Origin of the sequence: Variovorax sp. WS11, from assembly GCF_010499245.1 — a bacterium.
GTDB lineage: Bacteria > Pseudomonadota > Gammaproteobacteria > Burkholderiales > Burkholderiaceae_C > Variovorax.
The window spans coordinates 453,049-509,194 of sequence record NZ_JAAGOW010000004.1 but is presented as its reverse complement, the minus strand read 5'-3'; the positions used below and the strand labels follow the sequence as shown (position 1 = coordinate 509,194).

Below are 56,146 nucleotides of genomic sequence, written 5' to 3'. Positions count from 1 at the left end.
GCGCTTCGGTGTCGACTTCGTGCTGCTCGAACGCAGCGCGACGACCACGGACCATCCCAAGGCCCGAGGCACCTACACGCGCACGATGGAGATCTTCCGCCAGTGGGGCATCGACGGACAGATGAAGCGCCACGCGCTGCCGGACGGATCCGACTTCTTCGCCTTCTGCGAATCCATGACCGGCCACGAGTGGGGCCGCACCAACCCCGAGCCGAATGTGGGCCACTCGCCGTGCTGGAAGATTATCCAGTCGCAGGACACGGTGGAGTTGGAACTGCTGAACCACGCCCGCAAGAGCGAGGTGGGCCGCTTCCTCTTCGGCCACGAATTCCTGCACTACGACGAGGGCGCCGGCGGCATCGCGGTGACCGGCTGCAAGGTGGATACCGGCGAGACCGTCACCTGGCACGCCCAGTACCTGATCGCCGCGGACGGCGCCGCCAGTTCGGTGCGCCGGCAGGCCGACATCGAGATGCGCGGGCCGGCCGCGCTGGCCGTGATGGCCAACGAGTTCTGGCAGGCCGACCTCTCGCAGGTGCGCGACGCCGCCCTCTGCGCCGGCTGGCGCGTGTATGCGAAGAATTCGCCCTACCCCATCACGACCGTGCTCAACACCAACGGCAAGGACCGGTGGCTGAGCCTGCTACCGGTGGGACGCGAGGTGGACGAACGCATCGGCGAGCGTACCGACGACGAAGTGGTGCGGCTCGCCCGCACCGTCGCCGGCGTCCCCAATCTGGACGTGAAGGTGATCAACCGCTCGGTGTGGCGCATGAGCCGCCAGGTGGCGGCGAGCTTCCGCAAGGGGCGCGTGCTCCTGGTGGGCGACTCGGCGCACCGCTTCCCGCCGAACGGCGGCTACGGCATGAACTCCGGCATCCAGGATGCGCACAACCTCGCGTGGAAGCTGGCTTTCGTGCTCACGGGGCGCGCCAGCGCACGCCTGCTGGACAGCTACGAGCGCGAACGCCGGCCGGTCGCGGAATCGAACGCCGACTTCAGCCTGCACAACGCGGCGCGCTTTACCCAGTGCGACGAGGCGCTGCGTTCCGGCAACCCGGAGCGCATCGGCTTCTGGATCCGCGACAGCGACAACCACATCCACAGCATCGGCCAATCGCTGGGCTTTTGCTACGAGGACGGCGCGGTGATCCCCGACGGCACCAGCAGGCACCTGATGCGGCCGCGCTGGTACGAACCCACCGACCGCCCGGGCGCGCGCTTCCCTCACCTGTGGCTGGACCTGGCGCGGCGGCACACCACGCTGGACTGGTTCGACCAGGCGTTCGTGCTGGTCGCGGGCCCGAAGGCGGATGAGTGGATGGAGGCGGCGCGTGCCGTTTCCGGCAGGAACGGGCGCGTGGTGCAGGCGCACCAGTTGGATGACTCGCACGAGAAGGACGGCCTGCTGCTCGGCCTGCGCGGCGCGGTGCTCGTGCGGCCGGACGGGCATGTGGCCTTCCGCATGCCGTGGACGCCGCCGGACCCCGCCGCCGAGCTGTCTGCCGTTCTCGCCAAGCTGATGGACTGATGCCATGCCCGTCACTGCACTGCACCACTACACGATCCGCTGCACGCCGCAGGAGCTGCCGCAGTTGCTCGACTTCTATACGCGCGTGCTGCGCCTGCAGGCCGGGGCGCGACCGGAGATTCCGGCGCCCGGGGCCTGGCTCTACGCGGAGGGCCAGCCGATCGTGCACCTGTATGCGCATTTGTCGACGCCGGACGCGGCGGTGCAGCCGGTCACCGGCCACGTCGACCACATCTCGTTTCGCTCGCACGGTTTGAAGGAGATGCGCGAACACCTCGATGCCCTGGGCGTGCCCTTCACCGAGGCCCCGATCCCCGGCTGGAAGATCCACCAGCTGTTCCTGCATGATCCGCGCGGCCTGAAGATCGAGATGACCTTCTGGATCGACCAGGAAGAGGGAGGCGCGGCATGACCGACTTCGTGCAGGCCGGCGAGGTGCGCGTCGCCTTCGAACGCGCAGGCCAGGGGCCGGCCCTGGTGCTGATGCATGGCGCGGAAGCCTCGCGGCAGATGTTCGCCGCGCTGGTGCCGCACCTCGCGAAGCACTTCAGCGTGATCTCCTACGACCAGCGCGATTGCGGCGACACCGAGGGGCCGGAGCGCGCCGCGACGCTGGCCGACCTGGCCAACGACGCACACCAGTTGATCAGGGCGCTCGGATTCAAGCGCGCGCACGTGTTCGGCTCGTCCTTCGGCGGGAGGGTGGCGCAAGCCCTGGCACTGCTGCATCCGCGCTCGATCGATCGCCTGGTGCTCGCCAGCACTTGGCCGCTGCCGCGGCCGTACGAGGAGCTCTGCCCCGACGCACGCCGCCTGGCCGAGCTGCGGCAGGGCCTGCCGGGAACGGCGGAGGAACTGGCCACGTGGTTCTTTCCTGAGGACTTCCTGCGCCAGCGCCCCGAGCTGCGGCGCGTGTTCGCGAACGCCCGGCCGGCGTCGGCCCGTTCCGCTCGGCGGGCGGTCACTGTGACGACGACGCTGGACAACGGGGTCGCGGACATCGTGGCGCCGACGCTGGTGCTGGCCGGCGAGCTGGACCGCGTGGTGCCGCCGACGGTGACGTTGTCGATGGCGGGGCGCATCCGCGGTGCGGATGCCGTTCTGCTGCCGGCCATCGGGCATGTGACGGCGATGCAGGCGCCGGAAGTGCTCGCCCACCACATCGTTCGCTTCCTGAATCCCGCTGGAGTCAAGCCATGAACACGACGCTGCAGACTGAACCCGCAAGATCCGACTACATCCGCATCGATGGTCTGTCCAAGCGCTTCGGCGGCGGCCATGATGGCGTGCTCGCGCTCGATCAGATCGACTGCAGTATTCAGCAGGGGAGCTTCGTCACCATCGTCGGCCCGAGCGGCTGCGGCAAGAGCACACTGCTGCGCATCCTGGCCGGGCTGCTCGGTTACGAGGTCGGCAGCGTTCTGCTCGACGGCCAGCCGATCCATGGCACGCGGCGAGACGTGGGGGTCGTGTTCCAGAGCTCCATCCTGCTGCCCTGGCGCACCATCCTCGAGAACGTCATGCTGCCGGCCGAGGTGATCGGCCTGGACATGAAGCAGGCGCGCGAACGCGCCATGCAGTTGCTGCACATGGTCCGCCTCGATGGTTTCGAGCACAAGCTGCCGCGCCAGCTGAGCGGCGGCATGCAGCAGCGAGCCTCGATCGCGCGGGCGCTGCTGCACGACCCCAAGATCCTGCTGATGGACGAGCCCTTCGGTGCGCTGGACGCGATGACGCGGGAACGCATGAACCTCGAGCTGCAGCGCATCTGGATGGAAAGCGGCAAGACCGTGGTGCTGATCACGCACTCCATCCCCGAGGCCGTGTTCCTGGGCGACAAGGTGTTCGTGATGTCGCCTCGCCCGGGCACGCTGGAGCGCGTGCTGTCCATCGACCTGGCGCGGCCGCGGACGATGGACGTGATGTCGGACCCGGCGTTCGCGTCCGCCGCCGCCTCGATCCGCGAGCGCTTCTCGCATGCCGCTTCGTTCGACTGAAAAGGGTGCCGCCATGACCACTGCCATGTTCACCACCGATGCCGCGCAGCACGACGACTCCACCGCCGAGCCAGTGAAGGCCCCGCGAGTCCGCCGCGCCAACCCGCTGGCATCCACCCGCGTGCAATCCATCCTGCTGCTGATCACGCTGCTCGGCTCATGGGAAGCAGCCGTGCGGCTGTTCAAGGTGCCCAAGCACCTGGTCCCGCCGGTCAGCGACATCGGGGTCGCGCTCTGGCGCGGCCTGGCCACCGGGCCGTTGGCGAAGGACGGCTTCTGGTACCACGGCGGCATCACCCTCGCCGAGATCCTGCTGGGCTTCCTCATCGGCGGCGGCATCGGCCTGGCGATCGGCATCGTGGTCTCGCAGATGCCGAAGCTGGAGGCGCTGCTGGAACCCTACGTGGCCGCGCTGCAGAGCGTGCCGAAGGTGGCGGTGGCCCCGATCATCGTGGTCTGGCTCGGCTTCGGGATCAGCTCCAAGGTGATGATCATCTGCCTGCTCACCTTCTTCCCGGTGCTGGTGACCAGTATCGCGGGCTTCAAGGCGGTGGACCCGGATCGCATCGACCTGCTGCGCTCCCTGTCTGCCACGCCCTGGCAGGTCTTCCGCAAGGCCAAGTTCCCGAGCGCCCTGCCCTACATCTTCGCGGGCTTGAACATGGCCGCGGCCTTCAGCGTGGTGGGCGCGGTGGTGGGGGAATTCGTCGGCGCCCAGGCCGGCCTGGGCGTGCTGATCCTGCAGATGGAGGCGCAAGCAGACACCGGCGGCAGCTTCGCGGTGTGCGTCGTGCTCTCGGTGATCGGCATCGCGCTGACCGCGCTGCTGCGCCGCGTGCAGCGGCGGGTGCTGCACTGGATGCCGGCCGACACCTCGCAGCGCACCGTGAACGTCTAGATCTGCACGAGCTGTTTTCTTTTCAACGCGGCCGGCGCGTGCCGGCAAGGAGTGGACCATGTTGACACGACGTGATTTCGGCCTGGGCCTGGGTGCCCTCGGACTCGCCGGCGGGCTGCCGGCCCTGGCGCAGAAGCTGCGCGTGATGAAGGTGGCGAACACCGCGGCGGTCAACGACCCGCAGCAGTGCTTCGTGACCTCGGGCCAGCATCCCAAGCTGAACTTCTACAAGTCCGGCGGCGTGGACCTGGAATACGTCAACATGTCGAGCATGACGCAGGCGCTGCAAAGCCTGCGCGCCGGCCACGTGGACTTCGGGCCCGCCGTGCCCGGTATCCTGCTGCTGGCGATGGCCAAGGACCCGACGCTGGAGCTGGTGAGCGTGTACAAATGGCTGCCGCGCAACGCCAACGTGATCGTGGTGAAGCCGGGCAGCCCGATCAAGTCGGCGGCGGACCTGGCGGGCAAGCGCATTGGCGTGCGCAGCCAGGGCGACAGCGGGATCGTGATCACCAAGACCATGCTCGCCGAACTAGGGCTGAAAGACGATAAGTGCGAGTACATCGCCATCGGCGACGGCGCACCAGCCGGTGCGGCGATCGACAACGACCGCGTCGACGCGATGGTGAGCTTCGACACCGCGGCGGCCCGCATCGAGCTGGTGGGCACCCCCCTGCGCTATGTGCCGCTCACGCCGAAGTTCGCGCAGCTCGGATCGGGCTGGATCTGCGTGCCGCGCAAGCTGCTGAAGGAGGAGCGCAAGAACCTGGTGGCGCTGTTCCGCGGCATCGCCAAGTCAACGATCTTCGCGAACGCCAACCTCGACGCCGGCATCGACCTGCATTGGGCCGTGTACCCCGAGAGCCGGCCCAAGGGCCGCAGCGAGGCAGAGGCGCGCAAGGAGTTGGCCTTCATCCTGAAGGATCGCAAGAATAGCTGGCTGCGGCGGCCGGACGATCCGGACCAGCGCATGGGCGCCTCGTCGCTGGCCGAGTGGAAGGCCAACATCGAAATGGCTGCCGAGAGCAGCAAGAACCCCAAGCTGGCCGAGGAGCTGGGCGATCCGAACCGCCTGTTCAGCAACGAGCTGATCGACGAGATCAATGCGTTCGACAAGCAGGCGGTGGTGGAGATAGCGCGGTCGTTCAAGTTGTAAGCCCGATGCATTTCGACTTCCACAATCCCTACGCCAGCACTCGCCTTCCGATCTTCGCGCGCAACCTTGTCTCGACCTCGCACCCGCTCGCCGCGCAGGCGGGCCTGCGGATGCTGTGGAAAGGCGGCAACGCGATCGACGCGGCGGTGGCCGCGGCGGCTGCCATGACGATCTGCGAGCCGGTGAGCAACGGGCTGGGCAGCGACGCGTTCGCCATCGTGTGGGATGGCAAGGAACTGCACGGCCTCAATGCCTCCGGCCCGGCGCCCTCCTCCTGGACGCTGGACTACTTCCGGCGCAAGTACGGCGAGAGCAACGCCGCAATGCCCCGGCGCGGCGTCGATTCCATCACCGTTCCCGGTGCGGTGGCGGCGTGGACGGCCCTGTCGGAACGCTTCGGCAAGCTGCCCTTCGCCGACCTGCTGGAACCGGCGCTCGAGATCGCCGAGCGCGGCTACCTGCTGCCGGTCGTGGTGCAGCAGAAGTGGGCGGCAGCGATGCCCGAGCTGGGCGGCCAGCCCGGCTTCGCGCAGTCGTTCCTGCCCTGGGGTCGGGCGCCGCGCGTCGGCGAGTTGTTCCGGTTTCCGGCAGCGGCGAAAGCCTTGCGGTGCATTGCGGAGACGCGCGGCAGCGCCTTCTATGACGGGGAGATCGCGCACGCCGTGGAACGCTTCGTGAAGGAAAACGGCGGCGCACTCTCGGCCAGGGACTTCGCCGCCTACCGGCCGCAGTGGGTCACGCCGGTGCGGAAGAACTACCGCGGCTACACGCTGCATGAGATCCCACCCAACGGCCAGGGCATCGCCGCGCTCATCGCGCTGGGCATTCTCGAAAAGTTCGACCTGGCCAGCCTGCCGGTGGATGGCGCCGACTCGCAGCACCTGCAGATCGAAGCGATGAAGCTCGCCTTTGCCGACGTGCATCGCCATGTCGCCGAGCTGTCGAGCATGGAAGTAACGACTGAACAGATGCTGGACGACGCCTACCTCGAAAGCCGGGCTAAGCTTATCGACATGAAGCGCGCCCAGCATATCCAGGCTGGTAACCCGGTGAAGGGCGGCACCATCTACCTCACGGCCGCCGATGAGAACGGAATGATGGTGAGCTTCATCCAGAGCAACTACATGGGATTCGGCTCGGGCTGCGTCGAACCGGGCTTCGGCGTGAGTTTGCAGAACCGCGGCCATGGCTTCTCGCTCGCGCCCGGGCCCAACCAGGTCGCACCCGGAAAGCGCCCGTACCACACCATCATTCCCGCCTTTCTCACGAAGGACGGCCAGCCAGTGATGTCCTACGGCGTGATGGGCGGCAACATGCAACCGCAGGGTCACATGCAGACGCTCGTGCGCATGCTCGACTACCGGCAGAGCCCGCAGGCGGCGTGCGATGCGCCGCGCTGGCGCTTCAACCAGGGCCTGGAGATCAACATCGAACAGCAGATGAACAAGGCGGCGGTGCAGGCTCTGCTGGACCGCGGCCACAGGGTCGAGGTGATCCGCGACAGCTACCAGGACTTCGGTGCCGGCCAGTTCATCTGGCGCGCGGGCGATCCGAAAGTGGAAGGCTATGGTGCCGCTTCCGATTTCAGAAGGGATGGGCTGGCGGCGGGGTTCTGAGAGAACGAAGCCCGCTGCAGCGCGGCCTGCCCAGCGGCCTGAACCATCGGGCGGTCGAGCCCATAGGATCTTGATCGGCGATCTGAACCTGCGGCGCCTCGAGGGATTTACCTATGAATACCCTAAAAACGTCAGCGTGGCCGTCTTGCCTTCCACTGGCGGCTTGTAGGTGCACGAGAAGGGAGGTCGTGCTCATGGCCTCAGGTGGACTCAGCCCTTCTTGCATTCTGTCGCAGTTACTTTTGTTGGTACCCGCTGGCCGCTCGCAAGAAGCTCGTCGAACTGCAGATAGCAACGGTCATTGCTGAAAATGTACTCGCGACGTACCTCGAGTTCGGGCTTGGAGTAAACGCATAGGTCAGCCAGCACACGTGCTGCATCGCGCCGCCGATGCGTGCTGTTCTGGCTGCCGCCCACGTCGGCGGTGACCCGATTGCCATCGACCACGGCGCCCCGCAGCGTCAGGTCGCCGCCGCTCAAGATGTTGACGGCCTGGCCTCCGCTCACCTGCGTGGCGTTGTAGCGGGTGACGTCCCGGCTGGCCGACCCCGATAAGGACGCCGTTGGGGTTGCTTACATAGACGCCGGCGACACGGTCGATGCGGGTGGCCCCGTTTAGGCCATCTCCCGTCAACTGCGTGGTGCTCTCGACATTGATGTCGCGGCCGGCGGTGAGGACGGCCGCATTGTCGGCAATGATGCTGGCGCCGATGTTGTTGATGGCGGCGGGTATTGACGGTCATCGCCGCGCCGGACTGGATCAGGCCGGCGTTGTTGTTCGGCGCGCCGGAGCCGACAGCGCCATGTCCGTGATACGAACAACGTCATGCACTTTGAGGCTGACTACCTCGCCTCGGGCTGGCATAGAGTCGAAGTCCAGGCCGCCAACATGTTCATCCCGTTCGCCCCGCCGGGTCAGATTGTGCTCGACGGCACCGAGGCGCGGGCGACCGGGACGTACGCCTATACTCGCCCGCCTATTCACCTGAATCATTCCCGTGCATACGATCCGTTCTCAGGGGGCTTCCTGTCCCCGGATCCGCAAGATGTGGTCGCCATCGGAAGGCAGCTGTGAACTTCCGCCCGATACGGCTTGGGCACAACAAAGACTTCCGGAATCGTGGTTTTCGACTGCCTCTATGAGCGATACGGCTTATCTGGGACGGTAGTTCTGAATGACCAGTGGCGCCTTGGCACAACGGCGCAAGGCTGAGGTTGAGGCCGTTTCAGTGCAAGCCAGGTCGATCAAGATCTAGTCAAGCTCCCTCAAGAAGCCGCCGCCGAACGTAGGCAGTTCCATCCATCAACCGACGGGCCGTGCGCGTGAAGTGCACTTCGCGTACGGTCCACCCGTCGTTGGCCGAATGCTCGACGTGGGCATAGATACTGAGCGCACCACTCGGATGACCGATGCGTATGCGCGCGGGGCCCAGATGGCTTGCTCGCGCTTCAGCCGGGATTGTTCCCGCGATCTGCGCCGCCACGGACAGACAGACCGAGCCTCCTACCGGAAATGCCTTGTGCATGACCCCATCCTTGAGCACCATGCGGGCGACAAGATCGAGCTCCGATGCGTGCACGACCCGATCACCGGCGACAGTCCTGTAGCCTTGAGGCGGACCGATAAGAACCTGATACGGCGTAATGGTCGTCACCAGACCACACCGTTGGGCGGCCGAGAGCCGCACTTGCTCGGCCGCCTCGTAGATCTCAGGGCTCAGTTGACCGGGTAGTTCCGTTGCGGTGACGCCCAGATCCGCCGCACGCATGAACACACAAACCGTGCCGACATCAACGATGGAAACGGGAATCTCTCGGTCAAGCTGCGGCACGTAGACTTGGTCAATTGGCCTCCCGGTGGGCAACAGTCTGCCAGTTGCACCCCCACTCGTGTCCGAATAGTCCAGTGCAACCTCCGCGCCACTTCCGGGTACCCCGTCTATCTCGCAGTCGCCTTCCACCCGCGGCTCGCCGTCCGCGCAATTGACAGTCATGCGCAGGATCTTTCCGGTGTTGGTGTTGTGCACGCGCACCGTGGTGATCGGCTCCTGCACCGGAATCAGGGATTCCTGCAAGGCGTAGACACCGGTGGCTGACGAGATGTTGCCGCAGATTATCTCGAAGTTCACGGTGGGCTGGTCGATACCGATCTGGGCGAAGGTGTAGTCGATGTCTGCATCCGGTCGCGACGGCGGTCCGATGATGGCGCACTTGCTGGTCAGGATGTCGGCCCCGCCGAGCCCGTCGATCTGGCGCACGTCGGGACTGCCGAAAAGTGCTAGCAGGAATCGCTGGCGCATCTCTGGGTCCTCTGGCACGTCTCGCTGTGCGAGGAAGACAGCTTTGCTCGTGCCCCCCCGCATGAGGGTGATGGGTACGCGAATCTGTTCGTTCATATATCTCAGAGTATGAGCGTGGTCGCCACAGCCGTCCATTCAGTTCGGCTGCTCTTGCTTTAGCAGGACTACAAGCTCAACGAGGGAGCGCCCGCGGATAGAGCAGCATCCGGCCAAGCGGACTTCCGGAAGCACGGCTTCAGCGAGCCGAGCTACTACGCGTGGAAGGCCAGGGCCGGCAACGTTCGGCCAGGGAATACTCACGACTGTGTTTCGAGCCACTTCCTGAACAGTGAAATTGGAGCACGATCAATCTCGCGCTCATCACAGACCAGGTAGTAGGCTAGACCCGTGTGTGCGACATGCTCGAATGGCCGAACGAGGCGGCCCAAAGACAGGTCGTCCTGAACATAGGCCAGTTGCGCGATCGCGGCTCCCAGTCCATCGATCGCAGCCTGATAGCAAAGCGCCGCGTTTCCCAAGGTCAACCCGGGGTGAGCGGGCGCTCCGCTGATGCCCGCCGACTCAAACCATGCCTCCCATGCGGAAGGGATCATCATGGAGTGCAGCAATTGCACCTGAAGCAGGTCTTCCGGTTGCTGCAGCCCTTGAGCGACATGGGGAGCGCAAACCGGGACATAGGCGTCCTCAAAGAGGCGATGAGACGCGACACCGTCCCAAGTGCTCTTTCCATGGCGAAGCACGAAGTCCATGCTGCCAAGTTCCGTATCGACGTTGGCAGAAGCGCCGGTCGTGATCTCGAGGTCGATGCTCGGGTTCATTGCATAGAGGCCAGCCAATCGAGGGATGAGCCACCTGATTGCGAACGTCGGCATGACCTTGAGTCTCAACTTCTGCGTGCCTTTGCCGCGAGCGACCGCATCTTGGACCGCCTGCTCGATCCAATCGAACGAATCGCCGGCACGCTGCGCGAGGACCTGTCCGACGTCGGAGAGACGGACGCTGCGTCCTTCCTTCCTGGAAATCTCTATTCCAAGCAGAGTCTCGAGTTGCTTGAGCTGCTGGCTGACCGCTCCCACGGTCAAGTGAAGATGCTCTGCCGCATGCGAAACACCCCCGAACCGATGAACGGCGTCGAGCACCCTTAGCGGCCCCAACAGGGCCCGGAGATTCGTCGTCATCTGGCTCCTCATCCAGGCCACGTACTATCGCGGATTCTCGACGTCGGGATTATGAGGCAGCGAGGCTCTCGAGGAGGACTTCCTTCAACAGGTTGGCGTGGGGCGTCAGCGCACCATCACTGTTGGCGTTGTAGTTGCGAATGGCAAACCCGACCAGCTCGTCAACTCCGGCCGCCATGACTGATCTCGCGGGCAGTTTCACAGGCCAGCCAAGCCTGACAAAGGCATCGTCGATCGCCGAGGCGACCAGGTCCAGATATTCATTGTCATGCTGGACCGATGCGACTCCGAGGTGTGTGCCAATCTCGGACATCGCGGCATTGCACAGCCGCCCCAGCTTACGGACAGAAGCGCCTGAGAAGGCGGCATAGCCATGTGATTGGGTCAATCCTTCGCAGCGATTGAAGAGCGCAACCGAAAGTGCGTAGGCCGCGCGCGCGGCCAAGTGAGTCTTCAGAGGCTGGCCGCCGTCGTCCTCGTCCCGATTCTGAAGGTACGCAGCTGCGCACAGATCGAGTCGGGAATTCAGGTCGTCGAGTTGCATCATGGCTGTGCTGGCGAGATTCCATGCCTGCACACGTGAGGGAGCCACGAGCACATTGCTTTGGGGTGCGGATCCGAGCCCCATCAGTGCAAAGAAGAACACCTCGAGGCCGGCCGACGATATGAGTGACGCCGGCGCCGTAGCAAGCGCAACGGGATCCCAGAAGATCGCCTTCGGCCTGGTTTTTGGATCAAAGAACTCGAGCTGGTGAAGGCTGCCGGACATACGCAGGGCAGACCCCCCGCGGTTCTGGGCGGTGGTCGGAGCCGTCAGGACATTGAAGATCGGAACCTTCGGCTGAAGCAGGCGGGTCGAAGCGGGTTTTCCGTCAGGCCCATAGCGGGTCGCCATTTCCGGCAAAGGCCGGCCTTCCCCCATCAGCATGGCAACCACGCGTGTGCCCTTGAGCACGCTGCCTGCTCCTACGGCAATGAGAGCATCGCACGCCAGTTCCCGAGCGAATGCCGCGGCGCGTTCGATGCACTCGGATGGAGCTCCTTCCGCGAGTTCTGCGAAAACGCCTGCGAAACGAGCGCCCAGCATCTGCTCCATGTGTCGAATGAGACCGGTCTTGGAGTGTACGGAGCGGCCACAGATGATGACGGCCCGATGCGCGCCGAACCGGGACAGTTCACTGGGGAGGCGGGATAGCGCGCCATCGCCAGAGTACAGATGGACAGGTAGCGCGCGAGCAGTGAATTGCCGCTTGTCCTGCGCGTTCGTGTTCGGATTCATGCGAAAGGTACTCTTTAAGCAGATCAACGTCCGTTGAAATTCGGCTTTTCCTTGGCGGCGAACGCGCGCCGACCTTCGACGCGATCAGCGGTGTCCCGAAGCAGGCCGAACACTTGCTGCTCCATGTCGAGCCCTACTGCCAAGGGAAGTTCACCGCCAACGTCGGCCAGTTGCTTGACGGCGACCACGGACAGTGGTGCGTTCTCCGAAATTCTTCTCGCAATGTCCATGGCACACTGCATCAACTCCTGCGGCTCGACCACCTTGCTCACCAGGCCGATGCGAAGAGCTTCCGAGGCGTCGATGCGGTCTCCGGTCAGCAGCAATAGCATGGCATTCGAACGCGACACGGCACGAATCAGTCGTTGCGTTCCACCAGCCCCCGGAATGCTGCCAATGCGAACTTCGGGCAAGCCAAAAATCGCTGTCGATGAAGCAACGCGGATGTCGCACTGGAGCGCGATTTCGAGACCACCGCCCAGCGCGTAGCCGTTGATGGCCGCGATGACCGGCTTGCGGCACTTGAGCGCACCGATGCCGGGCGAGGGCTCGCGCCCGAAGCGAAGCGTGGCAAAACTGTCCGAAGGCGGTGGGGTCTTCTTCAGATCTGACCCGGTGCAAAACGCCTTCCCGCCCGCTCCGGTAAGCACGGCGGCTCTGATCTCATCATTGAACGAGATGGTTTGCCACGCGCGAATCAGTGCCAGTGTCGTCTCCGGGTCAATCGAGTTCATCGCGTCAGTTCGGTCGATCGTAACGATCGCGACGCCCTGTTCAACTTCCAGCTTGATACTCATGGTCTAGTGTTTCTGATGGTTGAGGCTCCGTGCGCTCGAATCGCGCGAGGAGCTCGGAAATTACTGCGTCGGTATGCTCGCCCAGGCGCGGTGCAGCGCGACGCGTCGGTGTCGGTCGACTCCCGCTGCCGAGATTGAATCTGGCAACGGCCACAGGCCCGGACGCCGGGTGGTCGACAAGCTCTTTGAGGCCCAGCGCTTCAAACTGAGGACTTGACGCTACCTGGGCGTAGTCCAGGATCTGCCCGCAGATCAAGTCGGCCTCTCGAAAGATGACCTCCCATTCGGCAGCGGGCTTGGATTGCATCAGGGACTCGAGACGCTCGACCAGCTCAAGCCGATTGGTCAATCGGGCATCCAGGGTCGAGAACTGGGGCAGATCGGCCATCTCCGGCGCACCGAGGACACGGCATAGGGTCCTCCATCGCTCGGGTTGGTAAGCCGCGAGCATGATCCACCCGTCGGCACACCGGAGCGCCTCATTCGGTGCGGAGTACGGTGCCGCGCTTCCCAGGGAAGAGGGCACCTCCTGCGTGGCAAAGTAGCTAGCGAATGCGGATTGCTGCAGTGCGACGGCGCTCGAAAACATGTCGACATCAAGCCTTTGACCCACTTCCGTGCAGGCTCGTTGATTCAATGCCGCCAGCACGGCAATAGTGGCCATATGTCCCGTCACGATGTCGACGAGGGGCACCGGCAGTTTGGTCGGCGCCCCCTGCGGAGCGCTCCCTATGCTCATGAGGCCGGTGAGCGCCTGCAACACGCCGTCCACACCCGGGAGGTCCCGCCAGGGGCCACTCTGCCCGAAGCCGGAAATTGAGCAGTAGACGATGCGCGGATTGAGTGCACTGACGGCCTCGTGGCCGAGGCCGAGCCGCGCCATGACGCCGGGTCTGAAGCTCTCCAGCAGGACATCGGAATCGGAGGCCAGTTTCCGCGCCAGTTCGGCGTGCGCTTGTTGCTTCAGATCCAGAACCACGCTTCGCTTGCCCGAGTTCAGTGCCAGGAAGAAGGAACTCTCCTTGCCGACGTATGGAGGAAACGCCCGGCATGGATCGCCGCTCTCGGATTCGATCTTGATGACGTCTGCACCCATGTCCGCGAGCATCTGGGAGCACGTGGGCCCCGCGGCAATTTGAGTGAAGTCGAGCACCTTGATGCCCTTCAGGGCTGAAGAGATCGTCACTTCGAGCCTTGAAGCTTGATGTTGTTGTCGCGAATGATCTGCGTCAACTTGCGATCTTCCTGGCGAAGGAGTTCGAGATAGTCTTTGCGCGGCATGAGCATCTCCTCGTAGCCGGCGTCGTGCAGCGTCTTCTGCGTGCTGGCACGCTTCAGGACGGCCTCGGTGGCGTCGTAAAGCTTCTGCAGGACTGCGGGCGGCGTTCCCTTCGGGGCGATGATGTCCCACCAATAGTTGCTCTCATACCCTTGCAAACCACCCTCCGCCAAAGTCGGAACGTCGGGCGCGAGGACCGATCGCTTCGAGGTGGCCACGCCCAGCAGCTTGATCCGATTGCCGCTCGCGTACTGAAGCGCCAAGGGCAGCCCGACGAAGGCCAGGGGAATGTGGTCTCCGAGCACGTCGGTCATCGCGTTCGATGTGCCGCGATAGGGAACATGCCTGAGCTCGAGCCCGGCGGTGCGCGCAAACAGCGCTCCGGCGAGATGCTGCGGTGTCCCGACGCCCGGGGTGCCGTACGCCAGTGGACCGGTCTTGCGGCCGTAAGCGCGAAGATCGGCCAAGTTGTTGATCGGCAGCGCCGCACTTGCGACAAGGACGTTCGGCACGGTCGCCAAGGGCGCGACGAACTCGAAAGCCGTCTTCGGGTCGAAGGGCAACGAGTCATACATCTCGCCGAGCGGCGGGAGCGTGCTCGCGCCCAGGCCAATGGTGTACCCGTCAGCGGGTGCACGCGCCACCTCCGCCCAGCCGATCGCACCGCCGGCTCCGGGCTTGTTGTCGATCACGATCGGCCGCCCCAGGTTCTCGGACAATTCCTTGAAGACCATTCGCGCCAAGGTGTCGGTGCCTCCGCCGGGAGAGAACGGGACGATCGCCCTGATCGGCTTGCTGGGATAGGCACCCTGAGCCATGAGTGCGGTCGGGATGGATGCGAGGAAGCCCGCCGCTGCGAATGCGCAAAGCAATGCTCTCTTGTTCTTCATGGATGTCTCCTTGAACAATCTTTCAAACCGATGCGCTGCTGAGGCTGCGCCCTCCGCAGACATACAGGAGCTGGCCCGTTATATAGGAAGCCGCGGGGTCCGCGAGCATTCGGACGGCATGGGCGATGTCGGCCGGACTTCCGATCCGCTCCATGGGCACGGTTCGAGCCAGGTCAGTTTGAACATTCGGGGCAAGCGCCCTGAACAATGGGGTGTCGATGAGGCCCGGCGCAATGGCATTCACGGTAATGCCGTATCGCGCGAACTCGAGGGCCAGCGTTCGCGTCAGGCTGACGACGCCGCCCTTCGAAGCCGAGTAGCTGGCTTGCCCCCGGTTTCCCAGCCAGGCGCGCGAGGAGAGGTTGACGATTCGCCCGAACTTCTCTCGCATCATCGAAGTTGCGACTGATTTGGCGCAGATGAACTGAGAGGTGAGATTCACATGAATCACACGCTCCCAAAATTCGAGATCCATCTTGGTCACGAGTTTGTCGCCGCCAATGCCGGCGTTGTTGACCAGGATGTCCACCTTGCCGTGGGTCTCGATGCAGGCTGCCGTGGCGGCATCTACCGATTCGACCGATGTCACGTCCACCTTCGCGGCCGCAAGCTCGAGGCCTTTTGCTGCGAGCGAAGAAACGGCGGCCCTCAGCGCTTCCTCGTCCGTATCCCAGACGGTCACGGCGCTCCCGGCCGATGCCAAGCCTTCTGCAATGCCAAGGCCGATGCCCTTGGCGCCGCCGGTGACAATGGCCGCACGGCCAGCAAGACTTTTCATTTCCACTTGTATGCCTTCGTTAAAACGATCAACGACTGAGAATGTGGATCGAGCACGCGGCGTGATCGACGCCCCAGATGCCCCCACCTGTGACTTGCGTCAGCCCGATGCGCGCGTAGGGCACCTGCCGCTTGCCGGCACGCCCTTGCAACTGCTCGCAGATCTCGACGATCTGCGCCACGCCGGTCGCCCCGGGCGGATGCCCCTTGGCAAGAAGTCCGCCGCTTGGATTCACCGGCGTGCGGCCGCCCAAGGCGGTAGCGCCGCTGGCCAGCAGATCGGCGGCCTCGCCGCGATGGCAGAGGCCGAGGGCTTCGTAGTAGAGCAATTCAGAGATCGTGAAGGCATCGTGCACCTCCATGACATCGAGATCCTTGGGACCGATGGCTGCCTGCTCATAGGCGATCCGGGCCGTTCTTGCCGTGATCTCGGCATCGGTCATGTCGACCGATCCCGTCTCGAAGATGCCGGACTGGACGACAGAAGCACGCACCCGGATCGATGACGCTCGTCCTCTGCTGCTTCGCGTGCTGAGTACCACGGCGGCGGCACCGTCCACGACCGCCGGGCAGCACTGCAAGAGGGTCAACGGTTCCGCGACCATCCGGGACGCCAGGACCTCTTCGCGCGTCGCGGGCTTGCAGAACTTTGCAATCGGATTGAGGAGGCCATGCCTGCGATTCTTCACGGAGACGTCGGCAAGGGCGTCCATGCTCAGATCGTTGTCGTGGAGATATCGCCGCGCCCGCATCGCGTAGAGCGCCGGCATGATCATTCCTCGACGGTTGTTCCAGTCGTCATTGCTCAGGGCGAGTGGGCCTCCGCCGCGAGCGCTCAGGTGATCCATGCCGAACACGATCACGGTCTCGTACTGACCTGAACGCAGCGCCTGCAGAGCCAGGTTGAACGCAGTGGCGCCGCTCGAGCAGGCGTTGTTGACGTTGTAGACGGCACCACCGCGCGCGCCGAGAGCTCGCAATGCCCGTTGCCCGGGAAGCATCTGGCCAAACACGTTCCCGCAATAGAAGGCTTGAACGTCCGCCATCTCGATGCCCGCATCGGTCAGGGCCTCGAGAATGGCGCTTTGCGCCAGTGCTTCTTCGTTGAGTTCGGGAAACCGGCCAAAATCGGTGATGCCGACGCCTTGAATCGTGGGCTCGGTCATTCAGTGGCTCTCCTCGACGGCAAACGCGTAGTCGTCCTCGCCGGTGGCGAGGGGGAACGGAACCACGGTGACCTGGGCGCCGACGCGCACGCGCGAGGAGTCGCCGACGACGCGACCGAAGACGCGCACATTCCGTGGAAAGTCGACCATTGCCAGTGCGTAGCTTTGTGTATTGGACCCATGCACGAGCGTGTACGTGTAGATTTCGCCGACCGGGCCGATGAGAGCCTCGTCAGGCGTTGAACCGAAGTAGAAATCGGCAGGCGGGAAGGTCGGCCCATTGGGACCGGAATCGCCCACAAGGACACTGCCGGAAGCGAGTCGGCGAATGTGGTGTCGATCGCGTTTCACGATGATCATGTTTGCTCCTGTTTCGACAAAGTATGCGCAAGCAGTGACCGGAAGTCATTCGACGATGTTTGATGAAAACTTCAAGCAAACTGAAGTCTCGCGATAGCGCGGAATGCCCGACGTTCGCGCACTCGTTCTAGAGTTCAAAGAGCGCCGCAGCTCCCATGCCTCCGCCCGTGCACAGGGTCACCACGACGCGCCTGGCACCTCTGCGCCGGCCCTCGAGCAACGCGTGCCCCACCATGCGGGCGCCGCTCATGCCATAGGGGTGGCCGATGGCGATGGCTCCCCCATTGACGTTGTACTTGGCAGGGTCGATGCCCAAGCGATCGCGGCAGTAGAGGGCCTGGCAGGCGAACGCTTCGTTCAGCTCCCAGAGATCGATGTCCTCGATGCGCAGCCCGTGCCGTGCAAGCAGCCGAGGAACGGCGTGAACGGGCCCGATGCCCATCTCCTCCGGTTGGCAACCAGAGACGGCCATGCCCCGGTAGACGCCCAACGGGGTGAGGCCGCGACGCTCGGCAAGCCGGGCCTCCATCAGCACGCAGGCCGATGCACCGTCGGACAGTTGGCTCGCATTTCCGGCGGTGACGGTGCCGCCCTCGATGACCGGGCCAAGGGCGGCGAGTCCCGCACCGGTGGTGTCGGGCCGATTGCCTTCGTCCCTGTCGAGCACGACCTCGCGGCGCGTGAGGTCGCCGGTGACCTTGTCTGTGATGGTCATCGAGGTGGTGAACGGAACGATCTCGTCGTTGAAGCGGCCGCTCGCCTGAGCCGCTGCCGTGCGGCATTGCGATTCGAGGGCGAAGGCATCCTGCGATTCGCGAGAGATGCCGTACCGGCGTGCGACGAACTCGGCGGTCTGCACCATGGGCATGTAGGCATGCGCCGCATGAGTGATCACCCGCGGATCGCGCGTGCGCGACACCGACTCGAAGTAGGCTGCCTGCTCGGCCGTGATGTTTTCCTGTCCTCCGCCCAGGACGACATCCATCCCGTCGACCATGATCTGCTTGGCGGCCGTCGCGATCGCCATCAAGCCGGAGCCGCACTGTCGGTCAAGTGTCTGGGCTGCGACCGTCACGGGCAGCCCCGCCGCCAGGACGGCATTGCGCGCGACATTCATGCCCGCGGTGCCGCTCGCCAGCACCGTGCCGATGACGGCATCCTCGATCTCGGCGGGATCGACCGCGGCTCGCTGCACCGCGTGAGCAATGACGTGGCCGAGCATGGAAGGCGAGCGGGTGTCGTTGAGCGAGCCCTTGTAGGCCCGTCCGATGCCCGTGCGGGCGGTAGAGATGACGACGGCTTCCCTCATCGGGGCCTCTCACAACTGGAAATCCGACGGCCTTCGACCGACAGCTTGTCGAGCAGCGGAGAAGTCGTCCAGTAGCCATGAGGGTTGCCGCGCGCCTTCGCATAGTGCTGGAGGCGCTGCGCTACTTCATGCAGTCCGATGCTGTCGGCCATGAACAGAGGGCCGCCGCGTTGCGCGGGGAATCCATACCCTGCCGTCCATACCACGTCGATGTCGCTGCCCCGGCAGGCGATGCCCTCCTCGAGGATCTTCGCCCCCTCGTTGATCATGGGGTAGAGCAGGCGCTCGACGATTTCGCGCTCATCGATCGCCGGCCGCCGCGCGATGCCGTGCCGGGCGGCCAACTCGATCGAGATGCGTTCGGTCTCGGGATCCGGCAGCGCGGTGCGACCTTCGTAGCGGTAGTAGCCGGCGCCCGTCTTCTGTCCGTGCCGGCCGCTCTCGTAGAGGGCGCGCACGAGGGCGCGATAACTGGCGTCCGGTGGCAAGCCCCCCGACTTGGCGTATTCGATGACCGTGCGAGCCCCCACATCCACGCCCGCCAGGTCGAGCATGCGGCACGGCCCCATCGCCATGCCGAGCGCCTCGACCGCAGCGTCCACCTGGGCGGGTGATGCGCCCTCCATCAGCAGGAACTCCGCCTCGCGCATGTAGACCTCGGCCATCCGGTTGCCGATGAAGCCGTAACACACCCCCGAGACAACGGCCGTCTTGCCGATTCGCCGAGCAAGCGCCATCACGGTGGCGAGAACGTCATGCGCCGTCTCGCGCCCGCGCACCACTTCCAGCAGCTTCATGACATGGGCCGGACTGAAGAAGTGCATGCCGACGACGTCTCGCGGCCGCCCCGTCGCCGCCGCCAGGCGGTCGACGTCCAGCGTCGAGGTGTTCGTGGCGATGATCGCGTCAGGCCTGCACAGCGCGCCAAGGCGTTCGCAGACCCTTTGCTTGAGGGCGAAGTCCTCGTAGACGGCCTCGACGACGAGATCGCAGTCGGCGAGCGCTGCATCGCCGAGGTCGGTGTGCAGCAGCGCCATGCGGGCTGCGACCTCGGTGCCACTGATCCTTCCCTTGGCTGCGCTCGCCTCGTAGAGCGAGCGGATGATCGAGACGGCGGTGTCGAGCGCCGCCTGGCTGGCGTCGACGAGACGCGTGGGCAGCCCGGCGTTGAGAAAGTTCATCGCGATGCCGCGCCCCATGGTCCCGGCCCCCAGCACGCCGATGGAGTGGAGCTCGCGGTGCCGGATGTCGCGCGACAGGCCGGGGATCTTCCAGGTGCTGCGGCGCGCGAAGAAGAGATGCCGCAGGGACTGCGACTGCGGCGATGTCCGCAACGCCTCGAAGAGGCTCGCCTCGATGGCCTCGCCCTCGGCGAAAGGCAGCAACGATGCTTGCACGGCCCGCACGATGGCCACGGCTGCCGGGTTCGACGGCTGGCGATCGCAGGCTTCCGCAGCGGCCGCCTCCAGCCGTCGGGACAGCTTTTCGTCGGGCGCGATGCGCACCACGCTCAGGCGGCGAAGCGAACAGTGCGTTCGTACCCATTCCTCGCCGAGCGCGATCGCGCCTGCCAGCGCATCCGGGACCACGCGATCGACGATGCCGGCCGCCAGCGCTGCTGCACTGCCCAGCGTGCGACCGCTCGATATCAGGTCCAGGGCCAGCTCGGGCCCGACGAGCCGAGGCAGGCGTTGCGTACCGAGTGAGCCGGGAAGAAGGCCCAGCTGGACCTCCGGGAAACCGAACCGGGTGCCGTCCGCCGCGACGCGTCCATGGCAGGCCAAGGCGAGCTCGAATCCGCCGCCGAGCACCGAGCCATGCAAGGCGGCGACGACGGGACGGGCCTGCGCCTCGATGCGCGCGAGGATGCCGTTGAACGGCGCGGGAGAGAAGTCCGGGCGATCGAAGCCGGCGATGTCGCCGCCGGCCGCGAAGGTGCGCCCGTCGCAGGCGATGACGAGTGCCGCCAGCTCGGTCCGGGCCTCCCAGGCGTCCAGGGCCTGGCCCAGCTGCGCGACGACGTCCGCCGAGATCGCGTTGACCGGTGGGTGGTCGATCACGATGACACCGAGGCCGCTTCTGGCCTCCAGTCGAACCTTCATGCCACCCCCTCTGTTTCGAGCGCTCCGCGGGCCCCGCTGGCCGTTGCGTGAAATGCCTGCAGCAGCGTGCTCCTCTTGGCGGCGACGGTCGCCATGGTCGCTGCCTTCACATGACCGAAACCGCGGATCCCGTCCGGCAGGCTGGCCAGCGCGACCGCTGCGGCCAGGTTGTCCTTGCGCAAGTGCACCAGCATCTCGCGAACGGTGGCCTCGTACTGGTCGATGAGTGCGCGCTCGGCGCGCCGCTCTTCGGTGCGGCCGAACGGGTCGAAGCGGGTGCCGCGAAGGCCCTTCAGCCGCGCGAGCACGCGCATCGCATGAAGCACCCAGGGCCCCCATTCCGCCTTCCGGGGCTGTCCGGTGACGGGGTCGCGGCGTGCGAAGAGCGGGGGCGCCAGATGAATGCCGAGCCGGCTCTGGCCGTCGAACTGCGCGCGCAGCTTCTCCATGAAGTCCGGCCGGGTATAGAGCCTCGCGACCTCGTACTCGTCCTTGTAGGCCATGAGCTTCGCGAAGTTGTGGGCGACCGCCCGCGACAGCGCGTGATCGCTCGCGCCAATGGCCAGTTCTGCCGAGAGCGATGCGTTCAACAGGGTGCGCCACCGGCTTGCGTACCCCGCATCCTGATAGTCAGTCAGCAGGCGGGTCCGATGGGCGATGAGCTCGTCCATCGACAGCTCGTCCGGGGAACGCTGCGCCGGCAGGCGCGGCAGGGCCGCCTGCTCGACCCGCTGCGGATGGGCGACCCAGAGCCGCCCGGCCTCGAACGCGCGCCGATTCATCTCGACCTGCACGCCGTTGAGGGCCATGGCCTGTTCGATGGCCTCGAGTCCCACCGGCAGCCATCCGCGCTGTGCGGCCACGCCCAGGAGGAACATGTTGGCGGCGATGGTGTCGCCGAAGAGCGCGAGCGCCAGGCCTGTCGCGTCCACGAAGCTCGTGCGAGGCCTTGCAAGCCGCTGAAGCACCTTGCGTTGCAGAAGATCCCGGTCCACGCGGGCCTCGCGGTCCGTCACGAACGCGGCTGTTTCCTGGATGCGGCGGTTGCCGACAAAGCGCGTCGTGTCGCCGAACGTACGGAACGACTCGTCGCTCAACGCCGCGACCATGTCGAAACCCAGGACCAGGTTGGCGTCGCCTTGCCCGAGCCGTTGACTGTGGATGTCTTCCGGTCTCTCGGCGATCCGCAGGTGACTGAAGACCGCGCCGTTCTTCTGCGACAGGCCGGTCATGTCGTAGGAGGAAGGCGCCTTGTGCTCGAGGTAGGCCGCCATCCCCAGGATGGCACTCACGGTGACGACGCCCGTGCCGCCGATGCCCGCCATCATGACGGACCAGGTGCCTCCGAGGATGGGCGCCACCTCCGGCCGGGGGAGGGAGCGCAGGAGATCCGTGGGAAGCTCGACTTTTCCGGCGTCCGCAAGCCGGGCCCCATGCACCGTGACGAACGACGGGCAAAAGCCCTGGACGCAGCTGAAGTCCTTGTTGCAGGCCGACTGGTTGATCGTGCGCTTGCGCCCCAGCTCGGTCTCCAGCGGCTCCACGCTCACGCAACCGGATTGCACGGAGCAGTCTCCGCAACCTTCGCAAACGTCCGGATTGATGTACACGCGCCGATCGGGGTCTGGATACTCGCCCTTCTTGCGCCGGCGACGCTTCTCAGCGGCACAGGTCTGGTCGTAGATCAGAGCGGTGCAGCCAGGCTGGTCGCGCAGCTCCTTCTGCACGCGCTGCAATTCACGCCGATCGAGCAAGTCGACCGATCCCGGCAGTGCGTGTCTGCCCGCATAGCGGCCCACATCTTCCGTCAAGACCACCACGCGCTTGACCCCTTCGGCCAGGATCTCCTGCGCAAGATGAGCGACGTCGAGCTGGCCGTCCACCGGCTGGCCGCCGGTCATCGCCACCGCGTCGTTGAAGAGGATCTTGTAGGTGATGTTGACGCCACTCGCGACAGCGGCGCGGATCGCGAGGATGCCGGAATGGAAGTAGGTGCCGTCACCGAGGTTCTGGAACACATGCCGCGTCTTCGAGAATGGCGCCAGGCCGACCCAGTTGAGACCTTCGCCGCCCATCTGCGTGCTCAGGTGCGTGCGTGGCTTGGCCCACATGGCCATGCCATGGCAACCGATGCCCGCGATGGCCTCGCTCCCCTCCGGCAGCGCGGTCGAGGCATTGTGCGGACAGCCTGAGCAGAAATAGGGCAGCCGCCTTTCCGCGGCCGGCGTGATCTCGATGATGGCGCGGCGGTAGGATCTCAGCCCCGCCACCCGGGCTGCCAGCGCTTCGTCCGCCATCCCGAGTGCCTCGAGGCGCGTCGCGATGGCAAGCGCCACCTCGGCGGGCTCCAATGACCTCTCCGAGGGCAAGAGGACATGGCCCGCGAGATCGTGCTTGCCGGTGATGGCCGGGCGGGCCGGCGCGTTGTACAGCAGCGCCGCCGCCTGCAGTTCCATGAAGGCCGCCTTCTCCTCGACGAAGAAGAGCTCTTCGCGACCGGCGGCAAATTCGCGCAAGCCGAGCGGTTCGAGCGGCCAGATCATCCCCGCCTTGTAGACGGCGACACCGAGCGTCCGGGCCCGTTCGGCGTCGATGCCCAGGATGCGAAGCGCCTGGCGGACATCCTGATGCGCCTTGCCGGCCGTGACGATGCCCAGCCGGCCCGCGCCACCGAGCGTGACGGTATCGAGCCGGTTGGCGCGCGCGAAGCGGTACACCAGCGGCAGCCGGTGTCGGTTCACGATCTCCTCGTCACGCAGGGGCGCATAGCTGCCGCGGTAGTGCACGCCTTCGGGCGGCGTCAGGTCGTCCGCGGACGGCAGGGCGACACGCAACGCATCCAGGTCCAACCGTGCGATCGCCGTCTGCTCGGCCGTCTCGTTGACCATCTTGATGCCGACCCAGGATCCGCTGTAGCGCGACATCGCGTAGCCGAGCAGTCCGAACTGCAGCGTGTCCTCGACGTTGGCCGGATAGAGCACAGGAATCGACAGGCTGGCCATCGCCTGCTCGCTGTGATTGACGATGCTGGAGGACTTGCCGGGATGGTCATCGCCGAACACCGCGAGCGCGCCGCCGTGGCGGTGAACGCCCGCATAGCTGGCATGCTTGAGCGCGTCGACGGCGCGATCGACACCCGGCCCTTTGCCGTACCACAGGGAAAAGACTCCGTCCACGCGCGCCGGTCCATAGGCCTCGAGCTGCTGCGAGCCGCTGACGGCGGTGGCCGCGAGCTCCTCGTTCACGCCGGGCTGGAAGACGATGTCGGCGGCGCGCAAGGCCTTCTGCGCCTTCCACAGCGCCAGATCGAATCCACCCAAGGGCGATCCCCGGTATCCCGAGACATAGCCGGCGGTCTTCAATCCGGCGCGCCGGTCGATCTCGCGCTGCGCGAGAAGTACTCGTAGAAGCGCCTGCGAGCCACTGACGAGGACTTCCTTTTCACCCATGTCTTGCCGCGCGTCCAGCCCCTGCCGGCGCAGGTCCCGCGCATGCGCTGCGTCCGGCCGTTCTTCAGTCAATCTTTGCTCCTGATGTCTTCACGACCTTGCTCCACATGGCGAGGTCCCGCACGATGAGTTCCTTGAATTGCTGGGGCGTGCTGCCCATGGGTTCGACGCCCTGGTTGGCCAGTGCGTCGGAGAATTCCTTGCTCGCGAGGACCTTGCCGGTGGCGCTCTGCAGCTTGTCGAGCACAGGGCGGGGGGTCCCCGCGGGGGCCATCAGGCCATACCAGGCAGTCGTCTCGCAGCCGGGCACGGTCTCGGTGATGGCGGGCAATTCGGGGGCAAGCTTGCTGCGCTGGGGCGTCGCCACCGCGATGGCGCGCAGTTGCCCGCTGCGCGCCAAGGGCAGCACGCCCGGAAGGCTTCCGAAGAGCACCTGCACCTGGCCGCTCACCGTGTCGGCCGCGGCAGAGGCCACCGCCTTGTAGGGCACGTGGGTCATCTCGATGCCCGCCGAGCTCTTGAGCATCTCGGCCAGCAGGTGGTTGAGGCTGCCATTGCCCGCCGAACCGTAGTAGAGCGGCTGCTTCTTCGCGAGCGCGACCAGTTCGCCCACGGTGCTGACGGGCAGCTTCGGATTCACGACCAGCGCGTAGGGCGCCGTGGCGATCAGGCCGATGGGCTCGAAGTCCTTGATGGGATCGAAGGGGACCCTGCTGTAGAGAACAGGATTGATGGTCTGTGCGCTGCTGGCGGCCATGAGCAGCGTGTATCCGTCGCGGGGTGCCTTGGCGACGACCTCCGTGCCGATGTTGCCGCCGGCACCCGCCCGGTTCTCGATCACGACCGGCTGGCCGATCTGTTGACCGAGGTATTGGGCGAAGACCCGGGCAACGCTGTCGACGGCTCCGGCTGCGCCGCCCGGCACGACGATCGTGACGGGGCGGCTCGGATAGGTCTCTGCATGGGCCGTCACGGCCCCCAGTGCCGTGCACAGGGCGAGCAGGGCGGCAAGCGAGCGAACGAACATATCCTGTCTCCTTTCGTTTTGTCGAGGGGTCCCGGCCCCTGGTCTCAAGCCGGCTGCGACAGCGGCAGCCGGTCCGCGATCGCGCGGGCCATCTCCCGCGTGCCCGTGCTGCCGTCGCCGCCGAGGTCGCGGGTGCGTATGCCGGCGTCGAGCACGCCGTCGATCGCGGCGTTCAGGCGGGATGCAAGCTCGGGCGCATGCAGCGAGTGCTCGAGTGCAAGTGCGAGGCTGCTGACGGTGCCGATGGGATTGGCAAGATTCTTCCCCGCGATGTCCGGCGCGGACCCGTGGATCGGCTCGTACAGACCGCGCCGCCTGCCGGATGCGTCCGGCGCCGAGAGCGATGCCGACGGCAGCATGCCGAGCGAGCCCGAGATCATGGCGGCGCAATCCGAGAGGATGTCGCCGAAGGTGTTCTCCGTCACGATGACATCGAACTGCGTGGGCCGGCGCACGAGCTGCATGGCGCAGTTGTCCACGTACATGTGGCTGAGCTCGACATCCGGATACTCGGCGCGCCCCATCGCCGCCACCACGTCGCGCCACAGCGCGCCGCTGGCCAGTACGTTGCCCTTGTCGACGGAGCAGAGCTTCGAGCGCCGCGTGCGCGCGAGCTCGAAGGCCGCACGGGCGACGCGTTCGATCTCGTCGGAGAAATAGACGAGGCTGTCGACGCCGCGGCGGCGTCCGTCGGCCAGCGTCTCCACGCCGCGCGGGGTTCCGAAATAGAGACCGCCGAGCAGTTCGCGGACGATGACCAGGTCCGCGCCCTCGACGACCTCGGGCTTGAGCGGTGAATTGTCCACGAGGCTGCGCGCGACGCGAATCGGACGCAGGTTCGCGAAGACGCCCATCGTCTGCCGCAGCTCGAGCAATGCCGATGCGGGCCGCTCGGAAGGAGGCAGGGAGGAGAAGGCTTCGTTGTCCTCGGAACCGAAGAGAACGGCGTCGGACGCCATGGCCTCGGCCAGTACCCGGCGCGGAAGCGTCTCCTTCTGCGCAAGCCAGGCGCCGTAGCCGCACTGCGCCCGGCTCACCTCCAGATCCATCGAGGACTGGACCCATGCGATGACGGGTTCGAGGGCCGCGAAGATCTCGGGCCCCACGCCGTCGCCGGGCAGAAGAAGCAATCGTTGGGTTGGCAAGTATTTCTCCTCGGAAGAATGGATTGGAAAATCTCAGGGCCGCGTCGCGCGCCACAGCCATGGCGCCTCGCGACGCTGGCGCACTTCGAACGCATCGATGTCTGGCTGGTGCCGCAGCGTGAGCGCAATTTCGTCGAGGCCGAGGAGCAGGCGCTCCTTGCGCGTGGAGTCGATCTCGAAAGCCACGCTCTCGCCTCGCGGCGGCAGGATGGCCTGCGCGGACAGGTCGATCGTCCAGTTCGCGCCCGGCTCGCTCAGGGCGTCGCCGACAAGGCTGTTCACCTTCTCCTTCGGCAGACGGATCGCCAGCAGGCCGCTGTTGATACTGTTCTGGAGGAAGATGTCGCCGAAGCTGGGAGCGATGACACAGCGGATGCCCCATTGCACGAGCGCCCAGACCGCGTGCTCGCGGCTCGAACCGCAACCGAAGTTGTCGCCCGCGATCAGGATCGAGCCGTGGCGCCATGGCGGACGATTGAGGATGAAGTCCGGCCGCTCGACGCCGTTCGCATCGAAGCGCTTGTCCGAAAAGAGCGCGCGATCGAAACCCGTCTTCTCCAGGCGCAGAAGGTGCTGCTTCGGACACAGCTGGTCCGTATCGATGTTGTCTTCGGCCATGGGAATGGCTCTGCCCGCAAGAACGGTGAATGGCTTCATCGCGCGCCCTCCTGGTCCGCGATCGGGTACGCAAGCCGCCCGGTCAACGCCGCGGCGGCCGCGGTGGCCGGACTCACCAGATGGGTGCGGGCATCGCGACCCTGCCGCCCTTCGAAGTTCCGGTTTGACGTCGAGGCGCAGCGCTCCCCGGGTTGAAGGACATCGCCGTTCATGGCCAGGCACAGGGAGCAGCCCGGGGCCCGCCATTCGAAGCCGGCCGTGCGAAATATGTCGGCCAGCCCCTCGGCTTCCGCATGCGCCTTCACCAGGCCCGACCCCGGCACGACGATCGCCGTCACGCCATCGGCCACGTGCCTTCCTTCCACGAGCGACGCGGCCACGCGCAGATCCTCCAACCGCCCGTTGGTGCAGGAGCCGATGAAGACGTGATCGACGCGGATGTCCGCGACGGCCATGCCCGCCTCGAGGCCCATGTATTCGAGGGCGCGCTGCATGGCGAACCGGCGCGCCGGATCCGGCTGCTGGGCCGGGTCGGGCACTACGCCATCGACTGCAACGCTGTCCTGCGGTGTCGTGCCCCAGGTGACCATGGGTCGCAGAGTGTTCGCCTCGATCTCCACGACCCGCTCATAGGTCGCGCCTTCATCGCTGGGCAAGCCCTGCCAGTGCGCCAGCGCCAGGTCCCAATCCGATCCCTCCGGCGCCAACGGTCGGCCGCGGAGATACTCGAAAGTGACGTCGTCGGGGGCGATGAGGCCTGCGCGGGCACCGGCCTCGATGGCCATGTTGCAAAGGGTCATGCGACCTTCCATCGAGAGCGCCCGGATGGTCGAGCCTGCGAACTCGATCACATGACCCGTCCCTCCCGCGACGCCGACCCGCCCGATCACGGACAGCGCCAAGTCCTTTGCGCCGACGCCATGGGGCAGGCAGCCTTCCACTCGCACAAGCATGTTGGCGGGCTTGCGCCGCCACAGCGTTCGGGTGGCGAATACGTGCTCGACCTCGGAGGTCCCGATGCCGAACGCAAAAGCACCAAACGCACCGTTGGTCGAGGTGTGGCTGTCGCCGCAGACGATGACCGAGCCCGGCATGCTGTAGCCCTGTTCGGGACCGACGACGTGGACGATGCCCTGGCGCGGATCGGTTTCGTCAAAGATCGTGATGCCGTATTCCGAGGTGTCCCGATGGAACGCGTCCATCATGGCCTTCGCTTGAGGCTCCGGTGGCACGAGACCTCGGTCGCGCGTCGCGATCGTGTGGTCGATCACCCCCATCATCGTTTCGGGATGCCGCACGCGGCGATCCGAAAAGCGCAGCGCCGAGAATGCCAAGGGCGTGGCGCCCTCATGGAGGATGTGCTTGTCCACGTGGAGAAGACAATCGTCGCCGCTACGTGTGACTACATGCGCATCCCAGATCTTGTCGAACAGCGTCCGTAGGCGTTTGGAAGAGGTGGCTGGCATGGCGCCACTGTAGAGAAGGCGCCTCGAATTGAACACGACAGAAAGTTGAGGCTGGACCCACCAAATGCTGGGCAGACCCGCGCATTCCTGGCCGTGCGCCGGATCTCGACGTAGGATCGAAGCCGCAATTCTGGAAATTCATGTCCGCCCGCCGCAAGCTCCCGCCGCTCAATGCGCTCAAGGCCTTCGAAGCCGCCGCCCGCCTGGGTGGCTTCACCGCTGCCGCTGAGGAGATGTTCGTCAGCCCCGGCGCCATCAGCCGCCACGTCACCAATCTCGAGGAATTTCTGGGGGTCACTCTCTTTCAGAGAGGCCACAACGACGTTCGACTGACCGCGGATGGGGCCGACTATCTTGCGCAGATTGCCGCGGCACTGTCGGCCATCGAAAAGGCATCCAGAGGAGTGGCCACGCCGGCCCGTGACCGCAATCTCCACATCCACGCGCTGCCGACATTTGCCGAGTACTGGCTGATGCCGCGTCTTGGGAGATTTCGCGATGCGCATCCGGACGCCAGCATCCAGCTCACGAGTTCCCTGGAGGAGACCGATTGGGACACGGACAGTGCCGACGTCTCGATATACGCCAGCATCGGCGGCTGGAATGAGCGTGGCACGCATCTCTTCGACAGCGAGATCAGCCCCGTGTGTGCACCGTCGCTCGTGCAAGGCGTCACACCGATCCCGGCGGATCTCATGGGCTGGCCCTTGCTCAGTTCGATCAACAAGAGCAACGACTGGCTGCGCTGGTTCCACGCCGCGGGCTTGCAGCCGGATGCAGCGCAACCCCGCTACCTGTTCGGTTCCTCCGCAATGGCATACAAGGCCGCCATGCACGGCTTTGGCGCCGTGTGCGCTGAACTGGTCTTCGTGGAGCCGCTCCTTGTTGCGCGCAGTCTCGTGCGGCTGAGCGACTTGACGACCGTCGGATCCGGCTACTTCTTCGAGGTGCGGCCCGGCAAGAAGGAGTCATCGCTTGCCCGAGCTTTCAGGGAATGGATCGTGGCCGAGGCCGGCGAATAGTCTCCTCAGGCGAACGCGCAGGCCTGGTCGGATCCGCCTTCCGCGTCCGGGCTGTCACTGGATCGCGGCACCAGCCTGCTGCGTCAGCTCCTTTTGCCGCTTGCCGTCCGCCTCGGCCCATCGGGCAAACTCGCTCGCGTTGGCGCTCGGCGCCGGCTCGTTGCCGCCGGCGGCCAATTTCGCCCTGAGCTCCGGATCGGACAGGATCTTGAGCGTCGCCGCCGCGATGCGGTCGACGATGGCCCGGGGAAGGTTGGCCGGTCCATACAGACCGAGTCCGTAGGTGTAGTCATAGTCGGGCACACCGGCTTCGGCGACAGCCGGAAGATCGGGGAACAACGGCGACCGCTCCCTGGAGGTGACGGCGATCATCCTCACCTTGCCCGTCTTGGCCAGGGGGAGGACAGAAGGCGGCGTCGCGAAGGTGACCTGAGCATCGCCGGCAGCGACGGCCTGCACCGCCAAGGCCCCACCCTTGTACGGCACGTGCGTCATCCTGACCCCGCTGGCATTGACCAGCAGCAGCCCTGCCAGGTGCGTGGGCACGCCGGCGCCGGACGATGCATAGAAGATCTGCCTGGGGTCGGCGCGAGCGCGAGCCAGCAGCTCTTCAGTGGATTCGATGCCGCTGGCGGTGTTGACAGCGACGATCAGCGGAGAACGAACCAGCCCCGCGATCGGCGTGAAGCTGGCACCGCTGTAAGTGACTCCCTTGTAGAGCACCTTGTCCGCCCCGTAGTGGCCGCCGGTGCTCAAGTACAGCGTGTAACCGTCAGGCGCCGCACGCGCTGCGAACGCCGCTGCGATCGAGGTACCTGCGCCCGGCTTGTAGTCATGGATGACAGGCTGCTGGAGTTCGCGTCCGAGTGCCTCCGAAATGAGGCGTGCGACGCCTTCGGCACCACCGCCAGGCGGGAAGCCGACGACCAGCGATATCGGCCTGTCCGGATACGTTTGCGCGACCGAGAGCCCTTGCAGCCCGGCAAGCACCAACGCGATCCAGATTCGAAGCAGTCCCATGTCAGTTCCATCTACAGAAATCGGCACGCCTCTTCGAATGCAAGCCGCGGGCTGCGCGGGAAGAGCTTCTCCGGATCCCCGGCGCCCAGCGTGCACAGGAAGTTGGTCCTCACCGGGGTGCCCGCCCACATCGCTTCGTCGACCTTGGCCACGTCGAAGCCGCTCATGGGTCCGCAATCGAGCCCCAACGCGCGCGCGGCCAGGATGAAATAGCCGCCTTGCAGGCTGCTGTTGCGAAACGCGGTCTCCGCCACCTTGCTTGGATTGTTCGCGAACCACTGACGCGCATCGGTGTGCGGAAACAGCCTCGGCAAATGATCGTAGAACGTCATGTCCATGCCGATGATCGCCGTCACCGGCGCCTGCCGCACCTTCTCGGCATTGCCTGGGCTCACGCAGGCGATCAGCCGCTGCCGGGCTTCGGGCGTGCGCACGAACAAGAAGCGCGCTGGCGAGCAGTTGGCCGATGTCGGCCCCCATTTGACGATGTCGTACAGCTGGCGCAGCGTGTCGTCTGCAATCGGTACGTCCCGGTAGCCGTTCTGCGTACGGGCTTCGGTGAAGAGTTGTTCGATGGTGAGGTTCATCGTGTGCCCTGTTCGTGTGAGGCGGAAGCGGCGGCCCGGCCCGCCGCCTCGAGCGTCGGCTTGACGCTCTCCAGCGCGCCGCCGCCGTCGCATGGGATGACCGCGCCCGAGATGTAGCCGGCATGCGGCGAGCCGAGGAAGAGCGCGAGGTTCGCGATGTCGTCGAGCGTGCCCAGTCGCTTCAAGGGCACCGCGTCGACTGCGGCACGCCTCGCCTCGGCGCTGGGGGCCATCAGCCGCCGCACCCCCTCGGTGCCGTCGATGGGGCCGGGCGATATGGCGTTGATGCGCAGGCCCTCGGAACCCCACTCGAGAGCGAGGATGCGAGTGAGCTGATCGACGCCGGCCTTGGCTGCACCGCAGTGCGCCTGGTAGCGCATCGGGATGCTCGCCTGCGGTGCCGTGATGTTGATCACCGAACCGCCCGGGCGCCGCAGGTGCCGGTGGGCCTGGCGCAACACGTGAAAGGTGCCGACGAGGTCGATGTCCACCACGGTCCTGAAGCCATTGGAGGACATGCTGCTGGCCTCGCACAGGAAGTTGCCCGCCGCACCAGACACCAGCACGTCAACGGGACCGAAGCGTGCGACGGCGTGCTCGAAGGCCTGGCCAACGGCGTCGAAGTTTCGTACGTCCGCACACACGCCGAGCACCTGTGCGCTCTGCTCTTCGAGGAGGGTCACTGCGGCATTCACGTTGTCCTCGCTGCGGCTGGCAACGGTGGCCGCCGCGCCCTGGCGCGCGAAGGCCTGTGCCACACCGAAGTTGATGCCCGTGGTTCCGCCGAACACGAAGACGTGACGGCCGCTGTAGTCGAGGTTGATCTTCATTTCAAGGCTTCAGCAGGATCTTGCCGATGGATTCACGAGACTCCATCATCTGGTGCGCGCGCGGCGCCTCCGTCAGCGGCAGTCGGGTGGTGATGGCCGGCGCGATCCTGCCATCGGCGAGCAACGCGATCACCGCCTTGCATGCGTTGTCGCGGACCTGCGGCATCTTGTCGAACACGTGCGTGCCGATCACGCGCAGCGCCGGGCTTCGGTCGATGTTCGCGCGCATGCCGCGGAACAGGTCCACGTCGGGCATGCCGCCGAGCGCGGCGTAGGAGACGATCAGGCCGAGCGGCGCGAGCATCTTCATGTCCTCGACGAAGGAGTTGCCGGCAAGGTGATTGAAGACAATGTCCACCCCTCGCCCCTCCGTCAGCTCGAGCACCCTTTCAGGCAGCGGCCCGTTCTTGTAGTTCAGCGCATGGTCGACGCCGCGTGTCTTGAGGAACGCGCACTTCTCGTCGCTGCCCGCGGTGCCGATCACGGTCGAGCCATCCAGCTTCGCAAGCTCGGCCAGGGCGGTGCCCATGCCGCCGGACGCGCCGTGGAGCAGCACGCAACGGGTTTCCGCGCCGCGCGCGCCGTGGTGCAGGAGCAGCCAGGCCACGATGTAGTTGAAAAGCGATGCGGCTTCGTCCAGATCGATGCCGGGCGGCAGCACCCAGGGCGCCTGTTCGCGCACTGCCACGTACTCGGCGTACAGGCCGCCCGCGAAACCCATGTCCCAGCTCGTGAAGAACACCGGCTGATCGTTCTTCAGGCGCGACGACCCGTTGGCGTCGACCACATGGCCGCTCACTTCGTTGCCAGGAACGTAAGGCAGCTTCGGCATCCACGGGTAGCGGCCGCTGCGCACGAGCAGATCCGGAAACGCGACGCCGATCGCATGGGTCCTGACCAGAACCTCGCCCGGCTTGAGCACGGGCGTGGGCACTTCGATCACTCGCAGGACTTCCGGACCACCGGTCTCGGACATCTGTACTGCTTTCATATCGGGAACTCCTTGATGAAGATGGCTGACCGCGGTGTGTCAGGGCTTGAGAAGAATCTTTCCCATCGACTCGCGCGACTCGAGCATGCGATGGGCCTCGCCGGCCTGCGCCAGCGGCAGGCGCGCCTGGATCGCCGGTGATATCTGCCGCTCGGCCAACAGGTCGATCACCGCGGCGCAGGCCTCATGCAGCACCTTGGGCGTCTTTCCGAACACATGGGTGGCGATCACGCGGATGGCGGGACTGCGGTCGATGTGCGCGCGCATGTCGGTGAACAGGTCGCGATCGGGCATGCCCTCCAACGCTGCGTACGAGACGATCAGTCCCAGGGGCGCCAGCATCTTCATGTCCTGCACAAAAGTGTTGCCGGCCACATGGTTGAAGATGATGTCGGCGCCCCGGCCTTCAGTGATCTCCAGCACGCGTTCGACCACCGAATCGGTCCGGCTGTCGATCGCGTGGGCCACACCGCGCTCGCGCAGGAAGGTGCATTTGGGCTCGCCGCCGGCGGCGCCGATGACGGTCGACCCGGCGAGCCGGCAAAGCTCGGCGAGCGTCGTTCCCATGCCACCGGCCGCGCCGTGCAGGAACACCGTGCCGGTCTCGGCGCCGCGCGCACCGTTGTGCAGCAGGATCCAGCCGACCAGGTAGTTGAACAAGGTGGCGGCATCGTCCAGGTCCACCCCCTCGGGCAGCAGCCAGGGCGCCTGCTCGCGCACGACGATGTATTCCGCGTACAGCCCGCCCGCGAAGCCGATGTCCCAACTGGTGAAGAACACCGGCTGGCCGTTCTTCAGTCGGCTCGAACCGTTGGCGTCCACCACGTGTCCGGTGGCCTCGTTGCCCGGCACGTAGGGCATCTGCGGCATCCACAGGTGCGTGCCGCTGCGCACCAGCGTGTCGGCGTAGGAGACGCCGATCGCGTGAATCTTGACCAGCACCTCGCCCGGGCCGGGCGTGGGCATCGGCCGCTCCACGAGTTTGAGGACCTCGGGCCCGCCGGGCTCCCTCATCTGGACGGCTTTCATGCAACGGCTCTCCTTTCGGGAATGGGTGTGGACCGGGCTTCGGAATGGCCTCCGAGGTAGGCGCGCGCGAGGCGATCGCTGCCAACGGCCTGCTGCCAGTCGACGCCATGCAGCTCGTCGATCACGCGTCCCATCGCCATGACGTAGGCGCGCTCGGTGGCAGCGGCTGCGATGCGCACGTTCTGCTCGATGAGGAGCAGGCCCACGCGACGGCTGCGCAGCGTGTCAAACACCACCTGGATGTCCTTGAAGACCTTGGGCGCCAGGCCCGTGGACGGCTCGTCCATGATCAGCAGGTCGGGCTGCAGCAGCAGCGCGCGGCCGATGGCCACCATCTGCTGCTGTCCGCCGCTGAGAAGTTGAACCCGCTGCCGGCGCCTCTCGTCTAGGATGGGAAACAGCGCCATCACCTCGTCCAGGCTGAAGCGCCGATGGTCCTTGCGCGTTCCGAGGCCGTGGCGCTCGGCAAGCACCAGGTTCTCGCGCACCGTCAGTTCCCCGAAGAGATGCCGGCCCTCCAGCACCACGGCGAGTCCGCGTGCCGGCCGCTGCGTGGCCGGCGTCGCACCCAGGTCCGTACCGTCTTTCGCGAGACGGCCGCCGGTCGCGGGAATCAGCCCGCACAAGGCGCGCACCAGCGTCGTCTTGCCGGCACCGTTCGGGCCCACCACGGCAACGGCCTCTCCCGCCTCGACCCGCATCGACACGCCCTGCAGGATGGTGAGCGCGCCATAGCCGGCGCTCAACGAATCGATGGTCAGCATGGCATCAGGCGCCGAGGTAGACATCGCGCACCCTGGAATCGTTCTGCAAGCTCGCCATGTCGCCGCTGACCAGCAACTCGCCGTTGTAGAGGAGGTGCGCGGTGTCGACGCTGCCCATGAGCTCCATGTCGTGCGAGACGAGCAGGATCGCAATGCCGTCGTCGCGCAACTGGCCGATCCAGTGTTCCAGGGTCCTGACCTCGTCGTCGTTCAGGCCCGACGAGGGCTCATCCAGCATCAGCAGCCGTGGCTTGCCCACCACCGCACGGGCGATCTCCAGCACTCTGCGCTGGCCCGCGGGCAGCGTCTTGGTCGGCGCATTGCGCAGCGGCCACAGTTCGAAGCGCGCGCAGACCTCGCTGGCTGCCTCCTGCATCTGCCGCCGCGCGCGCCGCGCATCGGGCAGCGCAAGCATCTCTGCCAGCATGCCGGCTCCCTCGGTCTTGGCGCAGCCGGCCATGATGTTCTCCAGCACCGTCATGGATTCGAAGACGCGTGGGGTCTGGAAGGTACGAACCAGTCCGCCACGGCTGCGTCCCTCGACCGGCACGCCGGCCATGCAGCGACCGTCGAATCGCACCTCGCCGGCCAGCGGATGGATGTAGCCCGAGATCAGATTGAACAGCGTGGTCTTGCCCGAGCCATTGGGGCCGATCAACCCGACCAGGCCGCCATGCGGCACCTCCAGGTTGACGTTGCTCAGCACCTTGACGGCGCCAAAGCTGTGGCCGAGGCCGCGCACCTGCAGCAAGGCGGATTCAGCCATGAAGCCTCCGCCTGAAGGCTGCCGCCAGCAAGCCGAACAGCCCGTTCGGCAGCAGCACCACCACCGCGGTCATCGTGAGGCCGAACAGGATCTGGTGTACATCGCCGAGCCGGCTCAGGAAGTACGGGACAAAGCTGACGAACAGCGCACCGACCAGCATTCCGCCCGTGGAACGCATGCCGCCCAGCACCGGCACCAGCAGGAAGATGAGCGATTTCGTCAGCCCGAAGCTGTCCACGCTCACGAAGCTGGCGTAGTGCGCGAACAGCGATCCCGCGAGGCTGCCGAGCATTGCGCACAGTGCGAATACCGCCGTGCGCATCGCCCGCAGCCGGATGCCCAGGCTGACGGAGGCCTCGCCGCTGTCGCGGCCGGCGCGCAGAAGCAGGCCGGTTTGCCCGTGAATCAGGTTGTGCGCCATCCAGGTGACGGCGAATGCCACCAGCCACACCAGGTAGTAGAACTTCGGCGCGCTGTCGATCGCCAGGCCGAGGAGCACGGGCTTGGGTATGCCGCCGATCCCGAGGCTGCCGCCCGTGAGCCAGTCCCATTCGAAGAACAGCGTGTAGCCGATGATGCCCAGCGCCAGTGTTGCCAGCCCGAGGAAATAGCCGTGCAGGCGCAGGATGGTCCAGCCCAGCACGCCCGCGATGGCCGCGGCGATCGCGATCCCCACCATCGCCCCGACGATGATCGGCATTCCGCGGGTGGACAGCGCGGCGCTGGCATAGGCGCCGATGCCGAAGAACAGCGCCTGACCCAGGTTGACGATGCCGCATTGGCCGAGCGCCAGACCGACGCCGAGGCCGGCGATGTAGTAGAGGCCGGTGAAGACCAGCAGGTCGGTGAAGGCGTGCGAAAGCACCAGCGGCAATCCCGCCCACAGCAGCATCACCGGCACAACCCAGGCGGGCGAGATGGACTTGACGGGCTTCATCTCAGCCCCCTGCCCGACCGGCCCGGCCGAGCATGCCGTGCGGCAAGGCTATCATGATGACGATCAGCAGGCTGAAGGCGATCACGTCCTTGTAGCTCGAGGAGACAAAGCTGATCGCGAACGCCTCGAGGAGTGCAATCGTCAGTCCGCCGACCACCGCGCCCAGAGGATTTGCGAGCCCGCCGAGGATGGCAGCCGCGAAGCCCTTCAGCGTCAGGCTCATGCCCACGTGATAGTCCATCGCCACCAGCGGCGCGACCAGGATGCCCGCAAACGCGCCGAGCAGACCGCCCATCGCAAAACTCAAGGTGCGCATCCGTCGGACGTCGATGCCGATCGTGGCCGCGCCTTCCGCGTCGATCGATGCCGCCATCATCGACAGGCCGAGCGTCGTGTGCCTGTAGAACAGCTGCAGGCCCACGGTCAGCGCCAGACCGCCACCGACCAGCCATGCCGCGTGCTCGACCAGCACCGCATCCATCAGCAGGAACACCCGGTCGCCGCCCAGCGCCGGCAGGCCATAGCTGTCTCGCCCGAGGAAGAACAGCAGCGCAGCCGAAAGCGTCAGCGCCACGCCGATGGTCAGCAGCAGGTAGGACTCTTCGCCCGCACCGCGTTGCTTCATGCGGCGCACGAAGAAGATATCGATCGCCGCGCAGATCAGCGCGCCCGCCAGCCCGCCGCCGAGCACCGACAGAAGGTACGGAACGCCGGCCTGGCTCAGCAGCAGCACTGCAGTGATCGCGCCGATCACGGCGCAGTCGCCCTGCGCCGCATTGATGACGTGACTGCCCTTGAAGATGACGGCCAGGCCCATGCCGACCAGGGCATAGACGAAGCCGTTCGTGACGCCGGCAATCAGCGCCTGAATCAGCAGGCTGGTGGTCATGGGACGTCTACTCGTGCGAATGCGTGAAGAAACGCTCGGGAACCTGCGCCCCCCAGGGACCGTTGGCGCTCTCGATCGTGCCGTCGAGCACCCCGCGGAAGTCGGCGTTCATGCGGTCGGTATCGGTCCAGTGTTCGTACATGAAATCGAACGGGTCCATCCAGTAATCGAAGATCTGGGCGCCGTAGACGTGGCGCCCGACTCCCCAAACGCTGTCGTGTGCACGCGCCTTCATGTGCTCGTGGCCGAGCATCAGGTCATCGAAATCCTGGACCTCGAACGCGACGTGGTTCAACCCGGAGCTTGGGCCGTGCTGGAGCAGGAATACATGATGGTCGACGTACTCGGCGCCGCGATCGAGGCGGTTGAACGACAGCACGATCTCGTTGTCCGGTCCCCGGACTTCGTCGCTGAGCAGGAGACCGAGCGTTTCGCGGTACCAGGCCAGCATGGGCGCCATGTTCGGGCTTGCGAGCACGCCATGTCCCAGGCGCAGCACCCTGGCGGGCCCCTTTTCGTGGCGCGCCGGGGTGCCCGCGCGGCGCAGCCCGTCCCTGGCGTCGTTGAGGGGCTGGCACCGGCAGTCGATCGGCTGCACGCGTTCGATGCCATGCACAACCTCGATCGTGTTGCCGTCGGGGTCCTGGATCCGGACACGTCGGCCACCGCCGGGCTCCTCGATGGTCTCCACGTCAGAGGCACCGAGCAGTCCTGCAATTCTCCTCAGGTCGTCCTCGCTTCCGGCAACGAAAGCCAGCGAGAGGAATTTCGAAGGTCCGAGCTCGGCCACATAGATGTGATGGTCGCCGCACGCCCCTCGCATGTAGAGCGCCTTGTCGGTGCGCGCGGATCGCAAGAGCCCGAAGTCGTTCATGAACGCCTCGGCTCTGTCGAGATCGGGTACCCGCACCCGCGCGTAGGCCAGGTCGGTCGCTTTGATGATGGGCATGATGATGTCTCCGCCGGCGCTCAATCGGCAATCCTGACGTCGACCGGCACGAACTTGCCGCCCACCAGCTTCGAGAAGACGAGTTGCGAGGGACGCAGTCCGTTGAGATCGTCCGCCGCAAAGTCGTACTCGTAGCTCACGCCATCGAACTTGCTGCGGATCGCGGCGCACAACTGGGCCCCCGTGGCGTTCGGGCCGACCCGGCGCACCAGTTCCGAGGCGATCTGCACCGCATCCCAACCGATCAGCGCCGGACCCTTGGGCAACGCGCCGTATTCCTTGCGGTACATCTCGACGAAGGGCTTCTGCCGCGCCGTCGGCGATTCCGAGACGATGTATTCGGGCAGCACGATGTTGTCGGCAGCGCTGCCCATCGCATTCACGGCCTCGTACGACGCTGCCGTCGCGGCGCCGATGATGGGTTGCGTCATCTGCAGTCGGCGCAGGTCGCGGTACGGCACCGCCGTGTTCGCGATCACCGCCACCACGTCGGGCCGTGCGGCCTTGAGCTTGGCCGCCTGGGTGGTGGCCTCCGTCGCGCCCTGCTCGAACTTCTCGGCGCCGACCAGTTCTATGCCGTAGGCCGGCGCGTGGCGCTTCAGCTCGTTGTAGACCAGCGTGCCCCATGCCGAGTCGTACAGAACGCCCATCTTCTTCAGGTCTGCGCCGCGCGCGTAGCCGAGAAACGCCTTGGCATTGACGTCCTGGCTCCAGGCCAGGTGGACGACGCACTTGCGCTCGCGCTCGATGGTGGCGCCGATGCCCGACAGCGAGATCTGCGGCGTCGGCCCGGCGCTTGTGACGCCGCCCACGGCGATGGAGCTTGCCGTTGTCGTCAAGGCGATGACGACGTCGACCTTCTCGCCGCGCACCAGCTCGTTCGCATGCGTCAGCGCGGTGTCGGGGTTGGTTGCGTCGTCGCGAAGCAGCAGCTGCACCTGCCGCCCGCCGGCCGCGTTGAGCTGCTTCTGCGCCAGGAGCGCACCGCTGCGCGCCGCGGTGCCGAGCGCCGCGGCCGGGCCGGTGGCGGCGACGATCACGCCGAGTTTCAAGGGCGGCTGCTGTGCCTGCGCCGACAGCGCGCAGGCGAACAGCGAGGCGGCCACCAGGACCGCTGCTGGATGGGGGAAGGCTGTCATGGTTTGTCTCCGGTACTTGTTCGTCTTCGGCGTTGCTCGATGTTGCGGCGTTACTCGACGGCCACGACGCGCTGGCGCTGCCGTCCCAGCTGCGGCGAGTCGATCGTGATCACGTCGCCCGCCTTCAGATACACCGGCGGCTTCATGCCGCCACCCACGCCGGCCGGCGTCCCGGTGACGATCACGTCACCCGGCAGCAGCGTCAGCACGCTCGAGATGTGCGCGACGATCTGGCGCACGCCGAACACCATCTCCGCGGTGCTGGCTTGCTGGCGCAGCACGCCATTGACGTCCAATCGCAGATCCACCTCCTGCGGGTCGGCGATCTCGTCCTTGGTGACCAGCCACGGGCCGAGGGCGCCGAAGGTCGGCGCGCTCTTGCCCTTGACGAACTGCCCGCCGCGGCTCAACTGCCAGTCGCGCTCCGAAAGATCGTTCGCGGCACAGTAGCCGGCCACATGGTCCAGCGCATCGCTTTCACTGACATTGGCGGTCAGCTTGCCGATCACGACGCCCAGTTCGACTTCCCAGTCGGTGGCCTTGGAGCCGCGCGGCATCAGGATGTCGTCGTTGGGGCCGCAGATCGAGGTGATCGCCTTGTTGAACAGCATCGGCTCGCTCGGCTGCGGCAGCCCCGATTCGGCAATGTGGCCCTTGTAGTTCAGGCCGACCGCGAAGAACTGGCGCACGCCGGCCACGGGTGCGGCCAGGCGCGGGCTGCCCTCCACCAGCGGCAGGCGCTCCGGGTCCAGCGCGGCCAGCACGGCCAGGCCTTCCGGTGAGATCACCTCCGGCGTGAGGTCGGCGATGGCGGGCGAGAGCGCGCGGATGCGTCCCTGCGCATCGAGCAGTCCCGGTCGTTCCTGGCCCGGCGGGCCGTAGCGCAATAGCTTCATGATGGTGGTTCTCCGAGTCGTCTATATGAAGTTGATGAGCACGCTCTTGGAGCGCGTGAAGTGCTCGAGCATCGATTCGAGCGTCAGCTCCTTGCCAAGACCCGATTGCTTGAAGCCGCCATAGGAAATATTGGGGCCCGCCACCTGGGCTTGGTTGACCTGGACGAAGCCGGCCTGCAGCGCGTCGACGGCGCGCAGCGCGGTCGCCAGGTCGCGCGTCCACACGCTCGCGGCCAATCCGAAGTCGCTGTCGTTCGCCATGGCAAGCGCCTCCTCCTCGGTGTCGAAGGGAATGACGCAGGTGACCGGGCCGAAAATTTCCTCGCGCGCCAGCCGGCTTCGGTTGTCCAGCCCCGTGAAGATCACCGGGCGCACGAACAGGCCATCCGCAAATCGGGCATCGGCCGGCAACGAGCAGCAGTCATGCGCGACCGCGCCTGGCACGTTGCGACCCAGCTCGATGTAGCCCAGCACCTTGTCGAACTGCGGCCGGGAAATGATCGCGCCCACGTCGGTGCGCTCGTCTAGCGGATCGCCGATGAGCAGGCGATCCACCCGCGCCTTCAACCGCACGACGAATGCGTCGTGCAGGCTGCGGTGCACCAGCATGCGCGAGGCGGCCGTGCAGCTCTGGCCCTGGCGCGTGAAGCGCATGCCGACCACCGCCCCTTCGATCGCCTGGTCGAGATCGGCATCGGCCATCACCAGCATCGGGCTCTTGCCGCCCAGTTCCAGCGTGACCGGGACCAGCTTGGCTGCTGCGGCACCGTAGATCAGCCTGCCGGTCTCCACCGAGCCGGTGAAAGTGACCTTGCCCACCTGCGGGTGCGCCACCAGCGGCGCGCCACAGCCCGGGCCATCGCCCGACAGCACGTTGAGCACACCCTTGGGCAGCACCTCGTTCAGCAGTTCTGCGGCGCGCAGCACGGCGAGCGGCGTCTCCTCGGCGCTCTTCACGATGACGGCATTCCCGGCCGCCAGTGCCGGCGCGATCTTCACCGCCATCAGCATCAGCGGCACATTCCAGGGCAACACGGCGGCCACCACGCCGATGGGCTCGCGCACCGTGTAGGCCAGCACCTTCGAATGCAAAGGCACGGTCTCGCCCTTGAGCTCGCTCGCAAGGCCACCGAAGAACTGCAGCACGTCAGCCACATTGGCCGCTTCCGGCCGGCACTCGGTACGCAGCGCCTTGCCGGACTCCAGCGCGATCAGCATGGCGAGTTCGTCTGCATGCGCGCCCAGCAGTTGCGATGCCGCGATCAGGCGCTTGCCGCGCTCGCGCGCAGGCAGCGCCGCCCAGGCAGGTTGCGCACGCACCGCACTCGCAACCGCTGCCTCGACGTCGGCGACCCCGGCATCGGCCGCCTTTGCAACCAGTTCCCCCGTGGCTGGATGGCGAACCTCGAAGGCCCGTCCGCTCTGCGCGGCGACGAGCAAGCCGTCGATCAAGAGGCGGCTGTCGAGCCGGCTGGCCGTCGCGCGCACCTGATCGGCCGAAGAAATGGATAAGCTCATGTCATGTCGTCCGATTAAGATATCAAATTGACTGGTTGATATATTAGATTGCCACGGAGTGTATGCAACTATCGAGAACCCGTAGTCGACGTCACAGGCGTCGGCTGAAACGCAGCAAGCTTCCATTGCGCGCCGCGGCGCACCCAGACCGCGAGGAAGCGGTTGTCGAAACGCCTGGGCGCGCCCGCGATCGCGCCTGCGAGCTGCATGCGACCCAACACGCACGCGGCGGCGTCGCTCAGGACCAGGACTTCTTCTTCGCCCGAAGACACCTCGGCGTAGCGCATGGCGCCACCGCGGACCTTGGCGAGATAGCTGTTCTTGCTGTCGCGCGAGGCGTCGGAGTGGGTGTAAGAGAGCGTGTCGTCCAGCAAGACATCGAGCGTTTCGAGATCGGCTTCGACCATGGCGCGATGGCGCCTTGCCTGCAGTTCGAGGAGGAGCGCGGGAATGTCGTCGCGATGTGGCATGTCAATGTCCGTTGAACTGTGGAACGCGCTTTTCGGCCCAGGCCGCCACGCCCTCGCGCAGATCGGCCGAACGCAGGCAGGCGGCCTCGGCAAGCGCCACCGCATCGGCATCCCATACGCCATGCGCGAGCGCGTTGAGCGCCGTCTTCATGCCGGCGCTGGCCAGCGGCGCGTGGGCCGCTGCAGTCTGCGCGGTTGCCAGCGCCAGCGGCATCAGCTCATTCGGCGGCACGATCGCGTCGAGGTAGCCGATGTCCTGCAACTCCGGCGCCTCGAGCTCCTCGGCCAGCAGGAACAGGCGCTTGGCCGCGTTGAGTCCCAGCCGCGATACATAGCGTCGCAGGCCGCTCGGGTAGTAGTGCAGCCCCAGCCGGGCCGCCGGCATGAACATGCGCGTCTGCGGCACGCCATAACGGAAGTCGCACGCCAGCGCCAGATCGGTGGCGCCGCCGAAGACGCCGCCGTTGAGCGCGCACACGGTGACCTGCGGCAGCGCCTCGACCGCGTCCACCATGTCGGCGAAGGCGTTGCCGCCGGCTGACGATGCCTGCCCGGCCCCCAGCGTCCGCAGCACCGAGCCAATGTCGTATCCGGCACTGAAATGCCGGCCGGTGCCGGTGAGCACGACTGCGCGCACATCGGTCGCTGCGCGCAGCGCAAGACAGTGGGCACGCAGCACGGCGATGTCGCCGGCCTCGATGCGATTGGCCCTTGCAGGGCGCCGCAGCCGCAGGGTGGCGATGCGCCCTTCCACGTGCAGCGACGGAGGACCGTTGCTCTCGGGCCCTTCTGCCTCGAACGTCCCACTCGGTTGGCTCATACCACCCCCTCGGCTTGCATCCGCTCGACCTCGCCCGCGTTGAAGCCCAGTTCGCCGAGCAACTCCACGGTGCTGCCGCCCTTGTCCTCCAGCGTCGCGGCGATGCGCGCGGGCGTTCGCGTCAGCCCCACCACCTGCGAGATCAGGTGCAGCATGCCGCGCTGCGGGTGCCGCACCGGCGCGGCGATGCCGCAGTGCCGGACCTGCGGGTCATCGAAGACCTGGTCCATGCTGTAGATCGGCCCGCATGGCACGTCGGCGGCGTCCAGCGCCTCCACCCACTCGTCGGTGCGTCGGGCGCTGAAGGCCTCGCCCAGGATGCGGTTGAGTTCGGCCCGGTTGCGCACCCGGTCTGGGTCGCTCGCGAACTCGGGCCGCAAGGCCAGCTCCGGCTGCCCGATGGCGCCACAGAGCGCCCGCCACATGGCATCGCCGCCGGCGCCAACGTTCAGGTAGCCGTCGCGCGTCGGATAGGCGGAGGTGGGCATGCTGGTGGGATGGTCGTTGCCGACCCGCCCGGCCACGGTACCGTCGACCAGGTAGCGGGCCGCCTGAAAGTCCATCAGCCCGATACCCGTGTGCAGAAGGGAGATCTGCACCCACTGGCCGCGGCCGCTGGCCTCGCGCTCGAGCAGCGCGGTCATGGCACCGAGCGCCGCGTAGAGGCCCGCCGTCACGTCGATGACGGCCGCGCCTGCGCGCATCGGCTCGCCCTGCGGCGCCCCGGTGGTGCTCATCAGGCCGCACATCCCTTGCAGCACCTGGTCGAAGCCCGGCCTGCGCTGGTAGGGGCCGTCCTGGCCGAAGCCCGAGATGCTGACGAGCACCACCTTCGGATTGACCGCGCTGAGCGCGGCGTAGTCGATCCCCAGGCGGTTCTTGACGTCCGGCCGAAAGTTCTCCACCACGACGTCGGCGGTGCGCACCAGCCTCAACAGCACCTCGCGGCCGCGGGGCGACTTCAGGTCCAGCGTGATCGAGCGTTTGTTGCGGTGAAGGTTTTGCATGTCGGCCCCATCCCGAGCGCCGACATACAGCTCGCCGCGCTGGACGCCGGCGGGCGGCTCCACCTTGATCACGTCCGAGCCGAAGTCAGCCAACTGCTTCACACAGGTGGGCCCTGCGCGCACCTGGCTGAGGTCGATCACCCTGAAGCGCCGCAGAGCGCCCTCGTTCATCACCGGTTTCATGCAGGAACCTTTCGTCTCCGAAATTTCTTCCAGATTACCTGTCACGTACATCAATGTCAACGTGAGATATATCTATTCCTAGAAATGACGTGATAACAGGGCTAACTGATGTGCTGAGCGGCTAAACTGCACCGACTGCGACTTCCAGATCCGTCTGCCCGCTTATGCACTCCGAAGCCCCCTCTTCCGCTCGAAAGCTCAGTGCGTCCGAGTCAGTCCGTCAACAGCTCGAGCACGACATCAGCAACGGCGCGCTGATGCCGGGAGACGCGCTGGATGAAGAAGCACTGGCGCAGCGCTTCGGCGTGTCTCGTACGCCGGTGCGAGAGGCGCTGCTGCAGCTGTCGGTACGTGGGCTGGTATCCATCGCGCCGCGCGCGGGCATCTACGTGTCCCGGTTGTCGATCCCGGAGCTGGCCAACTTGCTGGAACTTCTCGCCGAACTGGAAGGCGCCTGCGCCAAGCTGGCAACCCGGCGCATCAGCGCCGAGGACCTGGCTGCACTCCGGCAAGTTCATGACTCCAGCGAGGTGTTCGAAACCACGCTCGATGCGCAGGCCTATGGGCGCGCGAACGCCGAGTTCCACGAGATCCTCTATCGCGCTTGCCGCAATGAAGCGCTGATGCTCGAGATCGCCCACATTCGTCGCCGCACGCAGGCCTATCGACAAAGCGTTTTCCAGAACCAGTCCCGCATCCGGCGCTCGCGCGAAGAGCACGCGCGCATCCTCGAGGCCATCCTGGCGGGAGACGCCACTGCCGCCGGCCAGTTGATGATCGACCACATCTCCATCGGCGGCCGCGACTTCAGGGATTTCGTCTCCACCGTGCCCCGGCAGTTGCTGGCTTCTGAAGTCGAGGCTTACCCGGGCAAAACGACGGCAGAACGGCAACGAACCGATGCCGCGGCCGCCTTGATGGTCAGCGTGCCTCCCGCAGCATCACGCCGACCCGGGAGCAACGCCGGTACCTCGCGCGCCAAGAAGGTGGCGCGCTCTGCGCTCAGATGAGAATTTGCCGAGCCGTCGGTGCGTGACGGGATGGCATGAAGACTTCCGGGTGAAAGCGGGGGCTCGTCAGAAATCGGCTTCGGACAGCGCCATCGTGCCGCCGAATGAGCTGATGCCGCTGCCGCTGTCCCTCGGAATCCGCGCTGATCGGCCGTTCGGCAAGCTCGTCCAACTCGCTCCAGATCTCGTCGCAAAGCCCCGGGCGGTAGGCGGCTGCACGAAATGCCGCATGCTCGCAGCGGTAGCCCTCCATGAGGCGGGCGTTGCCGTCGGCGATCGTAGCAAAAACCAACTGTGGTCACTCTTGCGCAGGCAAATGTGTCACTTGTCTTCTGGGCACGGGCCGATCCATGGCAAAGGCACGTCCAGCAAGGACTTGCGCGATTTGCGAAGGAAATGTGTCACTCGCTTCTCACCGCCAAGCTTGCAAAGACAATGTGTCACCGCCGGCCCCTCTGGGGGCGCCCCAAGCGCTCTACCCGATCGCCGCTCGCGTCACCGCGATGCGACGCTCGCGCGTCAACGCGGAGCCAACCAGGCCGTCGCGTGCGCGCGGCAGGGCGCTCGGGTCGCGATCGTCGGGCGCGTCGGCAACGACGCCTTCGGGCTTGCGCTGAAGGCCTCGCTCGAAGCCGACGGCGTGGATGCTCGACAGGTGGCCACCGATGCAGCGTCGACCGGAGTGGCCTTGATCATGGTCGACGACGGTGCGCAGAACCGCATCGCGCTGAGTCCCGGCGCGAACGCGTCCGTCGGCACCGAAGACATCGGCCGGCTGCGCAGCACGCTCGCGACGGCGCGCATCGTATCGCTGCAACTCGAGGTGCCGATGGCGGCGGTGTGCGAGGCGGCGGCGATCGCGCATGCCGCTGGCTGCACGGTGGTGCTGAATCCTGCTCCCGCTCAGGCGTTGCCCGACACCCTGTTGCCGCTGGTGGGCATCCTCGTAGTGAACGAGACCGAAGCCGCGATGCTGAGCGGCATGACGGTGGGCGACACGGTGAGCGCCGCCTGCGCGGCCGCTGCCCTGCGACAGCGCGGACCTGCTCACGTGATCCTCACAATGGGCGCTCACGGTGTCGTGGTCGCCAACGCTGAGGGCAGCCGCCACTTCGAGGCCCTGTCAGTCCGCGCGGTCGACACCACGGCGGCCGGCGACACCTTCATCGGTGCCCTGTGTGCAGCGCTTGCGAGGAAGGCATCTATCGATGCCGGCATCGCCCTCGGCATCCAGGCTGCCGCGCTCAGCGTGACGAAGGCGGGCGCGCAGGTGTCGATGCCGCGTCGGCAAGACCTCGCTGCACTGCCCGCGGTGCCGCAGCCGAGCCCGGTGGTGCGCGCTGATGGAGGGAAGTTTTAGCGTGCACTCGCTCAGGGCCGGTTCGTGACGGAGGCCGGCCGGCAGAACATGTCGCTGCCCGAGACGATGGCGATGACCGGGCATCACAGCGTCGCGATCGTGATGGGCTACTTCCGCGCCGAGAGCGCGCTCGGGAGCAAAGTCAGCCAGATGCTGGATGAGCCGTGAAGACGTTCTACCGCATTCTGTAGCCAAGCAAATTCAGGGGGCGCTTCCCGTAACTGACCTCAACAGCTGGATCCGGCGCGCTTGACGCAAACCACCGAAGCCGCAGCGCGCGCTGCTGCGCGAAGGAGAATCGATCAACACGCGCGTCTCCTATGCCTCGGCGATGCGCTATTGGTGCGCCTGGTACGCCGCGCGCTATGGCCAGGCGCTGCGAATGCCCGTTGCGGTACCGGTCGTCATCCAGTTCATCGTCGACCACGCCGCGCGCAAGGCGGATGCCGATGCTGAGGCCGGCCTGGTGAGCGAGCTGCCGCCGGAACGGATGAAGTGCTGCGAACAGCAACTGCATCGTTCCGCATCGGTAACTTCTCGGGAAATGCGCCCCAGGCGGGGGCGTCCTCCTGCGCGCACCTATTCAATAAACCTTGAAATTGGCCGCCACGCGCTGGTTCAGATAATCCCCGGCTGCGATTGCCGGGTACTTCCGGCCCGGCCCTTCGATGATGGCGTCCCGGTTGGCCTGAGCGAAGAATGCCATGCTGTAGCGCGAGCCCATGTATTCACCGGGCAGCGGGTTCCTTACGCGGTGGAAGTTGGAAGGCAACCAATCATCACTCCAGCGCATCAGCATGTCGCCGATATTGCAGGTGATCGCCAGCTCGTCGGGCTCCACCGACGTCCAGGCCTGGCTCTCCATCTCCTTGCCCGGGCACACCTGCAGGCCACCCTGCCCTTGCCGCTGGAACAGCAGGGTGAGGCAGTCGAAATCGGTATGCGCACCGGCGCGCCACAGGCCCAGGCTGGCCTGCTGCTCTGGCGGCGTTGCAAAGTAGTGCAGCAGGCGCAAGGTGCTCTGGTAGCTGGGCTGCGCCGGGTCGTGCGCACGCTGGAAGAAGAAGTCATCGAAGCCCAGTTTCCATGCAAAACACGACAGCACCTGCATCGCCAACTGCCAGCACTGTCCTTCGAAAGCCAGCATGGTCGCCTTGAACCCCGCCAGTTCTTCATCGGTGGGCCACAAGCCTTCCATGTGCGGGCGGGTGATCTGGTAGGACTCCTTCTGGTCGGGTGTGCCCGTGGACGGACGCACCTGGGCACGGCTCTCCCATCCGACATTCAGGGCCTTCTTAAAAGGGTACCGGGCCTTCACGGCATCAGGCAGCGCAAAGAAGCGCTCGGTCATGGCGAAGGCGTTGCGCACATCGGCCAGCGCGATGCCGTGGTTCACGATCTGGAAGAAGCCCTCATCGACGGCGGCATCCCAAAGTTGGTTGGCGATGCCGGTCTTGCGCTGCGCAAAGTCCAAAAGGTCGATGCGGCGTATCTCACGGTTGCTGGTTTCCGAGCCGGTCGCGCCCATGCGCGTTTCTCTCTGCAGCTCGGTCATGTCGTGGGTGGCGGTGGTCATGCGGTTCTCCTGAAGTCACGGTGCGCGTTGGCACACCGCGTGGTGCGGGCTTCAAGAGCAATTTCCGACTGGCCCCGCCACCATGCACAAGGACATGACGGCTGCGCAGTGAACGCTTCTACTCTTGCCACAGATCTTGCAAGAAGAGTGCCTGTATTGGCATGCCAAATGCACCACGCAGGCATCGGCAGCGGCGGGCATGCAGACATCCTGCCGTTGAACACCTCCCATCACACGACCGACAAAGACACCCCATGCCCGCCCTCATGACTGCATCCCCCGCACCACTCGAAGAAGCTACGCTCGTCGATGGCACCGATGGCACCTACCTGCGCCAGGCCATCGCCTGGTCGCGCACGGCACGCGCGCGCGGCAACCGTCCGTTTGGCGCCGTGGTGATTGGCGCCGACGGCGAATTGCTCGCCGAGGCCTACTGCAACACCACCGAAACGGGTGACTGCACAGGCCATGCCGAAACCAATGCTGTGCGCCAGATCAGCCCGATCGTCGGCCGCGAAGCACTGGCCCAGGCCACGCTGTACTCGTCGGCCGAGCCGTGCGTGATGTGCGCGGGCGCCATTTTCTGGTCAGGCATCGGGCGTGTGGTGTTTGGCATCGATGCCGTGCGCCTGCGCGCGTTCCGCGGCGAGCGGGCCGAGCAGCGCGATGCAGCGCTGTCCTGCCGCGACGTCTTCGCGGCATCCCCCCATCCCATCGAGTGCATCGGGCCTGCGATGATCGAGGAGGCGAGTGCGCCTCATGTCGGCTTCTGGAAAGTGTGAGGCGCCCATCCAGGCCGCTAGCGGCAGAATCGGCAACGCCCCTCCGTCTTCCTTCGACCACCGTGCCCGTCCAGTCCATGCCCGAACCTGAAATCGACGCCCCGTCCGGCGCACTGAGTCGCGCCAAACAGGGGCGCGAGCGCATCCTGGGCGCCATCCGCGAAGCGGCCATTGCCGAGTTCAGCCGCCACGGCTTCAAGGGCGCGTCGACCAAAGCCATCGCCGAACGCGCGGGCCTGACCAAACCCCAGCTGCACTACTACATCAGCAGCAAGGAAGAGCTCTATGAAGAACTGCTGTACTCCGTGCTCAACGGCTGGTCGGGGGCCTTCATATTCGACAGCAACAGTGACGACCCCAAGAAGGTACTGAGCAGCTACGTGCGCAAGAAGCTTGACTATGCACTGGACAACCCGGGCCTGTCGCGCATCTTCACCACCGAGGTGCTGGGCGGCGGGCGCAACCTGGGCAAATACTGGCCGGTCGCCGTGAAGTCCACCCAGCAGAAGGTGGACCTGATCAACCGCTGGATCGCCGAAGGCCGCATGCGCGCCGTGGATGCCAAGGTCCTGCTCATGCAGATCTGGGGCATGACGCAGCACTACGCCGACTATGGCGTGCAAGTGCACATCATGCTGGGCCTGGCGCCCGATGAGCCCATCGACCGCGAGCACATCGTGCGAGAACTCACCACTTTTGTGCTGCTGGGCTGCGGCCTCGCACCAGATTAAGCCATCACCACGGTCCCGGCCGCGGCAGGTGCGTTCGCTGAGCCCCGGTCGAATCATTGCTCGAGGCAAGCCCTCCATAGGATGGCCTGAAGTGCCCAGGTAGATCCCAACCGTCGCCGGGCACAACTGGCACAGCCTTTGCATAGTTTGACCAATCGATCAAATCAAATGGTCAACTATGCAGATTCCCGCCATGGCAACCCCACTGCCTGCCAACGAACAGGCCTTTGAACTGGTGCTCGCGCGCAGCCGGATGCGGCTGCCCGTCGAGCCCGGCGAAAGCATGGCCGACGTGCTGCAACTCGCCGGCGTGGCCATCGACACCCTGTGCGAACAAGGCGTGTGCGGCACCTGCGTCACGCGCTGGCTCGACGGCGAGCCCGACCACCGCGACAGCTGCCTGAGCGCCGACGAGCAACTGACCCATGTGGCCGTGTGCTGCGCGCGCAGCCATGGCCCGACTCTCACGCTCGAGCTCTGACTCCGTTTGGCAGGCGTCCGCATGCGCATCCTCGTGATCTATTGCCACCCGGTGGAAACCAGCTACAACGCGGCCCTGCATGCCGAGGTGGTGCGCAACCTGCGCGCGGCCGGCCACGAGGTGGACGACTGCGACCTGTATGCCGAGGACTTCAACCCGGTCCTGAGCCGCGAGGAGCGCCTGGGCTACCACGAGGTGCCGAACAACCGGCTGCCGGTCCAGCGCTATGTGGACCGCCTGCTGTGCGCCGAGGCCGTGGTGTTCTGCTTTCCCACCTGGTGCTTCGGCATGCCGGCCATGCTCAAGGGCTTTTTCGACCGCGTGCTGATGCCGGGCGTGGCCTTCGACATCAGCGACCCGCAGCACGTGAAGCCCTCGCTCACGCACATCAAGCGCATCTCGGCGGTGGTCACCTATGGCCGCCCGCGCTGGACGGCCCTGCTCATGGGCGACCCGCCGCGCAAGTCCGTCACGCGCTACATGCGCCTGCTGACGGGCGGCAAGGCCCGCGTGGACTACCACGCCTGCTACCACATGAACGTGGCCAAGCCCCCGCGCCTGGAAGCTTTCAAGGCCCGCGTCGGCCAGGCCATGGCGCGCTTTGCCTGAGGGACCGGCATGCACGCATCCGACGCCCCCGACCACATCGTGCGCGCCCGCCTGCCCGGCTGGCTGCTGCCCCGGCAATGGCCCTCCAGCGACGGCCAGCCAGCACTGGCCGATCTGCACACTGCCCAGGGCCGCATGCAAGGCGTGGTCCCGCACGACCGGGCGCGCCCCCTGCCTGCAGGCACCACCTGGGACGTGGGTGGCGCCCTGGTTCTGCCGGGCCTGGTGGACGCCCACACGCACCTGGACAAGGCCTTCACCCTGCCGCGCATGGGCACGGTGAAGCCCGGCCTGCTGGGCGCCATCGAAGCCATGATGGTGGACCGCCAGGGCTGGACGGAGGCCGACATCCGCGCCCGCGCCAGCCGCGCCCTGCAATGGGCCTATGACGCCGGCGTGGTGCACCTGCGCACGCACTGCGACTGGTGGGAGCCGGAGGCCCAGCCCCTGGCCTGGAACGTTCTGCGCGAGCTCGCGCAGGAATGGACCGGCCGCATCACGCTGGAGCGCGTGGGCCTGATCCCGCTGCACCTGTACACCGAGCGCAGCACCGCCATGCACCTGGCACGCACCGTGGCCCAGAGCGGGCCCGGCGCCCTGCTGGGCGGCTTCGTGCACTCGACCCACTGGAACCCGCAGGCCCTGCGCCACCTGTTCGAGGCCGCGCAGCACCATGGCCTGAACGTGGACCTGCACGTGGACGAGGAACTGCACCCCGGCGCGCTGGGCCTGACCACCACGGTCGCGCTGTTGCAGGCGCTGCGCTTCGAAGGCCACGTGGTTTGCGGCCACGCCTGTGCGTTGGCCACGCAGGACGAGGCCACGGCGCTGGCCACCCTCGATGCGGTGGCGCGCAGCCCCATCACCCTGGTCACCCTGCCCATCACCAACCTGCTGCTGCAGGACGCCACCACCGGCCGAACGCCGCGCCAGCGCGGCCTCACCCTGGTCAAGGAAGCGCATGCGCGCGGCATCCCGGTGCTGGTGGCCAGCGACAACGTGCAGGATCCTTTTTGCCCGGTGGGCAGCTTCGATCCGCTCGAAGCCCTGGCGACCGGCGTGCTCGCCGCGCAGCTGGAAGCACCGTTCGACCGCTGGTCCGAATCGCTGTGCCGCACCGACTGGCTGCGCCGCGGCCCGGACGCCCTGCCGCTGCAGCCCGGCAGTGCGTTCGACCTGATCGTCTTCAACCAGGCCGACCGCTGGGGCTTTCCTCGCGCACGGCCCGCGTGGTGCTGCGCTGGTCAGTCACCAGTGGCCATGCCAGCGCCGCGTGGCGGGTGGCTGACACCCGCCCCGCCGCCGCCCACCCAAAAAGCATCGCGCCGGGCACTTAACTTTACGACCCAGGCATCCTTTGACCCTGGCCCGCTACCGCGTGGCGACGCGCGAGGACTTTGTGTTCCTGTCGGGATCATTGCCAGTCGACCCGGCGACCAGCCATATCGTGCTGACTATGCCGATAATATTCCCGACAGGCCACCACGCTGAGTCAAGCCGCACCGGGCGAATTCGCTTAACGACATCGGGAGGGCCATCCTCGCCAGAGCTGTGCTGGACACATCCGCCAGACCACTCCGGAGCGGCTGGCGGGCGAAGATGTCGGATGATCAGAAGCTGGTTCGGGCGCTTTAGAACCTGGACCACTTTCGCTGTTTACAGCCAGGTGCGCAAGCTGTTCTTTCCGGGCGATTTTCCGGTCTCCACCATGGTGAGTAGGCATAAAATACTGCCACGCCCGAGCATCCTCATCGGGAGTGGAAACCACCGCCTGGCTGCCACCAGCACGACCCGCTGCTCCCTTCCCGCACCCGCATCGCCTTCAAAGAAAGACCCGCTTTATGCTGCACGGCTACAACCCAGCAACCGCGCCTGCCCTACCACAGGCTGGACCCGGATCGTCGACCTGGACAAGGAGAACACCGTCATCGTCTTGCCGACCGGCGCCACCGAGCAGCACGGCCCTCACCTGCCTTGCGCGGTGGACACGGTGATCAGCGCGGGCGTGGTGGGCCATGCGCTGGCCCGACTGCCGGCGGAGGTGCCGGCCTTTGCCATGGCCCCCATCACCTACGGCAAGTCGGAGGAGCACTTGCACTTTCCGGGCACCGTCACCCTGAGCGGCGAGACCCTGCTGGCCACCATGAACGAGGTGGGCGAGTCCGTGTACCGCGCGGGGTTTCGCAAGCTGCTGTTCGTCAACGGCCATGGCGGCCAGCCGCAGGTGATGGAGATGTGCGCTCGCGAACTGCGCCTGCGCCATGGCGACTTCATCGTGGTGCCCAGCTTCACCTGGCGCGTGCCGCACGTGGCGGGCCAATACCTGTCGGACAAGGAAAAGAAGCTGGCCATGCACGCAGGCCATGCCGAGACGGCGCTGATGCTGGCGCTGGCGCCCGACACCGTGCACATGGAGCGCGCGGTGGTCAACTACCCGCCCGTCTTCCAGTCGCCCCTGCTCTCGCCCGATGGCCGGCCCGCCTGCGCGTGGAGCGCGCGCGACTTCGGGCCCAGCGGAATCATTGGCGACCCGCTGCCCGCCACGGCCGAGCAGGGCCACGCGATCCTCGATTCACTGGCAGTGAGTTGGGCCGCCGCCATCACCGAGATGCACCACCTGCAGTGGGCCGCACGCCCCGAGCCCACCTGGGGCCGTGCCAACCACACAGGCCATGTCGAAACCACGCCGGCCTGAAGCCTGCAAGGCGCGCACCGCGCGCCCCTCTGCCTCCCTCTCCCATCACCCTACCGGAGTATTGCCATGATGAAGACTGCCTCCCGCCTTTCCACACTTGGTGCAGCCGTGCTGCTCGGTCTTGGTGCCATGGGTGCCGCCCAGGCACAGGAAAAGTTCACCTACATGACCAACTGGTACGCCCAGGCCGAGCACGGCGGCTTCTACCAGGCTGTCGCCACGGGCCTGTACAAGAAGTACGGCCTGGACGTGACCATCAAGATGGGAGGCCCGCAGGTCAATATCGTTCAGATGATGGCGGCCGGCCAGGCCGAGTGCGTGATGGGCTCCAGCGACTTGCAGATGATTCAGATGCGAGAAGGCGGCGTGCCCGTGGTGAACGTAGCGGCCGTATTCCAGAAGGACCCCCAGGTACTCATCGCTCATGACGACGTGAAGAAGTTCGAGGACCTCAAGGGCAAGACCATCCTGATCGCCTCGTCGGCCCAGCGCGGCTACTGGCCCTGGCTGAAGGCCAAGTACGGCTTCACCGATGCGCAGACCCGCCCCTACACCTTCAACATCCAGCCCTTCGTGGCCGACAAGAACACGGCCCAGCAGGGCTACCTGACGTCCGAGCCATTTGCCATTGCCAAGGCGGGCGTGAAGGCCAACACGCTGATGTTCAGCGACCAGGGCTACCCCGCCTACGCCACCACGATCTCGTGCATGGAAAAGACCGTCAAGGAGCGCAATGCCGCCGTGGCCTCGTTCGTGAAGGCCTCGATGGAAGGCTGGAAGAGCTACCTGGCCGACCCGGCTCCTGCCAATGCGCTCATCAAGAAGGACAACCCCAACATGACCGACGAGCAGCTGGCCTACAGCGTGGCCAAGCTGAAGGAAATGGGCATGGCCACCGGGGGCGACGCCGCCACGATGGGCATCGGCATCATGACCGACGCCCGCGCCAAGGCGAGCTACGAGTTCCTGGTGGACGCCAAGCTGATCGATCCCGCCAAGGTCAAGCTGGCCGACACCTACACCACCAGCTTCGTCAAGGACCTCAAGGTTCTGCCTTGACCATGAGCCCCTCCGACACCCCGCCCCTGGCTCCGAGCCCTCGCGCAGCACCCCCCACACCGGCGGTGGAGGTGCTGTCTGCCGAGAAGACCTACCCCAATGGAACCCAGGCGCTGCTGCCGGTGGACCTGACCATCGAGGAAGGAGAGTTCGTCACCCTGCTGGGGCCTTCAGGCTGCGGCAAGAGCACACTGCTCAAGATGGTGGCGGGCCTGCTGGAGCCCACCGACGGCCTGCTGCACCTGTGGCGCAAGCCCGTGGCACGGCTGGGCGAAAGCGGCAAGAAGATGGCCTTCGTCTTCCAATCGCCCACGCTTATGCCGTGGGCCAGCGTGCAGACCAATGTGCGCCTCCCACTGGACCTGGCCGGCGTACCGCGCCAGGAGGCCGACGCCCAGGTGGCAGAGGCGCTGGCGCTGGTGGGGCTGTCGAGGTTTGCGACCGCCCTGCCGCGCGCCCTGTCGGGCGGCATGCAGATGCGCGTGTCGATCGCGCGCGGCCTGGTCACCCAGCCCGACCTGCTGCTCATGGACGAGCCGTTCGGCGCGCTCGACGAGATCACGCGCCACAAGCTCGATGCCGACCTGCTCGACCTGTGGTGCAAGAAAAAGCTCACCGTGATTTTTGTGACGCACTCGATCCACGAGGCCGTGTTCCTCTCCAGCCGCGTGCTCATGATGGCTGCACGCCCGGGCCGTGTGGTCGAAGAGTTCCGCATCGACGCCCCCTACCCCCGCACGGCCGACTTCATGGTGTCGCCTGAATTCAGCCGCTACGCCAAGCGACTGCAAGACAGCCTGCTGCGCGCCAGCGCCGACACCGAGGAGGCCCTGGGATGAGCACGCCTTTTGCGACCGCTCCCGTGGCAGCACCCGTCGCTGCGCGCAGCGCTCAGCCCACCCGCGCACCGGCCCCGCCCAGGGCAGCAGCGCGCCCGCGCACGCCGCTCATGGCGCAGCCGCGCGTGCAGCGCGTGGCCTACCCGCTGCTTGTGGGTCTGGTGCTGATCGCACTGTGGCAGAGCCTGGTCACCGGCCTGGAACTGCCGCCCTACCTGGTGCCATCGCCGCTGCTGATGATGAAGACCCTGTTCACCGACTGGGCCGCCCTGGGCGCCTCGCTCTGGGTCACTGTCAAGATCACGGTGCTGGCCTTTGGTGTGGCCACGGTGGCCGGGGTGCTGATCTCGTTCCTGTTCGTGCAGAGCACGCGCATCGAGACCGCCCTGTTCCCCTATGCCGTGCTGCTGCAGGTCACTCCCATCGTGGCGGTGGCGCCGCTCATCATCATCTGGGTCAAGGACCCGATGGCCTCCATGGTGATCTGCGCCGCGCTGGTGGCCCTGTTCCCCATCATCAGCAACACCACGCTGGGCCTGCGCAGTGTGGAGCCGGACCTGCAAAGCTATTTCAAGCTCAACCGCGCCACACGGCTGCAGACGCTGCTGCGCCTGCGCATCCCGAGCGCGCTGCCCTGCTTCTTCGGCGGGCTGCGCATCTCCAGCGGCCTGGCATTGATCGGCGCCGTGGTGGCCGAGTTCGTCGCAGGCACGGGTGGCACGGGCGCAGGGCTGGCCTACCAGATCCTGCAGGCCGGCTTTCAGCTCAACATCCCGCGCATGTTTGCCGCCCTGTTGCTGATCTCGCTCACCGGTGTCGCCCTGTTCGTCCTGATGGCCTGGCTCAC

Annotated in this window: 53 protein-coding genes and 2 pseudogenes (2 of these 55 running past the window's edge); 20 read left to right on the top strand and 35 right to left on the bottom strand. The window is 66.1% G+C overall.

The genetic code is table 11. From position 1 onward, the window contains the following. The 7 genes in view from GXN78_RS31810 to GXN78_RS31780 are tightly spaced (at most 58 nt apart) and all read left to right on the top strand, a layout consistent with a single transcriptional unit that may run on beyond the window. A protein-coding gene (locus GXN78_RS31810) for an FAD-dependent monooxygenase (RefSeq protein WP_164256018.1) crosses the window boundary here: on the top strand, positions 1-1,531 show its 3' portion. The gene continues 71 nt to the left of window position 1, outside the view; the window shows 1,531 of its 1,602 coding nt (coding positions 72-1,602); its start codon lies beyond the left edge, outside the window; its stop codon occupies positions 1,529-1,531. Between the two features lie 4 nt (positions 1,532-1,535). After that, positions 1,536-1,943: a VOC family protein gene (locus GXN78_RS31805; protein ID WP_106554548.1), complete on the top strand. Its 408-nt coding sequence runs from the start codon at positions 1,536-1,538 to the stop codon at positions 1,941-1,943. Further along, positions 1,940-2,731: an alpha/beta hydrolase gene (locus GXN78_RS31800; protein WP_106554549.1), complete on the top strand. Its 792-nt coding sequence runs from the start codon at positions 1,940-1,942 to the stop codon at positions 2,729-2,731. Before GXN78_RS31805 ends, GXN78_RS31800 begins: the two co-directional genes overlap by 4 nt. Continuing rightward, positions 2,728-3,528: an ABC transporter ATP-binding protein gene (locus tag GXN78_RS31795; RefSeq protein WP_106554550.1), complete on the top strand. Its 801-nt coding sequence runs from the start codon at positions 2,728-2,730 to the stop codon at positions 3,526-3,528. Before GXN78_RS31800 ends, GXN78_RS31795 begins: the two co-directional genes overlap by 4 nt. A gap of 13 nt (positions 3,529-3,541) precedes the next feature. Beyond that, positions 3,542-4,426 carry an ABC transporter permease gene (locus GXN78_RS31790; RefSeq protein ID WP_164256015.1) on the top strand — a complete coding sequence of 295 codons (885 nt, stop codon included), beginning with the start codon at positions 3,542-3,544 and terminating at the stop codon, positions 4,424-4,426. Between the two features lie 58 nt (positions 4,427-4,484). Next, positions 4,485-5,582, top strand: a complete 1,098-nt coding sequence (locus GXN78_RS31785; RefSeq protein ID WP_106554552.1) for an ABC transporter substrate-binding protein — start codon at positions 4,485-4,487, stop codon at positions 5,580-5,582. Positions 5,583-5,587: 5 nt separating this feature from the next. Continuing rightward, a complete protein-coding gene (locus GXN78_RS31780; RefSeq protein WP_106554553.1) occupies positions 5,588-7,198 on the top strand; it encodes a gamma-glutamyltransferase family protein in 1,611 nt (536 codons plus the stop codon). A 210-nt stretch (positions 7,199-7,408) separates the two neighbouring features. Here GXN78_RS31780 and GXN78_RS31775 read toward each other — a convergent pair. Then, positions 7,409-7,750, bottom strand: a pseudogene (locus tag GXN78_RS31775) (hemagglutinin repeat-containing protein); the annotation flags it as partial. Between the two features lie 274 nt (positions 7,751-8,024). Here GXN78_RS31775 and GXN78_RS31770 point away from each other — a divergent pair. After that, the gene (locus GXN78_RS31770) at positions 8,025-8,273 is read left to right on the top strand and encodes a hypothetical protein (RefSeq protein ID WP_106554555.1); all 249 of its coding nucleotides are present in this window, start codon (positions 8,025-8,027) and stop codon (positions 8,271-8,273) included. A 181-nt stretch (positions 8,274-8,454) separates the two neighbouring features. On the opposite strand, the gene GXN78_RS31765 is transcribed toward GXN78_RS31770, so the two are convergent. From GXN78_RS31765 to leuC, 16 genes are all read right to left on the bottom strand, one after another. Beyond that, positions 8,455-9,594 (bottom strand): PrpF domain-containing protein, encoded by a 1,140-nt coding sequence (locus GXN78_RS31765; RefSeq protein WP_106554556.1) that lies wholly within the window; start codon positions 9,592-9,594, stop codon positions 8,455-8,457. Positions 9,595-9,794: 200 nt separating this feature from the next. Then, on the bottom strand, positions 9,795-10,676 hold the full coding sequence (locus GXN78_RS31760; RefSeq protein WP_106554609.1) for a LysR substrate-binding domain-containing protein: 882 nt from the start codon (positions 10,674-10,676) through the stop codon (positions 9,795-9,797). 49 nt (positions 10,677-10,725) lie between these two features. Further along, complete coding sequence (locus GXN78_RS31755) at positions 10,726-11,955, bottom strand: iron-containing alcohol dehydrogenase (protein ID WP_146162971.1); 1,230 nt, start codon at positions 11,953-11,955, stop codon at positions 10,726-10,728. Positions 11,956-11,978: 23 nt separating this feature from the next. After that, complete coding sequence (locus tag GXN78_RS31750) at positions 11,979-12,752, bottom strand: enoyl-CoA hydratase/isomerase family protein (protein WP_106554558.1); 774 nt, start codon at positions 12,750-12,752, stop codon at positions 11,979-11,981. After that, complete coding sequence (locus GXN78_RS31745; RefSeq protein WP_239143045.1) at positions 12,730-13,938, bottom strand: CoA transferase; 1,209 nt, start codon at positions 13,936-13,938, stop codon at positions 12,730-12,732. The genes GXN78_RS31750 and GXN78_RS31745 overlap by 23 nt, the downstream gene beginning before the upstream one ends. Continuing rightward, positions 13,935-14,849: a tripartite tricarboxylate transporter substrate binding protein gene (locus GXN78_RS31740; protein WP_164256012.1), complete on the bottom strand. Its 915-nt coding sequence runs from the start codon at positions 14,847-14,849 to the stop codon at positions 13,935-13,937. The genes GXN78_RS31745 and GXN78_RS31740 overlap by 4 nt, the downstream gene beginning before the upstream one ends. Before the next feature lie 94 nt (positions 14,850-14,943). Beyond that, entirely contained in the window at positions 14,944-15,699 is a 756-nt protein-coding gene (locus GXN78_RS31735; protein ID WP_106554560.1) for an SDR family NAD(P)-dependent oxidoreductase, read from the bottom strand. A gap of 28 nt (positions 15,700-15,727) precedes the next feature. Next, a complete protein-coding gene (locus tag GXN78_RS31730) occupies positions 15,728-16,864 on the bottom strand; it encodes a thiolase family protein (RefSeq protein WP_106554561.1) in 1,137 nt (378 codons plus the stop codon). Next, positions 16,865-17,224, bottom strand: coding sequence for an OB-fold domain-containing protein (locus GXN78_RS31725; protein WP_106554562.1), 360 nt, complete (start codon positions 17,222-17,224; stop codon positions 16,865-16,867). Between the two features lie 127 nt (positions 17,225-17,351). Further along, positions 17,352-18,533, bottom strand: coding sequence for an acetyl-CoA C-acyltransferase (locus GXN78_RS31720; RefSeq protein WP_106554563.1), 1,182 nt, complete (start codon positions 18,531-18,533; stop codon positions 17,352-17,354). Further along, entirely contained in the window at positions 18,530-20,635 is a 2,106-nt protein-coding gene (locus tag GXN78_RS31715; RefSeq protein WP_106554564.1) for a 3-hydroxyacyl-CoA dehydrogenase NAD-binding domain-containing protein, read from the bottom strand. The genes GXN78_RS31720 and GXN78_RS31715 overlap by 4 nt, the downstream gene beginning before the upstream one ends. Further along, entirely contained in the window at positions 20,632-24,156 is a 3,525-nt protein-coding gene (locus tag GXN78_RS31710) for an indolepyruvate ferredoxin oxidoreductase family protein (protein WP_106554565.1), read from the bottom strand. The genes GXN78_RS31715 and GXN78_RS31710 overlap by 4 nt, the downstream gene beginning before the upstream one ends. Further along, positions 24,149-25,111, bottom strand: coding sequence for a tripartite tricarboxylate transporter substrate binding protein (locus tag GXN78_RS31705; RefSeq protein ID WP_106554566.1), 963 nt, complete (start codon positions 25,109-25,111; stop codon positions 24,149-24,151). The genes GXN78_RS31710 and GXN78_RS31705 overlap by 8 nt, the downstream gene beginning before the upstream one ends. A 44-nt stretch (positions 25,112-25,155) precedes the next feature. Then, positions 25,156-26,256: a 3-isopropylmalate dehydrogenase gene (gene leuB, locus GXN78_RS31700; protein WP_164256009.1), complete on the bottom strand. Its 1,101-nt coding sequence runs from the start codon at positions 26,254-26,256 to the stop codon at positions 25,156-25,158. A gap of 33 nt (positions 26,257-26,289) precedes the next feature. Beyond that, positions 26,290-26,913 (bottom strand): 3-isopropylmalate dehydratase small subunit, encoded by a 624-nt coding sequence (leuD, locus tag GXN78_RS31695; RefSeq protein WP_106554568.1) that lies wholly within the window; start codon positions 26,911-26,913, stop codon positions 26,290-26,292. Further along, positions 26,910-28,340: a 3-isopropylmalate dehydratase large subunit gene (leuC, locus tag GXN78_RS31690; protein ID WP_106554569.1), complete on the bottom strand. Its 1,431-nt coding sequence runs from the start codon at positions 28,338-28,340 to the stop codon at positions 26,910-26,912. The genes leuD and leuC overlap by 4 nt, the downstream gene beginning before the upstream one ends. 140 nt (positions 28,341-28,480) lie before the next feature. Between leuC and GXN78_RS31685 the strand changes: the two genes are divergently transcribed. Continuing rightward, positions 28,481-29,362 (top strand): LysR substrate-binding domain-containing protein, encoded by an 882-nt coding sequence (locus GXN78_RS31685; RefSeq protein ID WP_106554570.1) that lies wholly within the window; start codon positions 28,481-28,483, stop codon positions 29,360-29,362. Positions 29,363-29,416: 54 nt separating this feature from the next. Here the strand turns inward: GXN78_RS31685 and GXN78_RS31680 are convergent, their stop codons facing one another. From GXN78_RS31680 to GXN78_RS31605, 16 genes are all read right to left on the bottom strand, one after another. Beyond that, positions 29,417-30,352: a tripartite tricarboxylate transporter substrate binding protein gene (locus tag GXN78_RS31680; RefSeq protein WP_343231041.1), complete on the bottom strand. Its 936-nt coding sequence runs from the start codon at positions 30,350-30,352 to the stop codon at positions 29,417-29,419. 41 nt (positions 30,353-30,393) lie between these two features. Then, a complete protein-coding gene (locus GXN78_RS31675) occupies positions 30,394-30,969 on the bottom strand; it encodes a malonic semialdehyde reductase (RefSeq protein ID WP_106554572.1) in 576 nt (191 codons plus the stop codon). Next, positions 30,966-31,799 (bottom strand): SDR family oxidoreductase, encoded by an 834-nt coding sequence (locus GXN78_RS31670; RefSeq protein WP_106554573.1) that lies wholly within the window; start codon positions 31,797-31,799, stop codon positions 30,966-30,968. The genes GXN78_RS31675 and GXN78_RS31670 overlap by 4 nt, the downstream gene beginning before the upstream one ends. 1 nt (position 31,800) lies before the next feature. Next, the gene (locus tag GXN78_RS31665; RefSeq protein ID WP_106554574.1) at positions 31,801-32,790 is read right to left on the bottom strand and encodes a zinc-binding dehydrogenase; all 990 of its coding nucleotides are present in this window, start codon (positions 32,788-32,790) and stop codon (positions 31,801-31,803) included. A 39-nt stretch (positions 32,791-32,829) separates the two neighbouring features. After that, positions 32,830-33,819: a zinc-binding dehydrogenase gene (locus tag GXN78_RS31660; RefSeq protein WP_106554575.1), complete on the bottom strand. Its 990-nt coding sequence runs from the start codon at positions 33,817-33,819 to the stop codon at positions 32,830-32,832. After that, positions 33,816-34,583, bottom strand: coding sequence for an ABC transporter ATP-binding protein (locus GXN78_RS31655; protein ID WP_106554576.1), 768 nt, complete (start codon positions 34,581-34,583; stop codon positions 33,816-33,818). The genes GXN78_RS31660 and GXN78_RS31655 overlap by 4 nt, the downstream gene beginning before the upstream one ends. 4 nt (positions 34,584-34,587) lie before the next feature. After that, positions 34,588-35,349, bottom strand: a complete 762-nt coding sequence (locus GXN78_RS31650) for an ABC transporter ATP-binding protein (protein WP_106554577.1) — start codon at positions 35,347-35,349, stop codon at positions 34,588-34,590. Then, a complete protein-coding gene (locus tag GXN78_RS31645; protein WP_106554578.1) occupies positions 35,342-36,286 on the bottom strand; it encodes a branched-chain amino acid ABC transporter permease in 945 nt (314 codons plus the stop codon). Before GXN78_RS31645 ends, GXN78_RS31650 begins: the two co-directional genes overlap by 8 nt. 1 nt (position 36,287) lies before the next feature. Beyond that, positions 36,288-37,175, bottom strand: coding sequence for a branched-chain amino acid ABC transporter permease (locus GXN78_RS31640; protein ID WP_106554579.1), 888 nt, complete (start codon positions 37,173-37,175; stop codon positions 36,288-36,290). A gap of 7 nt (positions 37,176-37,182) precedes the next feature. Continuing rightward, positions 37,183-38,124, bottom strand: coding sequence for a VOC family protein (locus GXN78_RS31635; RefSeq protein ID WP_106554580.1), 942 nt, complete (start codon positions 38,122-38,124; stop codon positions 37,183-37,185). A 20-nt stretch (positions 38,125-38,144) separates the two neighbouring features. Beyond that, the gene (locus GXN78_RS31630) at positions 38,145-39,263 is read right to left on the bottom strand and encodes an ABC transporter substrate-binding protein (protein ID WP_106554581.1); all 1,119 of its coding nucleotides are present in this window, start codon (positions 39,261-39,263) and stop codon (positions 38,145-38,147) included. Positions 39,264-39,313: 50 nt separating this feature from the next. Then, positions 39,314-40,159 carry a fumarylacetoacetate hydrolase family protein gene (locus GXN78_RS31625; RefSeq protein ID WP_106554582.1) on the bottom strand — a complete coding sequence of 282 codons (846 nt, stop codon included), beginning with the start codon at positions 40,157-40,159 and terminating at the stop codon, positions 39,314-39,316. 21 nt (positions 40,160-40,180) lie between these two features. Beyond that, the gene (locus GXN78_RS31620) at positions 40,181-41,677 is read right to left on the bottom strand and encodes an aldehyde dehydrogenase family protein (protein WP_106554583.1); all 1,497 of its coding nucleotides are present in this window, start codon (positions 41,675-41,677) and stop codon (positions 40,181-40,183) included. Between the two features lie 68 nt (positions 41,678-41,745). Beyond that, entirely contained in the window at positions 41,746-42,147 is a 402-nt protein-coding gene (locus tag GXN78_RS31615; RefSeq protein WP_164256005.1) for a nuclear transport factor 2 family protein, read from the bottom strand. Position 42,148: 1 nt separating this feature from the next. Then, a complete protein-coding gene (locus GXN78_RS31610) occupies positions 42,149-42,967 on the bottom strand; it encodes an enoyl-CoA hydratase/isomerase family protein (protein WP_106554585.1) in 819 nt (272 codons plus the stop codon). Further along, entirely contained in the window at positions 42,964-44,145 is a 1,182-nt protein-coding gene (locus tag GXN78_RS31605) for a CoA transferase (RefSeq protein ID WP_239143044.1), read from the bottom strand. Before GXN78_RS31605 ends, GXN78_RS31610 begins: the two co-directional genes overlap by 4 nt. Positions 44,146-44,321: 176 nt before the next feature. On the opposite strand from GXN78_RS31605, the gene GXN78_RS31600 reads away from it, so the two are divergent. Both GXN78_RS31600 and GXN78_RS31595 read left to right on the top strand, forming a co-directional pair. Continuing rightward, positions 44,322-45,167, top strand: a complete 846-nt coding sequence (locus GXN78_RS31600; protein WP_106554587.1) for a GntR family transcriptional regulator — start codon at positions 44,322-44,324, stop codon at positions 45,165-45,167. 22 nt (positions 45,168-45,189) lie between these two features. Further along, entirely contained in the window at positions 45,190-46,527 is a 1,338-nt protein-coding gene (locus tag GXN78_RS31595; RefSeq protein ID WP_164256002.1) for a ribokinase, read from the top strand. Between the two features lie 175 nt (positions 46,528-46,702). Here GXN78_RS31595 and GXN78_RS31585 read toward each other — a convergent pair whose 3' ends face one another. Both GXN78_RS31585 and GXN78_RS31580 read right to left on the bottom strand, forming a co-directional pair. After that, positions 46,703-47,044, bottom strand: coding sequence for a hypothetical protein (locus GXN78_RS31585; RefSeq protein ID WP_106554589.1), 342 nt, complete (start codon positions 47,042-47,044; stop codon positions 46,703-46,705). A gap of 66 nt (positions 47,045-47,110) precedes the next feature. Beyond that, positions 47,111-48,103: a 2OG-Fe(II) oxygenase family protein gene (locus GXN78_RS31580; protein WP_106554590.1), complete on the bottom strand. Its 993-nt coding sequence runs from the start codon at positions 48,101-48,103 to the stop codon at positions 47,111-47,113. A gap of 266 nt (positions 48,104-48,369) precedes the next feature. On the opposite strand from GXN78_RS31580, the gene GXN78_RS31575 reads away from it, so the two are divergent. The 9 genes and pseudogenes from GXN78_RS31575 to GXN78_RS31535 form a co-directional block, all read left to right on the top strand. Continuing rightward, on the top strand, positions 48,370-48,885 hold the full coding sequence (locus tag GXN78_RS31575) for a nucleoside deaminase (protein ID WP_106554611.1): 516 nt from the start codon (positions 48,370-48,372) through the stop codon (positions 48,883-48,885). Between the two features lie 77 nt (positions 48,886-48,962). Continuing rightward, positions 48,963-49,616, top strand: coding sequence for a TetR family transcriptional regulator C-terminal domain-containing protein (locus tag GXN78_RS31570; RefSeq protein ID WP_106554612.1), 654 nt, complete (start codon positions 48,963-48,965; stop codon positions 49,614-49,616). A 193-nt stretch (positions 49,617-49,809) separates the two neighbouring features. Continuing rightward, on the top strand, positions 49,810-50,097 hold the full coding sequence (locus GXN78_RS31565; protein WP_239143043.1) for a 2Fe-2S iron-sulfur cluster binding domain-containing protein: 288 nt from the start codon (positions 49,810-49,812) through the stop codon (positions 50,095-50,097). 21 nt (positions 50,098-50,118) lie between these two features. Then, the gene (locus tag GXN78_RS31560; RefSeq protein ID WP_106554592.1) at positions 50,119-50,706 is read left to right on the top strand and encodes an NAD(P)H-dependent oxidoreductase; all 588 of its coding nucleotides are present in this window, start codon (positions 50,119-50,121) and stop codon (positions 50,704-50,706) included. Positions 50,707-50,715: 9 nt separating this feature from the next. After that, positions 50,716-52,197, top strand: coding sequence for an amidohydrolase family protein (locus tag GXN78_RS31555; RefSeq protein WP_239143042.1), 1,482 nt, complete (start codon positions 50,716-50,718; stop codon positions 52,195-52,197). 350 nt (positions 52,198-52,547) lie between these two features. Further along, a pseudogene (locus tag GXN78_RS31550) lies at positions 52,548-53,401 on the top strand (creatininase family protein). Positions 53,402-53,467: 66 nt separating this feature from the next. Further along, positions 53,468-54,460 (top strand): ABC transporter substrate-binding protein, encoded by a 993-nt coding sequence (locus GXN78_RS31545; protein ID WP_106559947.1) that lies wholly within the window; start codon positions 53,468-53,470, stop codon positions 54,458-54,460. A 2-nt stretch (positions 54,461-54,462) separates the two neighbouring features. Next, positions 54,463-55,299 carry an ABC transporter ATP-binding protein gene (locus tag GXN78_RS31540; RefSeq protein ID WP_106559946.1) on the top strand — a complete coding sequence of 279 codons (837 nt, stop codon included), beginning with the start codon at positions 54,463-54,465 and terminating at the stop codon, positions 55,297-55,299. Between the two features lie 110 nt (positions 55,300-55,409). Further along, on the top strand, positions 55,410-56,146 hold the 5' portion of the coding sequence (locus GXN78_RS31535; protein ID WP_239143057.1) for an ABC transporter permease. It continues 49 nt past the right edge of the window; the window shows 737 of its 786 coding nt (coding positions 1-737); it begins with the start codon at positions 55,410-55,412; its stop codon lies beyond the right edge, outside the window.

What these genes read in the sequence shown, in the direction of transcription:
- GXN78_RS31805 (WP_106554548.1), top strand. Translation starts at nt 1,536, where the DNA reads ATGCCCGTCACTGCACTGCACCACTACACGATCCGCTGCACGCCGCAG.
- GXN78_RS31800 (WP_106554549.1), top strand. Translation starts at nt 1,940, where the DNA reads ATGACCGACTTCGTGCAGGCCGGCGAGGTGCGCGTCGCCTTCGAACGC.
- GXN78_RS31795 (WP_106554550.1), top strand. Translation starts at nt 2,728, where the DNA reads ATGAACACGACGCTGCAGACTGAACCCGCAAGATCCGACTACATCCGC.
- GXN78_RS31790 (WP_164256015.1), top strand. Translation starts at nt 3,542, where the DNA reads ATGACCACTGCCATGTTCACCACCGATGCCGCGCAGCACGACGACTCC.
- GXN78_RS31785 (WP_106554552.1), top strand. Translation starts at nt 4,485, where the DNA reads ATGTTGACACGACGTGATTTCGGCCTGGGCCTGGGTGCCCTCGGACTC.
- GXN78_RS31780 (WP_106554553.1), top strand. Translation starts at nt 5,588, where the DNA reads ATGCATTTCGACTTCCACAATCCCTACGCCAGCACTCGCCTTCCGATC.
- GXN78_RS31770 (WP_106554555.1), top strand. Translation starts at nt 8,025, where the DNA reads ATGCACTTTGAGGCTGACTACCTCGCCTCGGGCTGGCATAGAGTCGAA.
- GXN78_RS31765 (WP_106554556.1), bottom strand. Translation starts at nt 9,594, where the DNA reads ATGAACGAACAGATTCGCGTACCCATCACCCTCATGCGGGGGGGCACG.
- GXN78_RS31760 (WP_106554609.1), bottom strand. Translation starts at nt 10,676, where the DNA reads ATGACGACGAATCTCCGGGCCCTGTTGGGGCCGCTAAGGGTGCTCGAC.
- GXN78_RS31755 (WP_146162971.1), bottom strand. Translation starts at nt 11,955, where the DNA reads ATGAATCCGAACACGAACGCGCAGGACAAGCGGCAATTCACTGCTCGC.
- GXN78_RS31750 (WP_106554558.1), bottom strand. Translation starts at nt 12,752, where the DNA reads ATGAGTATCAAGCTGGAAGTTGAACAGGGCGTCGCGATCGTTACGATC.
- GXN78_RS31740 (WP_164256012.1), bottom strand. Translation starts at nt 14,849, where the DNA reads ATGGCTCAGGGTGCCTATCCCAGCAAGCCGATCAGGGCGATCGTCCCG.
- GXN78_RS31735 (WP_106554560.1), bottom strand. Translation starts at nt 15,699, where the DNA reads ATGAAAAGTCTTGCTGGCCGTGCGGCCATTGTCACCGGCGGCGCCAAG.
- GXN78_RS31730 (WP_106554561.1), bottom strand. Translation starts at nt 16,864, where the DNA reads ATGACCGAGCCCACGATTCAAGGCGTCGGCATCACCGATTTTGGCCGG.
- GXN78_RS31725 (WP_106554562.1), bottom strand. Translation starts at nt 17,224, where the DNA reads ATGATCATCGTGAAACGCGATCGACACCACATTCGCCGACTCGCTTCC.
- GXN78_RS31720 (WP_106554563.1), bottom strand. Translation starts at nt 18,533, where the DNA reads ATGAGGGAAGCCGTCGTCATCTCTACCGCCCGCACGGGCATCGGACGG.
- GXN78_RS31715 (WP_106554564.1), bottom strand. Translation starts at nt 20,635, where the DNA reads ATGAAGGTTCGACTGGAGGCCAGAAGCGGCCTCGGTGTCATCGTGATC.
- GXN78_RS31705 (WP_106554566.1), bottom strand. Translation starts at nt 25,111, where the DNA reads ATGTTCGTTCGCTCGCTTGCCGCCCTGCTCGCCCTGTGCACGGCACTG.
- leuD (WP_106554568.1), bottom strand. Translation starts at nt 26,913, where the DNA reads ATGAAGCCATTCACCGTTCTTGCGGGCAGAGCCATTCCCATGGCCGAA.
- leuC (WP_106554569.1), bottom strand. Translation starts at nt 28,340, where the DNA reads ATGCCAGCCACCTCTTCCAAACGCCTACGGACGCTGTTCGACAAGATC.
- GXN78_RS31685 (WP_106554570.1), top strand. Translation starts at nt 28,481, where the DNA reads ATGTCCGCCCGCCGCAAGCTCCCGCCGCTCAATGCGCTCAAGGCCTTC.
- GXN78_RS31675 (WP_106554572.1), bottom strand. Translation starts at nt 30,969, where the DNA reads ATGAACCTCACCATCGAACAACTCTTCACCGAAGCCCGTACGCAGAAC.
- GXN78_RS31670 (WP_106554573.1), bottom strand. Translation starts at nt 31,799, where the DNA reads ATGAAGATCAACCTCGACTACAGCGGCCGTCACGTCTTCGTGTTCGGC.
- GXN78_RS31665 (WP_106554574.1), bottom strand. Translation starts at nt 32,790, where the DNA reads ATGAAAGCAGTACAGATGTCCGAGACCGGTGGTCCGGAAGTCCTGCGA.
- GXN78_RS31660 (WP_106554575.1), bottom strand. Translation starts at nt 33,819, where the DNA reads ATGAAAGCCGTCCAGATGAGGGAGCCCGGCGGGCCCGAGGTCCTCAAA.
- GXN78_RS31655 (WP_106554576.1), bottom strand. Translation starts at nt 34,583, where the DNA reads ATGCTGACCATCGATTCGTTGAGCGCCGGCTATGGCGCGCTCACCATC.
- GXN78_RS31650 (WP_106554577.1), bottom strand. Translation starts at nt 35,349, where the DNA reads ATGGCTGAATCCGCCTTGCTGCAGGTGCGCGGCCTCGGCCACAGCTTT.
- GXN78_RS31645 (WP_106554578.1), bottom strand. Translation starts at nt 36,286, where the DNA reads ATGAAGCCCGTCAAGTCCATCTCGCCCGCCTGGGTTGTGCCGGTGATG.
- GXN78_RS31640 (WP_106554579.1), bottom strand. Translation starts at nt 37,175, where the DNA reads ATGACCACCAGCCTGCTGATTCAGGCGCTGATTGCCGGCGTCACGAAC.
- GXN78_RS31635 (WP_106554580.1), bottom strand. Translation starts at nt 38,124, where the DNA reads ATGCCCATCATCAAAGCGACCGACCTGGCCTACGCGCGGGTGCGGGTA.
- GXN78_RS31630 (WP_106554581.1), bottom strand. Translation starts at nt 39,263, where the DNA reads ATGACAGCCTTCCCCCATCCAGCAGCGGTCCTGGTGGCCGCCTCGCTG.
- GXN78_RS31625 (WP_106554582.1), bottom strand. Translation starts at nt 40,159, where the DNA reads ATGAAGCTATTGCGCTACGGCCCGCCGGGCCAGGAACGACCGGGACTG.
- GXN78_RS31620 (WP_106554583.1), bottom strand. Translation starts at nt 41,677, where the DNA reads ATGAGCTTATCCATTTCTTCGGCCGATCAGGTGCGCGCGACGGCCAGC.
- GXN78_RS31615 (WP_164256005.1), bottom strand. Translation starts at nt 42,147, where the DNA reads ATGCCACATCGCGACGACATTCCCGCGCTCCTCCTCGAACTGCAGGCA.
- GXN78_RS31610 (WP_106554585.1), bottom strand. Translation starts at nt 42,967, where the DNA reads ATGAGCCAACCGAGTGGGACGTTCGAGGCAGAAGGGCCCGAGAGCAAC.
- GXN78_RS31605 (WP_239143044.1), bottom strand. Translation starts at nt 44,145, where the DNA reads ATGAACGAGGGCGCTCTGCGGCGCTTCAGGGTGATCGACCTCAGCCAG.
- GXN78_RS31600 (WP_106554587.1), top strand. Translation starts at nt 44,322, where the DNA reads ATGCACTCCGAAGCCCCCTCTTCCGCTCGAAAGCTCAGTGCGTCCGAG.
- GXN78_RS31585 (WP_106554589.1), bottom strand. Translation starts at nt 47,044, where the DNA reads ATGCAGTTGCTGTTCGCAGCACTTCATCCGTTCCGGCGGCAGCTCGCT.
- GXN78_RS31580 (WP_106554590.1), bottom strand. Translation starts at nt 48,103, where the DNA reads ATGACCACCGCCACCCACGACATGACCGAGCTGCAGAGAGAAACGCGC.
- GXN78_RS31575 (WP_106554611.1), top strand. Translation starts at nt 48,370, where the DNA reads ATGACTGCATCCCCCGCACCACTCGAAGAAGCTACGCTCGTCGATGGC.
- GXN78_RS31570 (WP_106554612.1), top strand. Translation starts at nt 48,963, where the DNA reads ATGCCCGAACCTGAAATCGACGCCCCGTCCGGCGCACTGAGTCGCGCC.
- GXN78_RS31565 (WP_239143043.1), top strand. Translation starts at nt 49,810, where the DNA reads ATGGCAACCCCACTGCCTGCCAACGAACAGGCCTTTGAACTGGTGCTC.
- GXN78_RS31560 (WP_106554592.1), top strand. Translation starts at nt 50,119, where the DNA reads ATGCGCATCCTCGTGATCTATTGCCACCCGGTGGAAACCAGCTACAAC.
- GXN78_RS31555 (WP_239143042.1), top strand. Translation starts at nt 50,716, where the DNA reads ATGCACGCATCCGACGCCCCCGACCACATCGTGCGCGCCCGCCTGCCC.
- GXN78_RS31545 (WP_106559947.1), top strand. Translation starts at nt 53,468, where the DNA reads ATGATGAAGACTGCCTCCCGCCTTTCCACACTTGGTGCAGCCGTGCTG.
- GXN78_RS31540 (WP_106559946.1), top strand. Translation starts at nt 54,463, where the DNA reads ATGAGCCCCTCCGACACCCCGCCCCTGGCTCCGAGCCCTCGCGCAGCA.